This window comes from Bradyrhizobium shewense, from assembly GCF_900094605.1.
In the GTDB taxonomy this organism is placed as follows: Bacteria; Pseudomonadota; Alphaproteobacteria; order Rhizobiales; family Xanthobacteraceae; genus Bradyrhizobium; species Bradyrhizobium shewense.
Genome location: NZ_FMAI01000004.1, coordinates 284,986 through 342,163, shown reverse-complemented (window position 1 = coordinate 342,163; position 57,178 = coordinate 284,986). Strand labels below are relative to the sequence as shown.

49 protein-coding genes and 1 tRNA gene (2 of these 50 running past the window's edge) are annotated in these 57,178 nt (G+C 64.6%); 32 read left to right on the top strand and 18 right to left on the bottom strand.

The window, feature by feature from the left end; all coding sequences use genetic code 11:
- Positions 1–202, top strand: partial view of an ABC transporter permease gene (locus GA0061098_RS10600; RefSeq protein ID WP_165637281.1) — the final stretch only. The gene continues 611 nt to the left of window position 1, outside the view; the window shows 202 of its 813 coding nt (coding positions 612–813); its start codon lies off the left edge, out of view; the stop codon is at positions 200–202.
- Positions 199–984, top strand: a complete 786-nt coding sequence (locus GA0061098_RS10595) for an ABC transporter permease (protein ID WP_091956270.1) — start codon at positions 199–201, stop codon at positions 982–984. The genes GA0061098_RS10600 and GA0061098_RS10595 overlap by 4 nt, the downstream gene beginning before the upstream one ends.
- A gap of 429 nt (positions 985–1,413) precedes the next feature.
- Here GA0061098_RS10595 and GA0061098_RS10590 read toward each other — a convergent pair.
- Positions 1,414–1,489, bottom strand: a tRNA-Ile gene (locus tag GA0061098_RS10590).
- A gap of 348 nt (positions 1,490–1,837) precedes the next feature.
- On the bottom strand, positions 1,838–2,812 hold the full coding sequence (locus GA0061098_RS10585; RefSeq protein ID WP_091956364.1) for a Bug family tripartite tricarboxylate transporter substrate binding protein: 975 nt from the start codon (positions 2,810–2,812) through the stop codon (positions 1,838–1,840).
- A 106-nt stretch (positions 2,813–2,918) separates the two neighbouring features.
- Here GA0061098_RS10585 and GA0061098_RS10580 point away from each other — a divergent pair, with 106 nt between their 5' ends.
- Complete coding sequence (locus GA0061098_RS10580; RefSeq protein ID WP_091956363.1) at positions 2,919–3,896, top strand: TAXI family TRAP transporter solute-binding subunit; 978 nt, start codon at positions 2,919–2,921, stop codon at positions 3,894–3,896.
- A gap of 70 nt (positions 3,897–3,966) precedes the next feature.
- Here the strand turns inward: GA0061098_RS10580 and GA0061098_RS10575 are convergent, their stop codons facing one another.
- Both GA0061098_RS10575 and GA0061098_RS10570 read right to left on the bottom strand, forming a co-directional pair.
- Positions 3,967–5,181: an ABC transporter substrate-binding protein gene (locus tag GA0061098_RS10575; protein WP_091956269.1), complete on the bottom strand. Its 1,215-nt coding sequence runs from the start codon at positions 5,179–5,181 to the stop codon at positions 3,967–3,969.
- Between the two features lie 98 nt (positions 5,182–5,279).
- Positions 5,280–6,173, bottom strand: coding sequence for a substrate-binding domain-containing protein (locus tag GA0061098_RS10570; protein WP_091956268.1), 894 nt, complete (start codon positions 6,171–6,173; stop codon positions 5,280–5,282).
- 270 nt (positions 6,174–6,443) lie between these two features.
- On the opposite strand from GA0061098_RS10570, the gene GA0061098_RS10565 reads away from it, so the two are divergent.
- Genes GA0061098_RS10565 through GA0061098_RS10555 form a run of 3 tightly spaced genes read left to right on the top strand, consistent with a single transcriptional unit; the run spans position 6,444 to position 10,398 of the window.
- Positions 6,444–7,274 carry an ABC transporter substrate-binding protein gene (locus tag GA0061098_RS10565; protein ID WP_091956267.1) on the top strand — a complete coding sequence of 277 codons (831 nt, stop codon included), beginning with the start codon at positions 6,444–6,446 and terminating at the stop codon, positions 7,272–7,274.
- 54 nt (positions 7,275–7,328) lie between these two features.
- Complete coding sequence (locus GA0061098_RS10560; RefSeq protein WP_091956266.1) at positions 7,329–8,435, top strand: molybdopterin-binding protein; 1,107 nt, start codon at positions 7,329–7,331, stop codon at positions 8,433–8,435.
- A gap of 13 nt (positions 8,436–8,448) precedes the next feature.
- Positions 8,449–10,398: a molybdopterin biosynthesis protein gene (locus tag GA0061098_RS10555; RefSeq protein WP_165637280.1), complete on the top strand. Its 1,950-nt coding sequence runs from the start codon at positions 8,449–8,451 to the stop codon at positions 10,396–10,398.
- Positions 10,399–10,468: 70 nt separating this feature from the next.
- On the opposite strand, the gene GA0061098_RS10550 is transcribed toward GA0061098_RS10555, so the two are convergent.
- The 3 genes from GA0061098_RS10550 to GA0061098_RS10540 all read right to left on the bottom strand — a co-directional run bounded on the left by GA0061098_RS10550 (position 10,469) and on the right by GA0061098_RS10540 (position 12,297).
- Positions 10,469–10,693, bottom strand: coding sequence for a hypothetical protein (locus GA0061098_RS10550; protein ID WP_091956264.1), 225 nt, complete (start codon positions 10,691–10,693; stop codon positions 10,469–10,471).
- 91 nt (positions 10,694–10,784) lie between these two features.
- Complete coding sequence (mobA, locus tag GA0061098_RS10545) at positions 10,785–11,426, bottom strand: molybdenum cofactor guanylyltransferase MobA (RefSeq protein ID WP_091956263.1); 642 nt, start codon at positions 11,424–11,426, stop codon at positions 10,785–10,787.
- Positions 11,407–12,297, bottom strand: coding sequence for a formate dehydrogenase accessory sulfurtransferase FdhD (locus tag GA0061098_RS10540; protein ID WP_091956262.1), 891 nt, complete (start codon positions 12,295–12,297; stop codon positions 11,407–11,409). The genes mobA and GA0061098_RS10540 overlap by 20 nt, the downstream gene beginning before the upstream one ends.
- 211 nt (positions 12,298–12,508) lie before the next feature.
- On the opposite strand from GA0061098_RS10540, the gene mobB reads away from it, so the two are divergent.
- The 10 genes from mobB (at position 12,509) to ybaK (ending at position 26,032) form a co-directional block, all read left to right on the top strand.
- Positions 12,509–13,036: a molybdopterin-guanine dinucleotide biosynthesis protein B gene (gene mobB / locus GA0061098_RS10535; RefSeq protein ID WP_091956261.1), complete on the top strand. Its 528-nt coding sequence runs from the start codon at positions 12,509–12,511 to the stop codon at positions 13,034–13,036.
- Between the two features lie 9 nt (positions 13,037–13,045).
- Positions 13,046–14,302: a molybdopterin molybdotransferase MoeA gene (locus GA0061098_RS10530; protein WP_091956260.1), complete on the top strand. Its 1,257-nt coding sequence runs from the start codon at positions 13,046–13,048 to the stop codon at positions 14,300–14,302.
- A gap of 45 nt (positions 14,303–14,347) precedes the next feature.
- Positions 14,348–14,581, top strand: coding sequence for a sulfurtransferase TusA family protein (locus tag GA0061098_RS10525; RefSeq protein ID WP_091956259.1), 234 nt, complete (start codon positions 14,348–14,350; stop codon positions 14,579–14,581).
- A 175-nt stretch (positions 14,582–14,756) separates the two neighbouring features.
- A complete protein-coding gene (locus tag GA0061098_RS10520) occupies positions 14,757–16,190 on the top strand; it encodes a sigma-54-dependent transcriptional regulator (RefSeq protein ID WP_091956258.1) in 1,434 nt (477 codons plus the stop codon).
- Entirely contained in the window at positions 16,183–18,207 is a 2,025-nt protein-coding gene (locus GA0061098_RS10515) for a sensor histidine kinase (RefSeq protein WP_091956257.1), read from the top strand. The genes GA0061098_RS10520 and GA0061098_RS10515 overlap by 8 nt, the downstream gene beginning before the upstream one ends.
- Positions 18,208–18,552: 345 nt before the next feature.
- Complete coding sequence (locus GA0061098_RS10510; protein ID WP_091956256.1) at positions 18,553–20,205, top strand: OFA family MFS transporter; 1,653 nt, start codon at positions 18,553–18,555, stop codon at positions 20,203–20,205.
- Positions 20,206–20,292: 87 nt separating this feature from the next.
- Positions 20,293–20,574: a hypothetical protein gene (locus GA0061098_RS10505; RefSeq protein ID WP_091956255.1), complete on the top strand. Its 282-nt coding sequence runs from the start codon at positions 20,293–20,295 to the stop codon at positions 20,572–20,574.
- A 282-nt stretch (positions 20,575–20,856) separates the two neighbouring features.
- A complete protein-coding gene (locus tag GA0061098_RS10500; protein ID WP_091956254.1) occupies positions 20,857–22,563 on the top strand; it encodes an NADH-ubiquinone oxidoreductase-F iron-sulfur binding region domain-containing protein in 1,707 nt (568 codons plus the stop codon).
- On the top strand, positions 22,560–25,328 hold the full coding sequence (gene fdhF / locus GA0061098_RS10495; protein ID WP_091956253.1) for a formate dehydrogenase subunit alpha: 2,769 nt from the start codon (positions 22,560–22,562) through the stop codon (positions 25,326–25,328). Before GA0061098_RS10500 ends, fdhF begins: the two co-directional genes overlap by 4 nt.
- Positions 25,329–25,558: 230 nt before the next feature.
- Positions 25,559–26,032, top strand: coding sequence for a Cys-tRNA(Pro) deacylase (gene ybaK, locus GA0061098_RS10490; protein WP_091956252.1), 474 nt, complete (start codon positions 25,559–25,561; stop codon positions 26,030–26,032).
- An 11-nt stretch (positions 26,033–26,043) separates the two neighbouring features.
- Here the strand turns inward: ybaK and GA0061098_RS10485 are convergent, their stop codons facing one another.
- Complete coding sequence (locus GA0061098_RS10485) at positions 26,044–26,739, bottom strand: GntR family transcriptional regulator (protein WP_091956251.1); 696 nt, start codon at positions 26,737–26,739, stop codon at positions 26,044–26,046.
- 159 nt (positions 26,740–26,898) lie between these two features.
- On the opposite strand from GA0061098_RS10485, the gene tcuA reads away from it, so the two are divergent.
- From tcuA to tcuB, 3 genes are read left to right on the top strand one after another with little or no spacing between them, the layout of a single operon-like run.
- Positions 26,899–28,290: an FAD-dependent tricarballylate dehydrogenase TcuA gene (gene tcuA, locus GA0061098_RS10480; RefSeq protein ID WP_091956250.1), complete on the top strand. Its 1,392-nt coding sequence runs from the start codon at positions 26,899–26,901 to the stop codon at positions 28,288–28,290.
- Between the two features lie 22 nt (positions 28,291–28,312).
- A complete protein-coding gene (locus tag GA0061098_RS10475) occupies positions 28,313–29,341 on the top strand; it encodes an alpha/beta hydrolase (protein ID WP_091956249.1) in 1,029 nt (342 codons plus the stop codon).
- 4 nt (positions 29,342–29,345) lie between these two features.
- Positions 29,346–30,446, top strand: coding sequence for a tricarballylate utilization 4Fe-4S protein TcuB (gene tcuB, locus GA0061098_RS10470; RefSeq protein ID WP_091956248.1), 1,101 nt, complete (start codon positions 29,346–29,348; stop codon positions 30,444–30,446).
- Positions 30,447–30,450: 4 nt separating this feature from the next.
- Here tcuB and GA0061098_RS10465 read toward each other — a convergent pair whose 3' ends face one another.
- Together GA0061098_RS10465 and GA0061098_RS10460 are read right to left on the bottom strand one after the other, a co-directional pair.
- A complete protein-coding gene (locus GA0061098_RS10465) occupies positions 30,451–31,125 on the bottom strand; it encodes an esterase/lipase family protein (protein ID WP_091956247.1) in 675 nt (224 codons plus the stop codon).
- Positions 31,126–31,130: 5 nt separating this feature from the next.
- Entirely contained in the window at positions 31,131–34,535 is a 3,405-nt protein-coding gene (locus tag GA0061098_RS10460) for an acyl-[ACP]--phospholipid O-acyltransferase (protein WP_091956246.1), read from the bottom strand.
- Between the two features lie 651 nt (positions 34,536–35,186).
- On the opposite strand from GA0061098_RS10460, the gene GA0061098_RS44840 reads away from it, so the two are divergent.
- Positions 35,187–35,807, top strand: coding sequence for a TetR/AcrR family transcriptional regulator (locus GA0061098_RS44840; protein ID WP_208610639.1), 621 nt, complete (start codon positions 35,187–35,189; stop codon positions 35,805–35,807).
- 12 nt (positions 35,808–35,819) lie between these two features.
- Here GA0061098_RS44840 and GA0061098_RS10450 read toward each other — a convergent pair whose 3' ends face one another.
- From GA0061098_RS10450 to GA0061098_RS10440, 3 genes are all read right to left on the bottom strand, one after another.
- Entirely contained in the window at positions 35,820–37,127 is a 1,308-nt protein-coding gene (locus GA0061098_RS10450; RefSeq protein WP_091956244.1) for a GGDEF domain-containing protein, read from the bottom strand.
- Positions 37,128–37,375: 248 nt separating this feature from the next.
- Entirely contained in the window at positions 37,376–38,680 is a 1,305-nt protein-coding gene (gene pncB, locus GA0061098_RS10445; protein WP_091956243.1) for a nicotinate phosphoribosyltransferase, read from the bottom strand.
- An 89-nt stretch (positions 38,681–38,769) separates the two neighbouring features.
- Positions 38,770–39,690, bottom strand: a complete 921-nt coding sequence (locus GA0061098_RS10440; protein WP_165637278.1) for a LysR family transcriptional regulator — start codon at positions 39,688–39,690, stop codon at positions 38,770–38,772.
- 100 nt (positions 39,691–39,790) lie between these two features.
- Here GA0061098_RS10440 and pcaH point away from each other — a divergent pair, with 100 nt between their 5' ends.
- Positions 39,791–40,579, top strand: coding sequence for a protocatechuate 3,4-dioxygenase subunit beta (gene pcaH, locus GA0061098_RS10435; protein ID WP_091956241.1), 789 nt, complete (start codon positions 39,791–39,793; stop codon positions 40,577–40,579).
- Between the two features lie 3 nt (positions 40,580–40,582).
- Positions 40,583–41,209, top strand: a complete 627-nt coding sequence (gene pcaG / locus GA0061098_RS10430; protein ID WP_091956240.1) for a protocatechuate 3,4-dioxygenase subunit alpha — start codon at positions 40,583–40,585, stop codon at positions 41,207–41,209.
- Between the two features lie 24 nt (positions 41,210–41,233).
- On the opposite strand, the gene GA0061098_RS10425 is transcribed toward pcaG, so the two are convergent.
- Positions 41,234–41,845, bottom strand: coding sequence for a LabA-like NYN domain-containing protein (locus tag GA0061098_RS10425; RefSeq protein WP_091956239.1), 612 nt, complete (start codon positions 41,843–41,845; stop codon positions 41,234–41,236).
- 349 nt (positions 41,846–42,194) lie between these two features.
- Complete coding sequence (locus GA0061098_RS10420; RefSeq protein ID WP_091956238.1) at positions 42,195–43,100, bottom strand: helix-turn-helix domain-containing protein; 906 nt, start codon at positions 43,098–43,100, stop codon at positions 42,195–42,197.
- 50 nt (positions 43,101–43,150) lie between these two features.
- Here GA0061098_RS10420 and pobA point away from each other — a divergent pair, with 50 nt between their 5' ends.
- The gene (gene pobA, locus GA0061098_RS10415) at positions 43,151–44,323 is read left to right on the top strand and encodes a 4-hydroxybenzoate 3-monooxygenase (protein WP_091956237.1); all 1,173 of its coding nucleotides are present in this window, start codon (positions 43,151–43,153) and stop codon (positions 44,321–44,323) included.
- Positions 44,324–44,331: 8 nt separating this feature from the next.
- On the opposite strand, the gene GA0061098_RS10410 is transcribed toward pobA, so the two are convergent.
- The 3 genes from GA0061098_RS10410 to GA0061098_RS10400 form a co-directional block, all read right to left on the bottom strand.
- Positions 44,332–46,482 carry an adenylate/guanylate cyclase domain-containing protein gene (locus tag GA0061098_RS10410; protein WP_091956236.1) on the bottom strand — a complete coding sequence of 717 codons (2,151 nt, stop codon included), beginning with the start codon at positions 46,480–46,482 and terminating at the stop codon, positions 44,332–44,334.
- A 20-nt stretch (positions 46,483–46,502) separates the two neighbouring features.
- Positions 46,503–47,171 carry a hypothetical protein gene (locus GA0061098_RS10405; protein WP_038972013.1) on the bottom strand — a complete coding sequence of 223 codons (669 nt, stop codon included), beginning with the start codon at positions 47,169–47,171 and terminating at the stop codon, positions 46,503–46,505.
- A gap of 205 nt (positions 47,172–47,376) precedes the next feature.
- Positions 47,377–48,480, bottom strand: coding sequence for an HD domain-containing phosphohydrolase (locus GA0061098_RS10400; RefSeq protein ID WP_091956235.1), 1,104 nt, complete (start codon positions 48,478–48,480; stop codon positions 47,377–47,379).
- 271 nt (positions 48,481–48,751) lie between these two features.
- Here GA0061098_RS10400 and GA0061098_RS10395 point away from each other — a divergent pair, with 271 nt between their 5' ends.
- The 9 genes from GA0061098_RS10395 to GA0061098_RS10355 all read left to right on the top strand — a co-directional run.
- Complete coding sequence (locus GA0061098_RS10395) at positions 48,752–49,075, top strand: STAS domain-containing protein (RefSeq protein ID WP_018317042.1); 324 nt, start codon at positions 48,752–48,754, stop codon at positions 49,073–49,075.
- Positions 49,075–49,440 (top strand): response regulator, encoded by a 366-nt coding sequence (locus tag GA0061098_RS10390; RefSeq protein ID WP_018317043.1) that lies wholly within the window; start codon positions 49,075–49,077, stop codon positions 49,438–49,440. Before GA0061098_RS10395 ends, GA0061098_RS10390 begins: the two co-directional genes overlap by 1 nt.
- A complete protein-coding gene (locus tag GA0061098_RS10385) occupies positions 49,437–51,512 on the top strand; it encodes a chemotaxis protein CheA (protein WP_091956234.1) in 2,076 nt (691 codons plus the stop codon). The genes GA0061098_RS10390 and GA0061098_RS10385 overlap by 4 nt, the downstream gene beginning before the upstream one ends.
- Positions 51,512–51,973: a chemotaxis protein CheW gene (locus tag GA0061098_RS10380; protein ID WP_165637277.1), complete on the top strand. Its 462-nt coding sequence runs from the start codon at positions 51,512–51,514 to the stop codon at positions 51,971–51,973. The genes GA0061098_RS10385 and GA0061098_RS10380 overlap by 1 nt, the downstream gene beginning before the upstream one ends.
- A gap of 37 nt (positions 51,974–52,010) precedes the next feature.
- Positions 52,011–53,708, top strand: a complete 1,698-nt coding sequence (locus GA0061098_RS10375) for a methyl-accepting chemotaxis protein (RefSeq protein ID WP_091956232.1) — start codon at positions 52,011–52,013, stop codon at positions 53,706–53,708.
- 64 nt (positions 53,709–53,772) lie between these two features.
- Entirely contained in the window at positions 53,773–54,261 is a 489-nt protein-coding gene (locus GA0061098_RS10370) for a chemotaxis protein CheW (protein ID WP_091956231.1), read from the top strand.
- A 61-nt stretch (positions 54,262–54,322) separates the two neighbouring features.
- A complete protein-coding gene (locus tag GA0061098_RS10365; RefSeq protein ID WP_091956230.1) occupies positions 54,323–56,128 on the top strand; it encodes a methyl-accepting chemotaxis protein in 1,806 nt (601 codons plus the stop codon).
- Positions 56,129–56,264: 136 nt separating this feature from the next.
- Complete coding sequence (locus GA0061098_RS10360; protein WP_091956229.1) at positions 56,265–57,119, top strand: CheR family methyltransferase; 855 nt, start codon at positions 56,265–56,267, stop codon at positions 57,117–57,119.
- Positions 57,120–57,135: 16 nt separating this feature from the next.
- Positions 57,136–57,178, top strand: partial view of a protein-glutamate methylesterase/protein-glutamine glutaminase gene (locus tag GA0061098_RS10355; protein WP_091956228.1) — the 5' end (the start) only. 1,049 nt of this gene lie beyond the right edge of the window; 43 of the gene's 1,092 nt are visible here — the first part of the coding sequence; its start codon is at positions 57,136–57,138; the stop codon falls past the right edge of the window.

The following is a 57,178-nucleotide window of genomic DNA, read 5'->3' as shown; positions in this document are numbered from 1 at the left end:
CCTCGGCTTCTACATCACGCCGGAGCTGCTCGGCGGCGGCCGCACCGTGATGGTGTCGATGCTGGTGAGCCGCAATGTCGAGCTCTACAACCAGTTCGGGGCTGCGAGCGCCGTCGCCGTGGTGCTGCTCCTAAGCGTGCTCGCGATCTTCTTCGTCGTCAGCCGCTTCATTTCACTCGATCGCATATTGGGGCAGAAATGATGCGCGCCTCAGCCGCACGGATTGCCCTCTACGTGGTCAGCGCGCTGGTGCTGGTCTATCTGATCCTGCCGGTGCTGATCATCGCCCCGATCTCCTTCTCCAGCGCGCGCTTCCTGACCTTCCCGCCGCCGTCCTTCTCGCTGCGCTGGTACCAGCAATATTTCGCCAATTCGGCCTGGATGCAGGCGACGCGGGTGACGCTGACGGTCGCGCTGCTGACCGTCGTGATCGCAACACCGCTCGGCGTCTCCGCCGCCTATGCCATCAGCCAGTCGAAGCTGCGGATCATGCGCGTCATCCACATGGCGCTGCTGCTGCCGCTGGTGGTGCCGATCATCATCACCGCGGTCGGCATCTTCTTCGTCTATGCCAAGGTCGGCCTGGTCGCGACCTTGCCGGGCCTCGTGCTGGCCAATGTGATGCTCGGCCTGCCCTACGTGATCATTTCCGTGCTGGCCGGCCTGCAGAGCTTCGATCCCGCGCAGGAGATGGTGGCGCGGAGCCTCGGCATGAACCGCCTGCGCAGCTTCTTTGCGGTGACGCTGCCGCAGATCAAGTCCAGCGTGGTCGCCGGCGGCATCTTCGCCTTCATCTCGGCGATGGACGAGACCATCGTCGCGCTGTTCATCTCCGGCGGGCAATATCAGCCGCTGACCAAGCGCATGTTCACCGCGCTCCGCGACGAGATCGATCCGACCATTGCCGCGATCTCGACGCTGATGACGGCGGCTTCCTTCGTGCTGGTGCTGCTCGCAACTGGGCGACGCCGTAGGAATGCCTGATGTATCGCGAATATGGCATCAGAGCTAACGGATGGCGAAATGCCCGAAGCCAACGCTTCAGCAGCCTGTTGCTGGAGTAGGAATTACGCCATCACAAATTTGCGGCTGCGGGGCATCGGTATCGAGGGGCGTCCAGGTGCCGTACGTCCTGGCCGGTTTGCCGAGTCCAAAAGGATTGGACATCGCCAATCTGCACGTTTCGCTTGCAGGTTCGCAACCATCGAGTGGCCGTGCCGCCCATAAAAGTGCAACCTGCCGCCAGATCTCCTCTTGCGAAAATTCCGCCGAATCTAGGATCGCGAGGAAGATCGTCGCCATATCGGAAGCCAGCGAAGTAGCTTGAGGATAGCCGAAGCATCACTCGATGCCAGGAAGCGCAGCGTTTCTGGTGCTGTGGCCAACAGCTATGAAGTGAAACCATTGATTCGCTGGTGGGCCCGGCAGGACTCGAACCTGCAACCAGACCGTTATGAGCGGCCGGCTCTAACCATTGAGCTACAGGCCCCGCCGCGAGACAGCTCGCGGAAACGCGCGGCCGGCAACGGTGCGCGGTTCGTTTACAGGGATGGGGGCGGGGGTGCAATGCTGGCTCTGGCGGATGGGAACGCTGGCGCGGTACCATGAGTCAATTTTGAATAACCGAAATAGGCAATGATGCCTCTATACCTTTGTTTTGCCCGACGAAGCAAACCGACTTGCGAAGGACCTGCTTTTCAGGGCCGTTAACCCATTGAAATTGCTAGACTTGTCTACTGTGCATGGGGTTGTTTTGCCGTTTTTGATGAGAGGGGGCCTTCCGTGGTCCCCTCCGATGTCTCGCCGGCGAACCGCAGGCTCGCGGCTAAGCCCGGCTTTAGTCCACCGACACCCCCGCGAACTCCACCACCTTGCGCCACTTCTCGGTCTCGTCTGTGACCAGCTTGCCGAACTCGGCCGATGTCATCGGCTTGGGGAGGCCGCCGACTTCAGTGAGGCGCGCCACCAGCTTCGGGTCCTTCAGCGCCTCGCCGACGGCCTTGTTGAGGGTCTCGATCACTTCGGGCGGCGTGCCCTTCGGCGCGGAGATGCCGTAGAAGCCGACCGATTCGAAGCCGGGCACGGTCTCGGCGATCGCGGGCACGTCGGGCACGCTCGGCCAGCGCTGCGGCGAGGTCACGCCCAGCGCGCGGACATTGCCGCCCTTGGCCTGCTCCAGCGCGGAGGGCAGGTTGTCGAAGATCAGCTGCACCTTGTTGGAGATGATGTCGGGGAAGGCGATCGCCGAGCCGCGATAGGGCACGTGCACCATGTCGCACTTCGTCATCACCTTGAACAGCTCGGCCGACATGTGCACCGAGGTGCCGTTGCCGGACGAGGCAAAGGAGATCTTGCCGGGATTGGCCTTGCAGTAGTCGACGAACTCCTGAACCGTCTTCGCGGGGAACGCGTTGGAGACGACCAGCATGTTGGTGAGCTGCATGATGCTCGCCACCGGCACGGTGTCGCGCAAGAAGTCGAACGGCAGCTTCTTGTAGAGCGAGGTCGAGATCGCGTTGTTGGGCGCGACGAACAGCAGCGTGTAGCCGTCGGGCGGCGAGTTGATCGCGGCGGCGGCAGCGATGTTGCCGCCGGACCCCGTGCGGTTCTCGACGATGAATTGTTGGCCGAGACGGTCCGACAGCCACTGCGCCATGATCCGCGCGACGATGTCGACCGGGCCGCCGGCGGCAAATCCAATCAGCCAGTGCACGGGTCGGTCGGGATAGGCGGCGGAGGCGGGAGGCGTTGCGCTGAAAAGACCTAAAAGGACTGTTAGCCCGAAAAAACCGTTACGCAAAATTCGCAACATGACGCCTCCCATTGTTCTATTGTCGTTGGGGATATGCTTTCACAAAATCCGCTCCCTGCCTACATCGCCGCAAGTCGGTGTTGACGCAGGTCCGTCAGGGATGACCATGAGATTCGCGATCCTCACCCTTCTCGGCGCGGCGCTGCTCGCAAGCCCCGTTGCTGCTCAAACCGGAGGCACGGCAATTCCGACCACGACGATCAGTCCTATGATCAGCCTTGGCACCGCGACGCCCGGCGGCGGCTTTCCGCTCTATGGCAACGCTTTTGCCGAGGTGATGAACGCGGCCGATCCGCAAATCTCCATCGCGCCCCGCAACATCAAGGGCAGCAACGAGAACATTCCGCTGCTCGAGAAGGGTGAGCTCGATCTCGCGCTGGTCGCGGGCGAGCCGGCCTATGAGGCCTTCGCCGGCATCGGCCGTGCGCCGGTCCGGCTGAAGATTCTCACGGCGATCTATTCCAACCCCGGCATGTTCGTGGTGCGCGCGGACAGTCCCTACAGGACGATCCGCGATCTCGTCGGCCAGCCGGTCGCGTTCGGCGCCAAGGGCTCGGGCCTGCCGATCCTGGCTCGCTATGTGCTGGATGGGCTCGGCCTGAAGCAGGACGAGGACTTCAAGGCCATCTATCTCGACCGCGCTGGCGACGGCCCCGCGATGGTCGAGGACGGCCGCGTCGCCGCGCTGTGGGGCGCCGGCATCGGCTGGCCCGGCTTTGCCGCGGTCGCATCGAGCGCGTCAGGCGCGCGCTTCATCGCGCCTGATGCCGAGGAGATCGCGCGCATCCGCGCCAAGCATTCCTTCCTGAAGCCACTGACGGTGCCGGCGGGTAGTTATCCAAAGCAGGACGCGCCGATCGCCTCCCTCGGCTCCTGGAGCTTCGTGCTGACGCGCGAGGATCTGCCTGACGATGTCGCCTATCGCCTGGCAAAGACGCTGCACGGCAATGAGGCGACTTTCTGCAAGAAGCTCGCGCAGGCCTGCGAGACCACAGCGTCGAACACGGTTGCCGCGGCGCCGAGGCCGGAGCTTATCCATCCCGGCGTGATGAAGTATTTTCGCGAGATCGGCGTGGTGAAATAAGCGAATGGCGAGTGGTGAGTAGCGAATGGAGTTGGTCCATTCGCCACTCCCTATTCGCCACTCGCCAAACTCACTTCTTCACCATCGCACACGCCTGGTCCGGCGGACCGAACGCCTTGTCGCCCGAGATCGTCGTGAGGATCTTGTAATAGTCCCACGGATATTTGCTCTCCTCCGGCGTCTTCACCTGCACCAGCCAGAGATCGTGCACCATCAGATTGTCCTCCCGCAGCGTGCCGTTGCGGGAGAAGAAATCCTCGATCGGCTTCTCGCGCATCTTGGCGGCGACCTTGAGCGGATCGTCGGTGCCGGCTTCCTTGATGGCGTTGAGATAGTGCATCACGGATGAATAGACGCCGGCCTGCCACATCGACGGCATCTTGTTCATCTTGGCGAAATAGCGCTTCGACCATTCGCGGGTCTTGTCGTCCATGTCCCAATAGAACGACGTGGTCAGCAGCAGACCTTGCGCTGCCTGCAGGCCGAGGCCGTGGATGTCGGTGATCAGCGCCAGCAGCGCCGCCATCTGCTGGCCGCCCTTGAACACGCCGAACTCCGAGCCGGTCTTGATCTCGTTCATGTTGTTGGGCGGGCCGGCCGCGATGCCGATGATCTTGGCCTTGGAGGCCTGCGCCTGCAGCACGAAGGAGGAGAGATCCGGCGTTGCCAGCGGCGGCCGCACCGAGCCCAGCACCTTGCCGCCATTGGCGGTGACGACCGCGGACGCATCGCGCTCCAGCGAATGGCCGAAGGCGTAATCGTCGGTGATGAAGAACCAGCTGTCGCCGCCGCGCTTGACCACGGCGTCCGCGGTGCCGACCGCGAGCGCGCGGGTGTCGAACACCCACTGGATCGCGTAAGGCGAGCAGAACTTGCCGTGGAAATCGGCGGTGCCGGTGGAGTGGGTGATGAACAGCCGCTTCTTCTCGTTGGCGACGTTCTGCACCGCGAGCCCGACCGCGGAGACCGGTACGTCGACGATCAGATCGACCTGGTCGACGTCGTACCAGCGCCGCGCGATGGTGCCGCCGATATCGGCCTTGAGCTGGTGGTCGCCGATCACGATGCTGATCGGCTTGCCGAGCACGGTGCCGCCGAAATCGTCGATCGCCATCTGCGCCGCCGTCACCGAGCCCTGGCCGGTCGGCGCGGAGGCCGGGCCGTTCATGTCGGTGAGCACGCCGATCTTGACGACGTTGTCGGAAACCTGCGCCGATGCCGCACCGGACAGCAGCGCCGCCGTCAAGGCGGCCGCGACCGGCAGTCCAAATCTGATTGGATTCACGCTTGTCCTCCCCTGATCCGGCACGTTGGCCGGTGTTGCCCCGGGTATGCCCGGCTGAATTGGTTTCTTTTGCAACTATTTTGGGGCGGGCGTCAATGTCAGGCTGCGAAGCGGATCCGCCCTGCGGGTGAGGGATCGTAGCCGGTCAGCTCCTCGGCGCGCTGGCGCAGCCGCCGCTCGTTCAGGAATCCGATCAAGGCCTGCATGGCGGGGCGGAAATAGCTGCGCTGCCGCATCGCGAGGTCAAAATTCTCCCAGACCAGCGGCACGAAATCGAGGCCGGCCGAACGCGCGGCGGCGCGCGTCGCGATGCCGCAATCGGCCTGGCCGGCGCGGACTAGTTCCGCAAGATCCGGTCCGGTCAGGGCCGGCGTCTCGACCCGGCGCAAATCCCGCGTCGAGGCGCCTGCGCGCTTCAGGAGCACGTCGAGCAGCATCTGCGCGCCCGTGCCCTGTTGCCGCATCGCCATCCGGGCGCCGAGCGCGAGCACGTCGGTCAGGCCGTGCAGATGCTTGGGATTGCCCTGCGGCAGCACGAGACCCTGTTCGCGGCGCACGAATGCGACCAGCACCGCATCATGCAAATCCGGAGCGGCCCGCAGCGCTTCGACACTGGCATCCGCAGCGAGATCATCGGAAGCATCCAGGCCGTGGAAGTGTATCGCCGCCGCCATGACCTCGTTGCGCTGCAAGCGCTCGAGCCCGCGCACGCTGCCCTCGCTCATCGATCCCAGGCCCGAGCCGGATTCGCGTAAGGCCCAATCCAGCAGCTCGTCCTGGCTGCCGCCCACGACCGGCGGCGGCTCCGCGATCAGCATGCCGGCCGGACGCGCGAGGCCCGAGAGCACCCAAAGATCGAGTTCGTGGCGTGGGAAGAGCCACTTCCCGGTCACCTTGGTGCAGGGGATCGCGCCTGTGGTGACGAGTTCGTAGAGCTTGCGTTCGCCGAGCCGAAGATAGTCGGCGGCTTCGCTGGTCGTCAGGAATTCCATCCTGCATTCCTATGCAAATTCTTGCTTCTTTTTGACGTCTAACGCAGGTGGAATTCTGCATTTCAATTCGTGTCCGCCGGAACCATGCCTGATCATCTCGCTGCTTTGCAACACATCCGCGCGCGCGTCGTTTGCTTTGGTGAATGATCCTCAATCGCTCGGCGCGTTGCCGAAATTTCCCGGGTGACGTGCGCAAAAGGCAAACGCGTCACGAGTGCGGCGCAATCGATCATCATCATGATCGGGTCGTAGCCAAGGGAACCCCCGATCATGGGCCGCCGCCTGTCCGTTGCATTAGCGCTTGTCTGCGGCCTCATCGCGAGCGCTGCGGCGTCATCTGCGGAGGACCGCGCCATCGTCCTGGCTACGACCACGTCGACGCAGGAGTCCGGCCTGCTCGACTATCTGCTTCCGATCTTCCGCGACAAGACCGGCGTCGACGTGACGGTGATCGCGCGGCGCGCCGACGAGGTGCTCGACGGGCCGCGAAGGGGCGAGGCCGACGTCGTGCTGATGCATGCGCGACCGCAGGAGGAGAAATTCGTCGCCGACGGGTTTGGCGTGAAGCGTTTTGACGTGATGTACAACGACTATGTGTTGATCGGGCCGAAGAACGATCCCGCCGGCGTCAAGGGCAAGGATATCGCGACGGCGCTGAAGGCGATCGAGGCCAAGGGTGCGCCGTTTGTGACGCGCGGCGATCGGTCGGGCACGCATGCTGCGGAGCTGGCGCTCTGGATCGTCGCCGGCATCGACATCGCCGGGGCCAAGGGCGCCTGGTATCGCGAGGCCGGGCAGGGCATGGCCTCGGCGCTCGACGCCGCGCGCGCTGCCAATGCTTATGTGCTGTCGGATCGCGGCAGCTGGATCGGCTTCAAGGATCGCGGCGATCTCGATATCGTCGTCGAAGGCGACCGGCGGCTGCTCAATCAGTATGGCGTGATGCTGGTGAACCCCGAGAAGTTTCCGAACGTGAAGAAGGATCTCGCGCAGACCTTCATTGATTGGCTGACCTCGCCGGAGGGGCAGACGGCGATCGCAGGCTACAAGGTCGACGGACAGCAGCTGTTCTTCCCCAATGCGGACCGGTCGGGCGGTTGACGTCGGCATCGCCGGTGGTTGCCAAACCGGGCGATGCATGGTCCACCATGGCGCATGACCCAGCGCCTGCCGCCATCGCTGACGCCGCTCGACACCGCGCTCGCCGCGTTGCTGAGCGGGCTTGAGCCGCTTGCACCGGTGGAGTTGCCGCTGAGCGAAGCGGCCGGCTGCATCGCGGCGGGCACGCCGCTGCTTGCGGCCCATCCGCATCACGACATCGCCGCCGCGGATGGCTGGGCGCTCTGCGCCAACGATCTCGTCGGCGCGTCCTCTTATTCGCCGCTGCCTTTGACCCAACCGCCCGCGTGGGTCGAGGCCGGTGATGCGATGCCCGCCGGCTGCGACTGTGTGCTCGATGCCGACGCGGTCGATGCATCGGGGCCGCTCGTGCAGGTGCTGGCGGAGGGCGTGCCGGGGCAGGGCGTCAGGCGTGGCGGCAGCGATATCGCGAAGCGCACGCCGGCCGGCGCCGAGGGCCAACCGGTCGTCGCAGCCGATCTGCTGCTCGCACGCATTGCCGGTTTGGACAAGCTCGGCGTGCGTCGGCCCCGGGTGCGCATTGTCAACGTGCCGGGTGCAACGGCAACGATGCATATGATCGCCGGGATCGCGCGCGCTGCGGGACTGGATGTGAAGACGTATGAGACCGGCGCGCGCGATGCGGCGTCGATTGCCGATGCGCTCGATACGTCCTCCTGCGATCTGATCCTGACGCTCGGCGGCAGCGGCGTTGGCCGCGGCGATGCGGCCGTCGCCGCGCTGGCTCAGCGTGGTCATGTGATCGCCCACGGTCTTGCGCTTCAGCCTGGGCGTACCGCCGCGGTCGCGAAGCTCGGAAAGGTTCCCGTCGTCGCCTTGCCGGGCTCGCCGGATCATGCGTTGGCAGCGTGGCTCGCGCTCGTGCTTCCACTCGTCGACCGACTATCGGCGCGCCGGCCGCGCCGGCAGGTGAGCCTGCCGCTTGCGCGAAAAATCGCGTCCAGCGTCGGCATCGCCGAGATCGCTTTGCTGGCCCGGGAACATCGCGCGTGGATGCCGCTTGCCGTGGGCGAATGGCCGCTCCAGGCTATTGCCGGTGCGGACTCATGGCTGCTCATTCCCGCCACGGACGAGGGATTTGCGGCGGGCGTGCCGGTCGATGCCTATCTGATGCGGGAATGATATGGATTTTGACATGTCGATGAACCCGCAATCGCAAATCCGCAGCGCGCTCGAACAAGAGCAGTTCCTCAAGATACTCTCGCGCGAGGAGGCCCTGGCGCGCTTCCAGGCCGCGTTGTTCCCGCGCGCCGTTCCGAGCGAAAAGCGCAAGCTCGGCGATGCGCTCGGCGTGGCGCTCGCTGAAGACATCACTGCGCCGATCGACGTGCCCCCGTTCGATCGCTCCAACGTCGACGGTTTTGCCGTGCGCTCGGCCGACCTAGCGGCGGCTGGCGAAGGCGCTCCTCGGCGCCTCACGCCGAACGGCGAGACCATCCACTGCGGCACCGCGCCAAGGATGCAAGTGGCGGCGGGAACCGCAACGCCGATCGCCACCGGCGGTCCGTTGCCGCGTGGCGCCGACGCGGTCGTCATGGTCGAGCACACCCAGCCGGTTGGATCCGATGCAATCGACGTCCGCCGCGCCGTCTCGCCGGGACAATTCGTGTCGTACGCCGGTTCCGACATTGCGCGCGGCGAGGCGCTGCTGCGTGCCGGCACGATCATCGGCTCGCGCGAGATCGGCATGCTCGCGGCTTGCGGCATTGCAGAGGTGCTCGTCGCGCGCAAGCCGCGGGTTGCCGTGGTCTCGACCGGTGACGAGCTGGTCCAGCCCGGCGAGATGCTCGCGCCCGCCGCGATCTACGATACCAACGGCGCGATCGTCGCGGCTGCGATCGATGAGAATGGCGGCGAGGCGATCTTCCTCGGCGCCATTCCGGACGATGAGACGAAACTCGAATCCGCCATGCGCCGCGCGCTCGCCGAGTCCGACATGCTGGTCCTGTCGGGCGGCACCTCGAAAGGCGCGGGCGACTTGTCGCATCGCATCATCGGCCGGCTCGGCCAGCCCGGCATCATCGCGCATGGCGTTGCGCTCAAGCCTGGCAAGCCGTTGTGCCTTGCGGTGTGCGACGGCAAGCCGGTGGTGATCCTGCCGGGCTTTCCGACCTCGGCGATGTTTACCTTCCACGACATGATCGTGCCGGTGCTGCGCAAGCTGGCCGGCTTGCCGCCGCGCTCGGATGCCAAGGTGAACGCGACCGTGCCGGTGCGCATTGCGTCCGAGCTCGGCCGTACCGAATTCGTCATGGTGTCGCTGGTCGAGGGCAGGGACGGCCTGATCGCCTACCCCTCCGGCAAGGGTTCTGGTGCAATCACGTCCTTCGCTCAGGCCGATGGTTTCCTGCGCATCGACGCGCTCGCCGACCAGATGCAGGCCGGGACCGAAGCCGAGGTGACGCTGTTCACGCCGCATGTGCGCGTGCCCGATCTCGTCATCGTCGGCAGCCACTGCACCGGCCTCGATCTCGTCACCGCACAGCTCGCGCATGCCGGCCTGACAGTGCGCTCGATCGCGGTCGGCAGCCTCGGCGGACTCGCGGCCGCAAGGCGCGGCGAATGTGATTTCGCGCCGATCCATCTGTTCGATGACAAGAGCGAGACGTACAATTCGCCCTATCTCGTCGAGGGCCTCGAGCTCGTGCCGGGCTGGCGGCGGATGCAGGGCATCGTCTTCCGCAAGGACGACAGGCGTTTTGAGGGCCTCGGTGCGAAGGAGGCCGTCGCCGCTGCTCTCGCTGATCCCGCCTGCATCATGGTCAACCGCAACCAGGGCGCCGGCACGCGCATCCTGATCGACCGGCTGCTCGGTGGCGCGCGGCCGGAAGGCTACTGGAACCAGCCGCGGTCGCACAATGCGGTCGCGGCAGCTGTTGCGCAGCACCGTGCCGACTGGGGCATGACCATTGCGCCGGTCGCCCAAGCGGCCGGCCTCGGTTTCATTCCGTTCGCGGAAGAGCATTATGACTTCGCGCTGGTCACGGCGCGCAAAGACCGGCCGGCGGTGCAGGCGTTTCTCGACGCGCTTGGCTCGAACGAGGCCCGCGCCGCGCTGGAGCGCGTCGGATTCCGGCCTGCGTAGCGGCGGTGCAGAAGACCTCGCGCATCAAATATCCGGCTGAAGGAGCGGATGATACCGGCTGGATCTGCAGCTACGATGCCTGGTCGGTGCTGCTGGCGGCTTGATCGGACTGACTGCGTTTGCGCTCCCGTTCCTCGGCGAGCGAACGCTGGGCGGCGGCCGGCAACGGTTTCGGGTCCGGCGGGACTTCGACGGTGTCAGGCTTGCTCAGCTGCTTTGTGCGATCGATTACGTCCGAAACATCGAACGCGATATCGACAACATCGAAAATGACTTCCAAGAGAGAGTCGGCCATGGCTCATCCGGGGCAACGTCCCAATCATTGGTCGTTCGCTTCTTAGGTCCGGTTCATAGCCAGGAGCTCAAGGCCATGAACAGGCAATGCCTCAGGATGCATCATCCAGCGCTGCCAGTCGTTCCGCCTCGGCGATATCCTCGACCGTATTGGCGTTGAAGAACGGATCTAGCGGCTCGGTTGGCCACGTCACCGTTGCGAGTGGATAGCGCACGGTCCAGCGGTCGATCTTGCGGAGGTCCTCGACGACCAGCGCGTGCCTGAGCTCGTCGCGCAAGCCGACGCGCCACAGGCCGATCACGGGATGCGACTGCTCGCCTGATGCCGCGACCGCGAGCTGGGCGTTCTCTTGGCTCCGCGCTTCATGCAGGCGCGCAACCAGATCGCGCGGCAGGAACGGGCAGTCGCCGGCGGCGCTGAGCACCCATTCGATGCCCGGCCGGTTCGCCGCAGTCCAGTCGAGCGCGGCGAGGATGCCGGCGAGCGGACCGGGAAAGCCGGGCACGTCGTCGGCGACGACTTGCAGGCCGAACGCGGCGAAACGCGCGGGATCGCCGTTCGCGTTGAGGATCAGTCCGCTGCACTGGGGCGAAAGGCGCGCGATCACGCGCGCCAGGATGGTGCGGCCGCCGATGGTGCGCATCGGCTTGTCGCCACCGCCCATGCGCCGCGCCAGGCCGCCGGCGAGCAGCACGCCTTGCGTCGGCAGAATGTCAGTCGTCACCAGCTTCACCCTTGCGCTTGTGCTTCGCCGACTCTTCCTCGACGTAAGCGAGGTCCTGGTCGTAGACGATGCGTTCCTCGCCCGCGAGCGCGATGAAGCGCTTGCCGCGGGTGCGTCCAACCAGCGTCAGCCCGACCTGTCTTGCGAGATCGACGCCCCAGGCGGTGAAGCCGGAGCGCGACACCAGGATCGGAATGCCCATGCGGACCGTCTTGATCACCATCTCCGAGGTGAGCCGCCCCGTGGTGTAGAGGATCTTGTCGGAGGCGTCGACGCCGTGGCGGTACATCCAGCCCGCGATCTTGTCGACGGCGTTGTGGCGGCCGACGTCTTCGGTGTAACAGAGCGGAGTACCCTCCCTGCACAGCACGCAGCCATGGATCGCGCCGGCCTCGAGATAGAGCGAGGGCATGGTGTTGATGGTCTGCGTCATCTGGTAAAGCCAGGAGGTGCGCAGCTCGGCCTTCGGCAGTGCGACGCTTTCGACCGCCTCGAGCAGATCGCCGAAGGCGGTGCCCTGCGCACAGCCCGAGGTCTGCGTGCGCTTCTTCAGCTTGGCCTCGAAATTGGTGTGGTGCGTGGTGCGCACCACGACCACCTGGAGGTCGTCGTCGTATTCGACCTCCGTGACCACGTCATTATATTTCAGCATGTTCTGGTTCAGCAGGTAGCCGAGCGCCAGATATTCGGGGTAATCGCCGATCGTCATCATGGTGACGATCTCCTGGGAATTCAGGTAGAGCGTCAGCGGCCGCTCCATCGGCACCTTGATCTCGACCCTGGCGCCGGTCTGGTCGGTCCCGGTCACGCTCTGGGTCAGGCGCGGGTCGGCCGTGTCAGGGACGATCAGGGGCACGGGGGCTTTGTCGATCTTCATCATGGCGGCGAGGTTAGCATGACATTCGGGTCAAGCCGATATAAGCATGCTGACGGAAAACGAAATGCCTCCGTTCGTCATTGCGAGGAGCGGAGCGACGAAGCAATGCAGAGTGCCACCGTGGAAGCAGTCTGGATTGCCTCGCTGCGCTCGCAATGACGGGGAGGGATAGCGGTTCCACCAAAACCAAGTCGCTCGCGGACACGGAGCTGGAATGAAAATCATCGGCCTTGCAGGCTGGAGCGGTGCGGGCAAGACCACGCTGTTGACGCGGCTGATCCCGCATTTCAACGCGCAAGGGCTGCGCGTCTCGGTCATCAAGCATGCGCATCACCAGTTCGACGTCGATGTGCCCGGCAAGGATTCCTGGCGCCATCGCGAAGCCGGCGCGGCCGAGGTGCTGGTTGCGTCGTCAAACCGCTGGGCCCTGATGCACGAATTGCGCGGGGCGGCGGAGCCGCGGCTGCCAGAGCTCCTAAGCAAGCTTTCCGCGGTCGATCTCGTCGTGGTCGAGGGCTTCAAGCGTGAGCCGCATCGCAAGATCGAGGTGCATCGCGCGGCGAACGGCAAGCCGTTGCTGTTTCCCGACGATCCGGGGATTGCCGGGATCGCGGCCGACACCGCCATTGACACCAAGCTGCCGACTGTCCATCTCGACGATATCGCGGCAGCCGCATCATTGATGCTGCGCGCGGCGATGCCGGTCGAGGAAGCGGTCGCTAGAAGCGCTGCGATGCGCTGACGAGGCACCATGGCGCAACTGTCGGACGATTGCTTTGCCTTCGGCGGCCCGATGATGTCGGTCGACGAGGCCGTCGGCCTGATCACGACGCGCGTCAACGCGATCGCCGATCTGGAGACGGTGGCGCTCATCGATGCAGACGGGCGCGTGCTGGCGCGCGATGTCGCAGCGCCCTTGCCGCTGCCGCCCTTCACCAACTCGGCCGTCGACGGCTATGCCGTGCGCAACGGCGACATTCCTGAAAGCGCGGAGCGGGCGTTCCCGCTCGATGGCCGCATCCAGGCCGGCGGCCTCGCACAGGCGCCGATCAAGCCCGGCCACACCGCGCGCATTTTCACGGGCGCGCCGATGCCGCCGGATGCAGAAACCGTCTTCATGCAGGAGGACGTTCGCATCGACGATGACGGCAAGATCGTGCTGCCGCCGGGGCTGAAGCCCGGCGCCAATGTCCGCCCCGCGGGCGAGGACATCCCGAAGGGGCACATTGCGCTGCGCGCCGGCCAGCGCTTGCGGCCGCAGCATGTCGCGCTCGCCGCCGCGTTCGGTCTTGTCAGTCTCGACGTCATCAGGCGCATTCGCGTTGCGGTGTTCTCGACCGGCGACGAGTTGGCCTCGCCCGGCGAGCCGCGCGCGGCCTCGCAATTGTTCGATTCCAACCGCTTCATGCTGATGGCGATGCTGCGCCGGCTCGGCTGCGAGGTCAGTGATCTCGGCATCTTGCGCGACGAGCGGACCTCGCTCGCGAATGGCTTGAAGCAGGTGGCCGGTGATCATGACCTGATCCTCACCACCGGCGGCGTCTCGACCGGCGAGGAGGACCACGTCAAGGCGGCGGTCGAGAGCATCGGCTCGCTGGTGTTGTGGCGGATGGCGATCAAGCCTGGCCGTCCCGTGGCAATGGGTATCATCGACGGCACGCCGCTGATCGGATTGCCCGGCAATCCCGTCGCGAGCTTCGTCACCTTCGTCCATGTGGTGCGACCGACAGTGCTGGCGCTCGCCGGTGGCCTGCCGGAGCCGCTTCTGCCGATCCCCCTGCGGGCGGCTTTCGCCTACAAGAAGAAGGCGGGCCGGCGCGAATATGTTCGCGTCTCCTTGCGGCGGGCGCAGGACGGCACGCTGGAGGCGGTGAAGTTCCCGCGCGAAGGGGCCGGGCTGTTGTCCTCGCTGGTCGAGACCGACGGTCTCGTCGAGCTCGGTGAGAGCGTCACGGGCGTCGAGCCAGGACAAAACGTAGGCTTTTTGTCCTACGCCGATCTGCTCTAGCGGCCTTGCGTTGACGCCATCGATCGGTCCCGCCATGTTGCGCCCATGACCAGAATGACGCTCGATCTCACCGGACTGAAATGTCCGCTGCCCGCCCTGAAGACGCGCAAGGCGTTGAAGCCGTTACAGCCGGGCGATCAGCTCGAGGTCCACTGCACCGATCCCTTGTCGGTGATTGACATTCCGAACCTGATCCGCGAGACCGGCGACAAGGTCGAGATCACCGAGCGCAACGAGGCGCGCATCGTGTTCCTGGTCGAAAAGAGCGACGCCCCGTAGAAAGGCGAATATTCACGGCGGCGACGTTTGACTATGTTGCCTGCGCGGGACCCGGCCGGAACTTCGTTGCAATGCGAAAGGCGCCGATTGGTGCCGTGGATGAGCTCAAACCCAAGACTCTCAAGCCCAAGACCCTCAATCCCCCTCAAACCCAAGACTCTCGAAGACGTCGGGCATGACTTTCTCAACATCGCGGGCAGGCGCTGCCGCAGGTCCCGCGGCGGGCCGCGAGCCTGCCGTCAAGCCCGGCAAGACGGCTGCAGGGCCGGAGTTCGGCGCGCTGGCGCAGGCCTCGATCCTGATCGTCGACGACGAGCCGGGCATGCGCAATTTCCTGGTGCGTACGCTTGCGCCGCGCTGCAAGCTGGTGGACGAAGCGGCCGATACCGACCAGGCCTCGCGCAAGCTCGATTCCAACCGCTACGACGTCGTCATTCTCGACAACATCATGCCAGGCAAGAACGGCGTCGATTGGCTCGCCGAGCAGCGCGCCGTCGGCTTTTTCGCCGACGCCATCCTGATCACCGCTTATGCCGACCTCGACACCGCGATCCAGGCCCTGCGCGCCGGTGCAGCCGATTTCGTGCTCAAGCCGTTCCGCTCCAACCAGATCCTCAACGCGGTGGCACGATGCCTCGACCGTGTCCGCCTCCAGCGCGAGAACTATGTCCTGCGCTATGCCCTGCGTGCCTCGTCCGACCGCACCTTTCTGCGCGACAATCTGATCGGACAATCGGCCGCGACGTTGCGCGTGCGTGAGACCATCGCGCGCGTCGCACGCCTGCCGACCTCGGTTCTCCTCACCGGCGCATCCGGCACCGGCAAGGAAGTGGCAGCACGCTCGATCCACTCGTTGTCCGACCGCGCCGACAAGCCCTTCGTGCCCGTGAATTGCGCGGCGATCCCGCCCGAGATGATCGAGGCGGAGCTGTTCGGGCACATCAAAGGCGCCTTCACCGGCGCCGATTCGGGGCGTGAGGGCTTGTTCCTGTATGCGCATGGCGGCACGCTGTTCCTCGACGAGATCGGTGAGCTGCCGCTGCCGATGCAGAGCAAGCTGCTCCGCGTGCTCGAAGACCGCCGCGTCCGTCCGGTTGGCTCCGAGCGTGAAGTTCCGGTCGACCTGCGCTTCATCTTCGCAACCAATGCCGAGCTTCAGAAAGAGGTCGAGAAGGGCCGTTTCCGAGCCGATCTGTTCTACCGGCTCAACGTGATGCAGATCCACCTGCCTCTCCTGAAGGATCGTGGCGACGACGTGCAGGAGCTTGCCGCCATCTTCATGAGCAAGCTGTCGACTCAGCTCGGCATGCCGCCGGTGCCGATCGACGCCTCGGTGCGGGCGGCGCTCGCAAGCTATGACTGGCCGGGCAATGTGCGCGAGCTGCGCAATTTGATCGAGCGCACGCTGATCCTCGGCGCCTTCCCCGACGATTTCGCCGGTCCCCGCAACGACGGTCAGTCGGCGCCTGCCGACAGTCTCGCCGAGCTCGAGCGACGTCACATCCTCGGCGTGCTGAAGGAGGTCAATGGCAATCGCGAGGAGGCGGCTCGGCGTCTCGGTATCTCGCGCAAGACCATCGACCGCAAATGCGCGTTATGGGATGTCTGATGGTGCCGGCCGCAGCAGTGAGCTCGTGCGGGGACGCTCCGTCCGTTTCCGGCTGCTCGCGATCGCTCTGCTGCCGATGCTGGTCATCCTGCCGCTCCTGCTCGGCGTTGCAATCTATCGCTGGAACGCGAAATTCGACGCGGCCCTGATCTCCAAGGTGAATGGCGATCTCACCATCGCCCATCAATATCTCGCCCGCATCCTGGAAAAGACCGGCGTCCAGATCCGGGCGCTCGGCCTGTCGGCGCGCTTCCAGGAGGTGCTGGCGCCGGATGCGCGCGGCTCGCTGCAGGACCTGCTCGACGAGACCCGCAAGGAGATCGGTCTCGATTTCCTGTACCTGACCAACGATCGCGGCGACATTCTGGCCTCATCGCCCCCGCTGCAGCATCAACCGAGAGGCGACTGGCCGATCATCATGTCGGCGCTGTCGGGTCAGGTCCCTGCGACCGGCGTCGATATTTTCGGCAATGACGAGCTGGCCGCAATTTCGCCGGCCCTGGCCGAGCGCGCGCGATTGGATCTCGTGCCGACCCCGAATGCGGTGCCGACCGACCGCAGCACGGAGACGCGCGGCATGGTCGTGCACGCGGCGAGCCGGGCGATGCTGCCTGACGGGGGTGCCGCTGCGCTGGTCGGCGGCACGCTGCTCAATCAGAATCTCGAATTCATCGACACGATCAACGATCTCGTCTACCGCGCGGCGAGCCTGCCGGAGGGCAGCCAGGGCACCGCGACGCTGTTCCTGGACGACGTGCGGATATCGACCAACGTCCGTCTGTTCGAGGGACGGCGCGCGCTCGGCACGCGCGTGTCGGCGGCGGTGCGCTCGGCCGTGCTGGGCGAGGGGCACACCTGGCTCGACAGCGCTTTCGTGGTCAATGACTGGTACATCTCCGCCTACGAGCCGCTGGTCGACAGTTATGGCAAGCGGGTCGGCATGCTCTATGTCGGCTTTCTGGAGAAGCCGTTCAGCGAAGCCAAATACCAGACGTTGGTGATCATCATCGCAGCGTTCATCGCGATCACCGCCGCGACCGTACCGATCTTCCTGCGCTGGGCGACCTCCATCTTCATGCCGCTGGAGCGCGTCACGGCGACGATCGGCGAGGTGGAGCGCGGGAACCTCTCCGCCCGCACCAAGATGCCGGTGTTGGGTGACGAGATCGGCCGCGTCGCGGTTCATCTCGACAGCCTGCTCGACCAGATCCAGGAACGCGACCGACAGCTCCGGGAGTGGAATGAGGAACTGAACGTCCGCGTGCTGGAGCGCACCCGGGACCTCGAGCACGCCAATCTCAAGCTCGAGGCAACCACCAAGCAACTCATCATGTCCGAGAAGCTGGCTGCGATCGGCGAGATCACCGCCGGCGTTGCGCACGAAATCAACAATCCGATCGCCGTGATGCAGGGCAATCTCGACGTCATCCGCAGCGTGTTCGGGGCCGATGCCGACAAGGCGAAGGTCGAGTTTCGCCTGCTCGACGAGCAGATTCACCGCATCAGCCAGATCGTGACCAAGCTGTTGCAGTTTGCAAGGCCGGAGGAATATGCCGGCTATGTCGAGCGCCATGCGCCGACAAGCGTCATCTCCGATTGCTTGCCGCTGGTGCAGCATCTTCTGAACAAGACCGAGATCGCCGTGGTCAGGCACGACCGCGCCAGCCGGCTCGTGCTGATGAACCGGAACGAGCTGCAGCAGGTCCTGGTCAATCTCATCGTCAACGCGATCCACGCCATGCCGGACGGCGGAACCCTGACGCTCCGCTCCTTCGATGCCGAGCGCGACGGCCATCAAGGCGTCGCCATCGAGGTCACTGATACCGGCATCGGCATGAGCGCAGACGTGATCGAAAAGATTTTCGACCCCTTCTACACCACGAAACGGCGGCAAGGCACCGGACTGGGCCTCTCCATCAGCCAGACGCTGATCAAGCGCCAGGGCGGACAGATCACGGCCGAAAGCCACCTCGGTTCCGGGAGCACCTTCACGATGTGGCTGCCCGAAGCGACCTGATTGGACATTTTGTCCTTGGATTCAGGACATTCTGTCCGGCGCGGCACGTTGCGCTGCGGGAAGTCGTTGAATCGTCACGATGCGACTTCTGGCACGCGCGTTGCTCTTCTCAAGACAGGGTGTTGAGGGGGACGAGGGCGCGATAGCCGTCACGGCAACGCTGCTTGCGAGGCGAAGGGACATCGCCCGCGATCAGTTGCTTGCTCGGCGCACAAGACGGATGCGCACCAGACGATTCCACTTCGGCATGAATGAAGTCCGACCTGTCATGCGCGGCTGACAAGCACGCACATGACCGGTCTCGAACCGATGTGCCGGCAAGGCCGCGCTTGGGAGGGAATGCTTATGACGACTGCCGATACCGTTCTTGCACCGGTTGGTGCTTCCGGCTTCCTCGATCGTGAACGCACGATCGCGACCGCCGGGTTCAATCGCTGGCTGGTGCCACCGGCGGCGCTGTGCATCCACCTCTGCATCGGCATGGCCTACGGCTTCTCGGTGTTCTGGCTGCCGCTGTCGCGCGCGATCGGCGTGACCGCGCCGAAGACCTGCGGCGACATTTCGCTGTTGCAGGAACTGTTCACGACTAGCTGCGACTGGAAGGTCGCCAGCATGGGATGGATGTACACGCTGTTCTTCGTGCTGCTCGGCATTGCCGCGGCGGTGTGGGGTGGCTGGCTGGAGCGAGTGGGTCCGCGCAAGGCCGGCTTCGTCTCGGCGCTGTGCTGGTGCGGCGGACTCTTCCTCGGTGCGATCGGCGTCTACACCCATCAGCTGTGGCTGTTGTGGCTGGGATCGGGCGTGATCGGCGGCGTCGGCCTCGGCCTTGGCTACATCTCGCCGGTGTCGACGCTGGTGAAGTGGTTCCCGGACCGCCGCGGCATGGCGACCGGTATGGCCATCATGGGCTTCGGCGGCGGCGCCATGATCGGCGCGCCGCTGGCGAACCTGCTGATGAACTATTTCAAGACCCCGAGTTCGGTCGGCGTCTGGGAGACCTTCGTCGCGATGGGTGTCATCTACTTCGTGTTCATGATGATCGGCGCATTCCGCTATCGCCTGCCGCCGCCCGGCTGGCAGCCCGAGGGCTGGACCCCGCCGGTCAAGGCCAACGCGATGATCTCGAAGAACAACGTCCATCTCAACGACGCGCACAAGACCCCGCAGTTCTGGCTGATCTGGTGGGTGCTCTGCCTCAATGTGTCGGCGGGTATCGGCGTGATCGGCATGGCCTCGCCGATGCTCCAGGAGATATTCGGCGGCAAGCTGATCGGCCTGCCCGACGTCGGTTTCAACGCGCTCGATGCCGGGCAGAAGGCGCAGATCGCGGCGATCGCCGCCGGCTTCGCCGGATTGCTGTCGCTGTTCAACATCGGCGGCCGTTTCTTCTGGGCGTCGCTGTCTGACAAGATCGGGCGCAAGAACACCTATTACACCTTCTTCATCCTCGGCATCGTGCTCTACGCACTGGCGCCGACCTTCGCGGCGATGGGCTCGAAGCTGCTGTTCGTGCTCGGCTTCGGCATCATCCTGTCGATGTATGGCGGTGGTTTCGCCACCGTGCCGGCCTATCTCGCCGACATGTTCGGTACCCAGTTCGTCGGCGCCATCCATGGCCGGCTGCTGACGGCGTGGTCGACGGCCGGCATCATCGGCCCGGTTGTCGTGAACTACATCCGCGAGTTCCAGCTCGCGGCCGGCGTGCCGCGCGACCAGCTCTACAACACGACCATGTACATCCTGTGCGCGATGCTGATCGCGGGCCTGATCTGCAACTATCTGATCAAGCCGGTCGATTCGAAGTGGCACATGAAGGAGGCCGACGTCGCCAAGTTGCAGGCGGCGAGCGCCAGCGCCGCTGCCGCGGGGCCGCACGGCTCCTATGGCATCGGATTTGGCGGGCTCGACGCCAAGGCGGCGCTATTCTGGGCCTTCGTCGGCGTTCCCTTGGCTTGGGGTGTCTGGAAGACGCTGGAGAGCGCGGTCAAGATATTCTGATCGCCCATTCATCGCGAGCGGGAGCGCGCCATGCGCGCGCTCCCGCCGCTCATTTCGAGAGTTCAAAATCACCCCTGGGGGAATTCGATGGTTCGTAAACTCGTTTGTGTCGCCGCCATGCTGCTCGTTGCCGGCGCCCTGCAATCCGCATCCGCGCAGACCGCCGCTACACCGGCCGCAACGCCGCCCGCCGCGACCGAGGCCAAGCCCGGCAAGATCAAGCTGACCGCGCAGAAGCTCAAGGACATGAAGGCCAAGTGGATCGCCAACAAGCCGAAGCTTAAGGAGTGCCGCAAGGACGTGAAGGCCAAGGGCCTCGCGGGCGACGATCGCTGGTTCTATATCGAGGAGTGCATGGGCAAAAGCTGACCCGTCAGCATCCGAGTCTTGGCGGAGCACCCACTGCCTCGAATGGAGCTTGATACGACTTCGCTATCGCAGCATGGGAAGCCTTTATTGATCTCCAGATCGATTCAGGCTTCGTTCTATCGATTGGCGCGTCGGACGAGCGCAAGGCCGTGTCCGGCAGCGATCCAAAGCTTCCCTAGGGCTGCGCTTAACTGCTTCCGCGAGCGTGATAATTTGCTTGGCATCTGGCATGCCAGGGGCTAAGACTAGACCCGTTCTAAAAGACGAGATCGAGACGAATCGATGAGCCACGACGACGTGCACAAGGTCCGCCCGTTCGAGCATCCCGGTGAGGGACGCAAGCGAGCCAAGGCCACGCCCAAGGGGCGGCAGGTCGATCCCACCGCCGCGCACGAGATCGAGCAGCTGCTCGGCGACAGGCCGCGGCGGCGTGATCTCCTGATCGAATATCTGCACCTGATCCAGGACAGATATCATCAGATCTCGGCCGCGCATCTGGCCGCGCTCGCCGACGAGATGAAGCTCGCCTTCGCCGAGGTGTTCGAGACCGCGACGTTCTACGCGCATTTCGACGTGGTGAAGGAAGGCGAGTCGGATATCGCCCCGCTGACGATCCGCGTCTGCGATTCTATCACCTGCGCGATGCTCGGGGCTGAGAAGCTGCTCGAGGATCTGCAGAGCTCATCGGGTCCCGGCATCCGCGTCGTCCGCGCGCCCTGCGTCGGTCGCTGCGACACCGCGCCAGCCGCGGAAGTCGGCCACAACTTCGTCGATCATGCGACCGTCGCCAATGTGATGGCGGCCGCGAAGGCCGGCGACACCCACGCCCATCTGCCCAAATATGTCGACTACGACGCTTATGTCGCCGGCGGCGGCTACAAGCTGCTCAATCGCGTGCGCTCCGGCGAGTTGTCGAAGGACGATCTGTTGAAGGGGCTCGACGATGCTTCGCTGCGTGGCCTTGGCGGCGCCGGCTTCCCGACGGGACGTAAATGGCGCGCCGTGCTCGGCGAACCTGGTCCGCGGCTGATGGCGATCAACGGCGACGAGGGCGAGCCCGGCACGTTCAAGGATCGCGTCTATCTCGAAAGCGATCCGCATCGTTTCATCGAGGGCATGCTGATCGGCGCGCATGTGGTGCAGGCCTCCGATGTCTACATCTACCTGCGCGACGAATATCCGGCCTCGCGCGAGATCCTGGAGCGCGAGATCGCAAAGCTTCCGCCGGGCGGCCCGACGCTGCACATGCGCCGCGGCGCCGGTGCCTATATCTGCGGAGAAGAGTCCTCGCTGCTGGAAAGCATCGAGGGAAAGCGCGGCCTGCCCCGGCACAAGCCGCCTTATCCGTTCCAGGTCGGCCTGTTCGGCCTGCCGACGCTGATCAACAATATCGAGACGCTGTGGTGGGTGCGCGATATCGTCGAGAAGGGTGCTGATTGGTGGAAGGGCAATGGCCGCCACGAGCGTCATGGCCTGCGCAGCTTCTCGGTCTCGGGCCGCGTCAAGAATCCCGGCATGAAGCTCGCGCCCGCGGGCATCACCGTGCGCGAGCTGATCGACGAATATTGCGGCGGCATGGCCGATGGCCATCAATTCTACGCCTACCTGCCGGGCGGCGCATCCGGCGGTATCCTGCCGGCGTCGATGGACGACATCCCGCTCGATTTCGGCACGCTGGAAAAATACGGCTGCTTCATCGGCTCTGCCGCGATCGTGATCCTGTCGCAAAAGGACAGCGTGCGCGCGGCGGCGTTGAACCTGATGAAATTCTTCGAGGACGAGAGCTGCGGCCAGTGCACGCCGTGCCGCGTCGGAACCCAGAAGGCGGCGCTGCTGATGCAGAAGCCGGTGTGGAACCGCGCTCTTCTGGAAGAATTGAGCCAGGCGATGCGCGATGCCTCGATTTGCGGGCTTGGACAGGCGGCATCGAATCCGCTGGCCACCGTGATCAAATATTTCCCTGACGAGTTCAAGGAAGCGGCCGAATGACCAAGATTACGTTTGAGCTCGACGGCAAGCAGGTCGAAGCCAATCCCGGCGAGACGATTTGGCAAGTCGCAAAACGCCAGGGCCGCGAGATCCCGCATCTGTGCTATTCGCCGGCGCCCGACTATCGGCCTGACGGCAATTGCCGTGCCTGCATGGTCGAGATCGAGGGCGAGCGCGTGCTCGCTGCATCCTGCAAGCGCACGCCGTCGGTCGGCATGAAGGTGAAGTCGGAGTCCGCGCGCGCGGTGTCGGCGCAGAAGATGGTGATGGAGCTGCTCGTCGCCGACCAGCCGGCGCGCGAGACCTCGCACGATCCGGATTCGAAGTTCTGGCACTGGGCCGAGACGACGGGGGTCACAGAGAGCCGCTTCCCCGCCGCCGAGCGCTGGGCAACCGACGCCAGCCATCCGGCGATGCGCGTCAACCTCGACGCCTGCATCCAGTGCGGCTTGTGCGTGCGCGCCTGCCGCGAGGTCCAGGTCAACGACGTCATCGGCATGGCCTACCGCAACCATGGCTCGAAGATCGTGTTCGACTTCGACGATCCCATGGGCGAGTCCACCTGCGTCGCCTGCGGCGAATGCGTGCAGGCTTGCCCGACCGGCGCGTTGATGCCGGCCGTGATGCTCGACGAGAAGCAGACCCGTGTCACCTACCCCGACAAGAAGGTGGATTCGCTCTGCCCGTTCTGCGGCGTCGGCTGTCAGGTGACCTACGAGGTCAAGGACGAGAAGGTGATCTATGCGGAGGGCCGCGACGGCCCCGCCAATCGCAACCGTCTCTGCGTCAAGGGCCGCTTCGGCTTCGACTACATCCATCACCCGCATCGCCTGACCAAGCCGCTGGTGCGGCTGCCGAACGCGAAGAAGGATTCCAACGACCAGGTCGATCCCGCCAATCCCTTCACGCATTTCCGTGAAGCGAGCTGGGAGGAAGCGCTCGACATCGCCGCCAAGGGCCTCGTCAAGATCCGCGACGAGAAGGGCGTGAAGGCGCTGGCGGGCTTCGGCTCGGCCAAGGGCTCGAACGAAGAGGCCTATCTATTCCAGAAGCTGGTGCGCACCGGCTTCGGCTCCAACAACGTCGACCATTGCACCCGTCTGTGCCACGCCTCGTCGGTGGCGGCGCTGTTCGAAGGCCTGAGCTCGGGCGCGGTGTCGGCGCCATTCTCGGCCGCGATGGATGCCGAGGTCATCATCGTGATCGGCGCCAACCCGACCGTGAACCATCCGGTCGCCGCGACCTTCATCAAGAATGCGGTCAAGCAGAACGGCGCCAAGCTGTTCGTGATGGATCCGCGCCGGCAGACGCTGTCGCGCCATGCGACCAAGCATCTGCAGTTCAAGCCCGGCTCCGACGTCGCCATGCTGAACGCGATGATCAATACGATCATCACCGAAGGCCTGACCGACGACCAGTACATCGCCGGCTACACCGAAGGCTTCGAGGACCTCAAGGAGAAGATCAAGGAGTTCACGCCCGAGAAGATGGAGGCGATCTGCGGCGTCCCGGCGCAAACTCTGCGCGAGGTTGCCCGGACATATGCCCGCGCAAAATCGTCAATCATCTTCTGGGGCATGGGCATCAGCCAGCATGTCCACGGCACCGACAATGCGCGCTGCCTGATCGCGCTGGCGCTGATCACCGGCCAGGTCGGCCGTCCCGGCACCGGCCTGCATCCGCTGCGCGGCCAGAACAACGTGCAGGGCGCCTCCGACGCCGGCCTCATCCCGATGTTCCTGCCGGACTATCAGCCGGTGGGGCGCGACGATCTGCGCGGCAGCTTCGAAAAGCTGTGGCAGCAGGACCTCGATCCCGTCCGCGGCCTGACCGTGGTCGAGATCATGAATGCGATCCACGCCGGCGAGATCACGGGCATGTATATCGAGGGTGAGAACCCCGCGATGTCCGATCCGGATCTGCAGCATGCGCGCCAGGCACTCGCCATGCTCGATCATCTCGTGGTGCAGGATCTCTTCGTCACCGAGACCGCGTTCCATGCCGACGTCATCCTGCCGGCTTCGGCGTTCGCGGAGAAGGACGGCTCCTTCACCAACACCGATCGCCGCGTGCAGCTCGCGCGTCAGGTGATCAAGCCGCCCGGCGATGCACGGCAGGATCTCTGGATCATCCAGGAGATTGGCAAGCGCATGGGCCTGCCCTGGAATTACGCCGGCCCCGGCGATGTCTTCACCGAGATGGCAGAGCTGATGCCGTCGCTGAAGAACATCACCTGGGAGCGGCTGGTGCGCGAAGGCGCCGTGACCTATCCGGTCGACGATCCGAACAAGCCCGGCAACGAGATCATCTTCACCACGGGATTCCCGACCGCCAGCGGCCGCGGCAAGATCGTGCCGGCCAAGGTCATTCCGCCGGACGAGATTCCCGACGCCGAGTATCCGATGGTGCTGTCGACCGGCCGCGTGCTGGAGCACTGGCACACCGGTTCGATGACGCGCCGTGCGCAGGTGCTCGATCAGATCGAGCCCGAGGCCGTCGCGTTCATGTCGCCGAAGGACATGCGCAAGAAGAAGCTGGTGCCGGGCGATTTCATTCGCCTGGAGACTCGCCGCGGCGCGGTCGAGGTCAAGGTCCGCTCCGACCGCGACGTGCCGGAGAACATGGTGTTCATGCCGTTCTGCTACGCGGAGGCGGCTGCGAACCTTTTGACCAACCCGGCGCTCGATCCGTTCGGCAAGATCCCGGAGTTCAAGTTCTGCGCGGCCAGAGCCGAACGCGCGGAGATGCGGGACGCTGCGGAGTAGGGTCCGGTATTCGTTTGGCGGCGCGTTGCTGCCAAACCCTCGGTGTCGTCCTGGCGAAAGCCAGGACCCATACCGCGTGATCCATCGATTGCAGACGGTCGCAGTACCGCGCACCACTAATCTTCGCCAAATTCCTCCCTGGGGTAATGGGTCCTGGCTTTCGCCAGGACGACGGCTGAGAGCGTGGTGTTCGACTTCGTTCTCCGCCGCACCGGTGCTACACATCGCCCATGTCCAAAGCCACCCCAGCCACCCGTGCGCTTGAAGCCGCCGGTGTTGCCTTCACCGTTCACACCTACGAGTACGATCCTGATGCCGAGAGCATCGGGCTCCAGGCGGCGGCCGCGCTGGGCGAAGACCCGGCGCGCGTCCTCAAGACGCTGATGGCGCTGGTCGATGGCAAGCCGGTCTGCGTGATCGTGCCGTCCGACCAGGAAGTCTCGATGAAGAAGCTAGCAGCGGCCGCGAGCGGTAAGTCGGCGCAGATGATGAAGCCGCCCGAGGCCGAGCGCGTCACCGGCTACAAGGTCGGCGGCATCAGCCCGTTCGGTCAGCGCAAGCCCGTGCGCACCGTGATCGAGCAGAGCACGCTCGCGCATGACCTGGTCTATCTCAATGGCGGCCAGCGCGGCTTGCAGGTGCGGCTGAAGCCAGCCGATGTGCAGGACACGTTGAAGGCGATCGTTGCCGACGTCGTGGCCTGAGCGTCACGCGCCTACTGCTTCTGCAACAGCTTGAGCCGGCAGCGCAGCGCCTCGCGGATGTGTGCGCGCGCAAGCTGCTCGGCCTTGTCGCCGTCGCGGGCGGCGATGGCGTCGATGATCGCCTGATGCTCGCCGTGACTGGTCGAGGGACGGCCTGTCACCGTGAAGGTGGTCGGACCCAGCAGCGCGATCCAGTCCTGTAATTCGCGCGAGGCATTGTCGAGATAGCGGTTGCGCGCGGCGCGGCAGATGGCTTCGTGGAACGCGCGGTTGAGCCTTGCCAATTCTCCTGCCATCTCGGCGGCGTCTGTCGCGGAGGACTCGACAAAAGCCTGCTCGATATCCCGGAGCGCATCGACCTCGGGCGCCGAAGCGTGTTCGGCGGCAAGGCGCGCCGCGGCGCCTTCCATGATCTCGCGCATGGCGTAGAGCTCAAGTACCTCGGAGATGTCGAGATTGCGCACGATCAGCCCGCGGCCGCCGGCAGGCTCCACGAAGCCGCGCGCGGCGAGCCGGCCGAGCGCTTCGCGCACGGGGGTGCGGCTGACCTTGAGCCGCTGCGCGACCTCTTCCTCGCGCAGACGGTCGCCGGCGCGATAGCTGCCGGCCTGCAGCGCTTCGCAGAGCGAGCGAAACACGGCTTCGCCCAGCGCAACGCCGGCGCCGCGCGCAATCGATCCGCCTGTCTTCGTCGGCCGTCTGGCCATGGCCCCTCATCGGCCGCCACGCGCATCCTGCCCATGCAGAGATGGCGCTTGCGGCGCTTCTGTATATCTTTGTATACAAACGTACGCAATGGCTGTCTGGGTTGACCGCGACGGCCGGCAGGCAGAACGTCTCCAACTTCGTCGCATCGGACGGACGGCATGAGCAGCAAATACGACGTGCTGGTGATCGGCGGCGGCAACGCGGCGCTGTGCGCGGCGATCGCGGCGCGGCGCGGCGGTGCTTCGGTGCTGGTGCTCGAAGGCGCGCCGAAATTCTATCGCGGCGGCAATACCCGCCACACCCGCAACATGCGTTGCGCCCATGACGCCGCAACCGAAATCCTGACCGGCCCCTACACCGAAGAGGAATTCTGGGAGGATCTGCTGCGCGTCACCGGCGGGCAGACCGACGAGATGCTCGCGCGCCACATGATCCGCGAGTCCAAGGATATCCTGAACTGGATCGTGGAGCAGGGCGTGCGCTGGCAGCCCTCGCTTGGCGGCACGCTGAGCCTCGGCCGCACCAATTCCTTCTTCCTCGGCGGCGGCCGCGCAATGCTGAATGCACTCTATCTCACTGCAGAGCGGCTCGGCGTCGAGGTCAAATACGACGCCGAGGTCACCGACCTCGTGATCGAAGACGGCATGTTCCTCGCCGCGCGCTTGAAACGGCCGATCGGGGACGAGACCGAGATCCGCGCGACCTCGCTGGTCGCCGCGGCCGGCGGGTTCGAGGCCAACATCGACTGGCTCAAGCAATATTGGGGCGAAGCCGCCGACAATTTCCTGATCCGCGGCACGCCCTATAATCGCGGTTCGATCCTGAAGATGCTGCTCGACAAGGGTGTGCAGGAGGTCGGCGACCCCACGCAGTGCCATGCGGTCGCGATCGATGCCCGCGCGCCGAAATTCGACGGCGGGATCATCACGCGGCACGACTCCGTGGTGTTCGGCATTGTCGTCAACAAGCATGCCCAGCGCTTCTATGACGAGGGCGAGGATATCTGGCCGAAGCGCTACGCGATCTGGGGCCGGCTGGTCGCGGCGCAGCCCGACCAGATCGCCTACATCATCTTCGACTCCACCGTGGTCACGAGCTTCATGCCGACGCTGTTTCCGCCGATCGCCGGACAGACGGTGGCCGAGCTCGCCGGCAAGCTGGAGCTCGACCCGGCCGCGCTGGAAAAGACTATTACCGAATTCAACGCCGCGGTGCTATCAGGCACCTTCGATCACACCATTCTGGACGACTGCCGCACTGAGGGCATCACGCCGCAGAAGACGCACTGGGCGCGCAAGATCGAGACGCCGCCTTATCTCGCCTATCCGGTGCGGCCCGGCATCACTTTCACCTATCTCGGCACGCGCGTAACCAAGGAGGCGCGGATGCTGATGGCTGACGGTAAGCCGTCGGCCAACATGTTCGCGGCCGGTGAGATCATGGCTGGCAACGTGCTCGGCAAAGGCTATGCCGCCGGCATGGGCATGACCATCGGCAGCGTGTTCGGGCGGATCGCGGGTCGGGAAGCGGCACGCCATGCGAAGAACTAAAGAAAAGAATCTGGGAGGAACCATGTCGCGCATTGCCATTGCTTCGATCACGGCGCTGTTGACCGTCAGCCACGCCTACGCCGCCGAGCCGATCACCCTGCGCGACATGGGTTCGTTCCACGTCGGCGGACGTCTCGTCGAAATCTCCGGCAAGCCGGTGAAGGAGGTCGTGTTCACGCCAGGCGGCGTGCCGGCCAAGGTCGATCCCAACGGGACGTATCAGGTCGAGCAGATGTACGTGCAGTATTTCCTGCCCGCGAACGAGAAGGGCGCCTATCCGCTGCTGATGTGGCATGGCGGCGGACTGACCGGCGTCACCTACGAGACTACGCCCGATGGGCGCGAAGGCTGGCTGAACTATTTTCTGCGCAAGGGGTGGGCGGTCTACAATTCCGACGCGGTAGAGCGCGGGCGCGCTGGCTGGGCGCAATACCCCGACATATTCAAGAGCGAGCCGGTCTTCCTCACCACCGCCAATGCGTTCGAACGTTTCCGCATCGGCGAAGGGCCCAACTCCTACGATGCCGATCCCGCCAAGCGAAAGCTGTTGCCGGGCAACCAGTTTCCCGTCGAGGGCTACGAGAACTTCGTCAAGCAGAACGTGCCGCGCTGGACCACGACGGATGATGCGATCGTCGCTGCCTATATCGCCGAGATCGATCGCGTCGGCCCCTCGGTGATCCTGTTCCACAGCCAGGCCGGCAGCTTCGGCTTCAAGGTCGCGCAAGCCCGGCCCGGCAAGGTCAAGGCGCTGATCGCGATCGAGCCGGCCGGCATCGGCGATCCCGCCAAGGCGGATGTGCTGAAGAACATCCCGACCCTCATCATCTATGGCGACTATATCGAGCGCGATTCACGCTGGCCCAAGATCCGCGCCAACGGCATCGCCTTTGCCGACGCCATCAAGGCTGCCGGCGGCAGCGTCGACGTCGTCGACCTCCCACAGGCCGGCATCAAGGGCAATTCGCATATGGTGATGATGGACAAGAACAACCTCGAGGTCGCGGGCCTTATTCAGAAATGGCTCGAGACTAAGGGCCTGACGAAGTAAAGCCATGCACGGAACCAGAATTCTGGACGAGGCCGACCGTCTGATGACGGTCTGCAATTCCTGCCGCTACTGCGAGGGGCTGTGCGCGGTATTTCCCGCGATGGAAATGCGCCGCGCCTTCTCCGACGGCGACCTCAACTATCTCGCCAATCTCTGCCATTCCTGCGGCGCCTGCTACGTCGATTGCCAGTTCTCGCCGCCGCACGAGTTCAACGTCAACGTTCCCCAGACGCTTGCAATTGCGCGCGCGGAATCCTATGCCGCTTATGCCTGGCCGAGGGCGCTGTCCGGCGCCTTCGCCCGCAACGGCCTCGTCATCAGCATCGTCGCCGCGCTCAGCATGGCCGCCTTCATCCTCGGCTTCGCTGCCCTGAACGACCGCAGCGTGCTGTTCGGCGTGCACACCGGCCCCGGCGCGTTCTACAGGCTGATGCCGCATAATGCGATGGCGGCGCTGTTCAGCGTCGCGTTCCTCTATGCGATCCTGGCGCTCGTGATGAGCGTGCGCGCTTTCTGGCGCGACATCGGCGCACCCGTCGGCGGCCGCGCCGACGGCGGTTCGATCATTCAGGCGATCCGCGATGCGGGCGAGCTGCGCTATCTCCATGGCGGCGGTGTCGGCTGCTACAACGAGGACGACAAGCCGACCGACCGGCGCAAGCTGTATCACCACCTGACCTTCTACGGCTTCCTGCTGTGCTTCGCCGCCACCTCGGTTGCTACGCTGTATCACTATCTGCTCGGCCGCGAGGCGCCGTATCCGTGGTGGGACCTGCCCGTGGTGCTGGGCGCGCTCGGCGGAATCGGTTTGATCATCGGCCCGGTCGGTCTGTTCACGGCCAGGATGCGACGCGATCCGGCGCTGCTCGACGAGAACCGCTACGGCATGGATGTCGGCTTCATCGCCATGCTGTTCCTGACCGGATTCACCGGCATGGCGCTTCTGGTCCTGCGTGAGACCGCCGCCATGGGGCCGCTGCTGGCGCTGCATCTCGGCGCGGTGTTCGCGCTGTTCGTCACCATGCCCTACGGCAAGTTCGTGCACGGCATCTATCGCTTCGCCGCGCTGGTGCGCTATGCGCAGGAGCGGCGGACCGCAGCGTGACCCGTTACCTCGGTTGAAAGCGGCCCTCGCGCAGGAAGGCGATGGTCTGTTCGATTGCGGCAGCGTGACGCGGAAGCCCGGTATGCGACGTCTTCACGACGATATGGTCGGCCATACCGGCCAGCATCGCGCTCCGCACCGACACCCGCCCGTCATTCGGCTTCGGTAGAACGACGAGACCGGCGACAGGGTCGATGAAGCGGCTTCCTGCGATCACGCCGACCGGATAGTCGATGGCGGGGAGGGCATTCGGCGCGGTCGCAGGCGTGGTGGTGAGCTCGAGCCCGGCTGGCCCGTAGAATTTGCGATAGGGCAAAAATCCCCGCAGGAGATCAGCGACCTCGCTGCCGCTGTTCGGCGTGCCCAGCATCACGACGCGGCCAAGCCGGGCCGGCCGGTGTTTCGCGATATAAGCGCGCGCGACGAGCCCGCCCATCGAATGCGCGACGAAATGCAACGGCGCGTCGCGTTCGGCGAAACGGGCGATCGCCGGGTGAATGTCGTCCGCAAGTGCCGCGATCGGCTTGCTGCAGCTGGGATAGTCGATGTTGAGCGTTGCGAAGCCGGCCGCGCGGAGCGCCCGCTCCAACCTCCTCAGGGATGCCGAGGTTCGCGCGATGCCGTGAAGCAGAACCACTCTCGGGCGTCGCGCGTCGCCTGATTGAGGCGCCTCGTGCATCTGTCCTACGCCACCTCGCGCTCCGGCGCGGACGCCTGCTCGCGGGCCATCGTCGTTGCGGTGACGTAGTCGGTCTTGCCGGTGCCGAGCAGCGGCACCTTGTCGACCACGATGATCGCCGCGGGAACGGTCAGCTCGGACGCGCCGATCGACTTGGCCTGGCCCTGCATCGCGCTGCGCTCGGCGTTCTTCTCCGTCGTCAGCAGCACGATGCGCTCGCCCTTGCGCGGATCGGGGATCGAGACGGCGACCGATGCAGCCTGCGGCCACAACGTCGCGGCGATGCTCTCGACCGCGGACAGCGACACCATTTCGCCGGCAATTTTGGCAAAGCGCTTGGCGCGCCCCTTGATGGTGATGAAGCCGGCCGCGTCGATCGCGACGATGTCGCCGGTGTCGTGCCAGCCGTCGGGAAGCGTTTCGAGCACGCCGGGATTTTCGGCCCGCAAATATCCGAGCATCACGTTCGGTCCACGCACCGAGAGCCGTCCACCCTCCTCGATGCCGGGGACCGGATCGAGGCGGCTTTCCATCAGCGGTGAGAGGCGGCCGACGGTGCCGGGGCGGTTGGCCATCGGCGTGTTCATCGCCAGCACGGGCGCGGTCTCGGTGACGCCGTAGCCTTCGAGGATGCGGATGCCGTAGCGCTCCATGAACACCTGCCGCGTCCGGTCCTTGACCGCTTCGGCGCCGGCGATCACGAGGCGCAGGGTGCGGAAGTCGTAGGCATGCGCCGAGCGCGCATAGCCGGTGAGGAACGTATCGGTACCGAACAGGATCGTCGCGCCGGTCTGGTAGATCAGCTCGGGCACGATCCGGTAGTGCAGCGGCGAGGGGTACATGTAGATCGGAATGCCTGCGAGCATCGGCATCATCATCCCGCCGGTCAGCCCGAACGAGTGGAATACCGGCAGCACGTTGAACACCTTGTCATTGGCGTTGGCATCGACCCGCGCCAGCGCCTGCGCCGCGTTCGCAAGGATGTTGCGATGGGACAGCACCACGCCCTTGGGCGTGCCTTCCGAACCCGACGTGAACAGCACGACGGCGGGGTCGCTCGCTTGGCGGGCGACGCGCGGCGCGGTGCCTGCGAGCAAGCCCTTGATCTTGTCGGCCACACCGATCGAGGCGCGGACGTCCTCGAGATAGACGACCCGGGCTTCCGCGGAGATCGCAGCCATCAGCTTGTCGAGCTTGCCTTTCTCGATGAAGGCCTTCGATGTCAGCACGGTCTTGACCTGCGCGGCCTTCATGGCGGCGAGGACGTTGACCGGGCCGGCCGAGAAGTTGAGCATCGCCGGGACCCGGCCGATGTTCTGCAGTGCCATGAAGACCACGGCGACGCCCGCGGAATTCGGCAACAGCACACCGACATTCTCGCCCACGGCGGTGCAGGTCTCGAGCTTCCGGCTCAAGACCTGCGCGCCAAGGATCAGCTTGCGATAGGTCAGCTTGGTACCGAGCGCGTCCTCGATGATGACCTTGCCGGTGTCGCGATCGCGATAGGCGTGTCCGAGCGCCTCGAACAGCAAGTGATCGAGCATGGCGTTCTTGACCATCGCATCGATCATCACGTCCTGAAGTGCGGCGCCGGCGGCATTGCGGCGCGCCTTGCCCTTCAGCGCCGGGTCGACCGGAAGCTTGACGGGCGGCAGGATGGTGACCGTCACCCGCGGAAACCACGAGCGCTTGATCTGGCTGGAGTTGAGGTAGCTGAGATGCGAGCGCTGCGCGCCTTCGATACGAACGGGCACGACCACCGCGTCGGCCTTGTCCGCGATCATCGCGGTGCCGTCATAGACCTTCATCAACGAGCCGGAGACGGTGATGCGTCCTTCCGGAAAGATCACCACCGGTTCGCCGGCGGCAACCAGCTTGATCAGGTCGCGCGCAGCCAGCGGCTTGCTCGGATCCATGGTGTAGTGCTTGACGACGCGCAGGAACGGCTTGGCCCACCAGGCCTTGGCGATGCCGGTGTCGACCGCGAAGCTCGCGTCGATCGGCAGCACGGCGTGCAGCATTGGGCCGTCGATCAGGCTGACATGGTTCGGCGCGATCAGCATGCGCGTGCCGGCAGGCGGCAGGTTCTCGAGGCCGCGAACCTCGGTGCGGAACAGTGCGCGGAACAGCAGTCCGCCGAAATCGCGCACGCCTTCCTTGCCCCATTTCGTCAGCACGAACCAGACCGCGCCGAAGCTGGCGACGCCGAGCCCGAAGAAGATCCAGCCGATGTGAAGGCCAGCCGCCTGCAGCAGCGCGACGAACAGCGAGCCGACCACCATGAAGGCGGCCTGCAGCACGTTGCCGGCGGCGATGATGCGGGCGCGCTCGGATGGTGCCGACCAGGCCTGCACCGCGGCAAAGGAGGGAACGACGAACAGGCCGCCGCCGAATGCGAAGGCGACGAAGTCGACGAGCATACGCAGGCCTGCGAACGAGGTCGCGAAACCGGCCGCGGTGATGTCCTGGCCCTTGGCCGTCACGCCGATGGCCCAGGCGAGATCGAGGCCGGCAAACCCCATGATGATGGCGCCGATCGGCACCAGCGCGAGGTTCGGGCGAACGTGGCTGAGGCTGGCAGCGAACAGCGAGCCGATGGCGATGCCGATTGCGAAGATCGCAAGGCACAGCGTCACTACACCCTCGGTGCCGCCGACGACATCCTTGACCAGCGCCGGCAGCAGCGACAGCACGATCGCGCCGACCAGCCAGAACCAGGAGACGATCACGGTGCCGTCCCACAGCCGGTGGTCGGCATGCAGGGTCTCGAGAAGGCCCACCGTCGAGGTCCAGGGATTGGCGTCGACAGGCAGATCGGGCGCAGAAGGCGTCGTCTGCGGAATGCGGGAGGCGAAGGCCCATGACAACAGGGCCAGCACGACCACGGCCGATGCGACCCAGCCCATATGCGCGGATCCCGCCACGAACTGGCCGCCGGCGACGGTGCCGAGCAGGATCGCCATGAAGGTCGCGCCTTCGACCAGCGCGTTGCCGGTCGCGAGCTCACCGAGCTCGAGCTGATCCGGAAGCATGGCGTATTTCACGGGTCCGAACAGCGCGGCGATGACGCCGAACAGGGCGAGCGCTGCGAACAAGAGCGGCACCGAGTGCAGGAAGAAGCCGGCGGCGGCAAAGGCCGCGGCGAAGATCTCGGCGAATTTGAGCCGCCTTGCGACGACGGATTTGACGTATTTGTCGGCGAGCTGGCCGCCGAGCCCGGACAGGATGAAATAGGGGAAGATGAAGACGGCGCCTGCCACCGTCACCAGCGCATCGCCGTGGCCGGTTGCGGCACTGTAAAGCAGGATGATGACGAGCGCGTTCTTGAGCACGTTGTCATTGAGCGCCGAGAAGAATTGCGCCCAGAACAGTGGGGCAAAGCGGCGTGACGACATCAATTCCCTGATCATGACTAGTCCTGTTTTGGAAAGGCAGAATGAGGTTCGTTACGTTGTCTTTGAAGCGTCACGACCGGAAGGGGAGGGGACGAACGATTGCGGGCGCTGATGGCCGGCCTGCCTTGTCCCCTCGATCCCTCCGATCCTGTTGGTCTCCAAGCGGTGTCGTTAGGTTCGCAAAATATCTGGGCGCGCCTTATCGGGTATGCGCCGAGCGATGAGGAAAAGCTGAACCGCGTCACTGAAGTCTGGCGAGATCGGCCGCGAACATCGGGACATGGTGAGTCCTTCCTTGCAACCAGTTCTTGCATTCGAGCCGACCCGCGTGTGCAGGTCGCGTGCGCCTCAGGTGAGATGGGTGAGGTGACGAAAGGGCGAGAGGCGGCGGAGCAAGCTGAATCGGCGGCCCTCTTGACGGGCGCGCGCGCGGCTCGAATGCCACATCCGAAAGGTCGCGCGGCGTTCGGCAAGCACGCCGGCGATGTCGCAGGCATTTGCGATGCGATCGATCGGCGTCATGGCGAACCGCAGCAGGGCGCGGCCAAGGCCTGTCACCAGGGCGGTGGCGTCGTCGACGAAGGTGGCGGCGATATCAACAGCGAGGGTTTGCATTTTGGTCGTCTCCAGGTTAATTTGAACAATGTTCACATGAGTAGCTCGAAAATGAACAATGTTCAAGAAGAATCGTTGCGGGATCAGAAAAAAAATCGGCGGCGGCTCCAGATCCTGGAGATTGCCCGGGGGATTATCGCGACTAAAGGATTGAGATCGTTGAAGGTTCGGGACGTTGCCGAGGCCGCCGGCTGCTCCGTTGGCAGCGTCTACAACGAGTTCGGCGACTTCGACGGGGTAATCCTGACCGTCAATCGGGAGACCGTTCAGGCCCTTACGGCCCGGCTTCGCGGGGTTCCGGCCGAAGATCCCGTTCGCCAGCTCTATGGGCTTGCCGAGACCTATCTCGAATTCTTCGCGGAGCACGCCAATCTGCTGCGCTCGCTGTTCGAGCATCGGATGGAGGACGACCGTCCTTATCCCGACGACATCCTGCAGATGGTGATGGACGCTTTTGCGCTGATGCATCCGCCCCTGGTGCGGCTGCTACCGGATGCGGATGACGTGAAGATCGCGCTGTTGTCGCGCACCTTGTTTTCTGCCGTGCATGGCATCATCTCGCTCGGTCTCGAGGAGCGCATGGTGGCCGTGCCGCCGCAGATGCTGCGTCAGCAGGTCGAACAATTCATCGATGCGCATCTGGTGGGTCTCGGGATCGTGCCTCCGCGGTGACGGCGGAGAGCGTCAGGCGCGCGCGGCCTCGCGCGGCCGGGCCGCAACGACGACGACATCAGATCTTCCGCCGTCGACCTGAACGCGGTTGCGTCCCTTTTCCTTGGCGCGATAGCAGGCAGCATCCGCGCGCCGCATCGCACCTTCGAGCGTGGTGTTGGCGTCGGTGATGCAGGTGACGCCGATGCTGGCGGTCACCGCAAAGCAGCGATCGTCCCAGGCGAAGTTGAACAGCTCGAGCGATCGCCGCAGCCGTTCGGCGATGTCGACCGCGTTCGCAGGCGAGCACTGCGGCAGGATCAGGCCGAATTCGTCGCCGCCCAGCCGGGCCACCAGGTCACGCGGATGCCGATCCTGTTGCAGGAGGCGGGAGACCTGGCAGAGCAGGCTGTCGCCGGCAAGGTGCCCGCAGCTGTCGTTGACGTTCTTGAACTGGTCGAGGTCGAGCAGGATCAGGCCCAGCGAACCCGCCGCGGCAACGTCCAGCTCGCTTTGCAGGCGCGCCTCGAAGGCGCGGCGGTTGGACAGGCCGGTCAGCCAGTCGTGCGATGCCTGCCACGCCAGGCGTTCCTTCTCGGCATGCAGGGCGTCTTCGAAGGACTGCCGCTGCAGCACCAATCGCCTGGTGTGCCAAATCAGGAGCAGGATCAGCGTCACGGCGGTGACGATGTTGATGCCGGTCAGCGCCAGCTTGATGGCGCGGGAGCCTTCGCCGAGCACAGTGGAGAACCGGTTGGCATGCACCGTGAACTGGGTGTTGAGCTCGGAGAGCCGCGACGACAGGAATTGCAGGCGGTTCGTGTCCTGAATGGGACCGTTCTCCAATTCGGACCGGATGACTTCGCCGAAGACGCTGAGCTCGAGCAGCATCGGGTCGGTGGCGGCCCACTCGCGGATCGCTTCCTGAAGGAAGCTGACGCGGTTGAAGTAGCGAAACAGCCAGATCAATCCCGGGACGTCATCGGGATGGTTGCCGCCTTGCAGGAAGCCGATGCGAGCGGTCTCGACGTCGACCGGATCGCGCTCGAGCGCCCAGCGCGCGAACTCGTCGCCGATGGGAACGGCAAGCGAGGCCTGGTATTGCGTGAACTGGCTGGCATCGCCCGAATGCAAATAGAGATTGAGGAAATAGACGGCGTTCTTCTGCGAGCGCGACCACATCGCTTCGCCCGCGACATAGGCGCGGACCGACGACATTACCTCGAGACTGAATCCCGCGATCGCCGCCTGGAGCACGACGACCGTCACGAAAGGCGAGACGAGCTTGATGACATGAAGGAAGCTGTGTCCCTTCGTCGACGTCGCTGTTCTGCGAAACACCCTGCGTTCCCCAAATCGCGCAATGACCCCCAGCGGAGCGCTGCGCCTACAACGCGAAGTAGAGGAGATGGTTGCTTAACTCGGCCTGAAAGGCGGGGGAGACTGCATCGCAGGGTGAAAGCGCTGTGAAGCCGATATGCGCAGATCGCTTCAAATGCCGGCAAATCGGACAAGGCGCGGCATCGACGAACCAATGCCTCGCATTGATCGTGCGTGGTTTACCCGATGGAGAGAATCTCGCCGCGCCGTTAGACCAGCACCGGCTTGCGGACGCGGCCGGCGTCGCCGAACACGCGCAGATAACGCTCGATCTCCGAGGGCATGCCGGTCGCCTTCTCCGGATTGTCGGAGAGCTTGACGGCCGGATGGCCGTCGACCGACGACACCTTGCAGACCAGCGAGATCGGATCGAGATTGAACGAGCCGTCCGGCGGGCAGCCGACGAAGTCGTTGGTGAGGTTGGTGCCCCAGCCGAAGGAGAGCCGCACCCGGCCGGCGAAGTGGTGATAGGTCTCCTCGATCGAGCCGACATCCATGGCATCGGAAAAGACGAGCAGCTTGTCCCTGGGATTGCGCCCCTTCTTTTCCCACCAGGCGACGATCTCCTCGCCGGCCTGGATCGGCGGCGCGCTGTCGGGGCGGAAGCCGGTCCAGTCCGCGACCCATTCCGGCGCGTCGCGCAGGAAGGCCTTGGTGCCGAAGGCGTCGGGCAGCGCGATCAGCAAATTGCCGCCATAAGTCTGGCGCCACTGGTCGAGAATGCGATAGGGCGCCCAGCGCAACTCCTCGTCGTCCCTGGCAAGTGCCGCGGCGACCATCGGCAGCTCATGCGCGTTGGTGCCGATGGCTTCGAGGTCATTGTCCATCGCGAGCAGCACGTTGGAGGTGCCGATGAAGGACGGGCCGAGGCCTTCCTTCACCGCCTCAACGCACCAGCGCTGCCAGAGGAAGCCGTGACGGCGACGTGTGCCGAAGTCGGACAGGCGCAGATTTTCAAGCTTGCGCAACCGCTCCACCTTGGTCCACAGCTTGGCCTTGGCGCGGGCGTAGAGCACGTCGAGCTCGAAGCGGCCGCGGCCTTTCGTCGCCGCGCGCGAGCGCAGCTCGTTGAGGATCGCGAGCGCCGGGATCTCCCACATCGTGGTGTGGGTCCACGGTCCGTGGAAATGCAATTCGTACTGGCCCTCGACCTTGCGCAGCTCATACTCGGGCAGGCGGAATTCGGCCAGCCAGCGGATGAAGTCCGCCGAGAACATGTGGGTCTTGCCGTAGAAGGTGTTACCAGCCAGCCAGATCAGCTCCTTCTTGGTGAAGCGGATGGTGCGGGCATGGTCGAGCTGGGCGCGCAGCTCGCCTTCGTCGATGATCTCGGCAAGCCGGACATGGCGCGAGCGGTTGATGACCGAGAAGGTCACCTGCTGATCCGGGTAGTCTTCCCGAATCATTTGCAACATCAATAGCTTGTAGAAGTCGGTATCAAGCAGGCTGCGGATGATGGGGTCCAGCCGCCAGCTGTGATTGTAGGTCCGGCTCGCAATATCGGTCACTGTCATGGGGGGATTTTAGCGCGGCGGCCCGCGCGCAACCAGTGGGTTTGGCGAGGGGTGGTCTTCCGAAAGGCGGTATCGGCGATCAGGTCTTATCAAGCCTTGGCGGCCGTCGCTGCGACCGTTTCGAGCTGGCTCCTGACCCAGCGATGAGCCGGATCTTTCTGATAGCGCTGGTGCCAGACCATGAACATCGGCAGCTCGGCCAGCGTCCGCGTGCGGGACGCCAGCGGGATCCGCGTTTGCGCGAAACCGCGCATCACGCCGGATGCAAGCAGGCTCGGCATGCTCGCCAGCATCTGCGAGCCGCGCAGGAAGGACGGCACGCCGGAAAAGCTCGGCACCGAGATCGCGATGTCGCGGTGAAGACCGTTGGCCGCCAGCCGGCGGTCGAAATCGAGCCGCTCATTGTCGGTATAGACGACGGTGATGTGGCGCGCGGCGAGATAGGCGCTGCGGCTGGCCGGTGCGGTACGTGCCTTGGCATCGAAGTAACAGACGTAATGGTCATGGAGCAGGCGCCTCTGCACGATGTCGATGCCGGACGGTGGCAGCGGCGTGATCAGGAGATCGCAGCGGTTCTCGCGCAGCATCGCGGGCGAGGGCGATTGCGAGGGGATCACGCGCAGGTTCAGGCTCTTCACCTGGCCGGCGACATAGTCGAAGAACCGGGGCAGCAGCAGATCGCGCTGGAAGTCATTGGCGGCGACCGTCAGCGAAAGCTGCGCGCGTGGCGGCTCGAAGCTGACGCCGCCGGCAAAGCTCCGCATCTCGTCGATCAGTGCGCGCGCCTTTGCGGCCAATGCTTGCGCATGCGCGGTTGCGACGATGCCTCGGCCGGATTTGGCGAACAGCGGATCGCCCGCGATCCGCCGCAGCTTGTTCAGGGCGTGGCTGACGGCGGATTGCGTCAGGCCGAGCCGGGTGGCGGCTGCCGTGACCGAGCCTTCCTCCAGCACGGCGAGGAACAGTTCGAGAGCGTGGCCGTCGAGCGCCAAATGATCGATTTCTTTCATGCAATATATTATAATCGATCTATTTATCTGTGGAATAGATCGGCCCATGGTCTCCCAATAAGCCGCGCGTCCGGTCCCGGGCGCCCCAGGGAGAGACACGATGAATGCCCAGGCGCCAGCCTTGCGGGATCCCCGCCTCAACAGTCTCGAGCCCTTGACGCCGCCGCTCGGCGATGGCGGCTTCTTCCAGCGCGACCGCTCGATCCATCCGCCGGCACATGCGCCCGGCTACAAATCGTCGGTGCTGCGCTCGCCGCGCCAGTCGCTGCTGTCGCTGGAGAACTCGGTCTCCGAGATTACGGGGCCAGTGTTCGGCCACAACGACCTCGGCCCGCTCGACAATGATCTGATCCGCAACTACGCCAGGGACGGCGATCCCGTCGGCGAGCGCATCATCGTCCACGGCCGCGTGCTGGATGAGACCGGCCGGGGCGTTCCGAACACGCTGGTCGAGTTCTGGCAGGCCAATGCCGGCGGCCGTTACCGGCACAAGAAGGACACCTATCTGGCGCCGGTCGACCCGAATTTCGGCGGCTGCGGCCGCGCGCTCACCGACGACACCGGTTACTATTATTTCCGCACCGTGAAGCCGGGGCCTTATCCCTGGCGCAACTACGTCAACAGCTGGCGTCCCGCCCACATCCATTTCTCGGTGTTCGGTTCGGGCTTTGCGCAGCGGCTGATCACGCAGATGTATTTCGAGGGCGATCCCCTGATCCCGGTTTGTCCGATCCTGACGACGATTCCGGACAAGGATGCGCTCGACCGCCTCGTGGCGCCGCTCGACCTCAACGCCTCGACGCCGTTCGACTCGCTGGCCTACCGCTTCGACATCGTCCTGCGCGGCCAGCGCTCCACCTATTTTGAAAACCGCACCGCGGGGAACTGAGCCATGCCGCAGCCGCTCAACTATCTCAAGGAAACCGCCTCGCAGACGGCCGGGCCCTACGTCCATATCGGCTTGATCCCGGCGATGGCCGGCTTCGATATCTTTGAGAAGAACTTCTCGAATGTCCTGACGACGCCGAATACGGAAGGCGAGCGCATCACGCTGGAAGGCAAGGTGCTCGACGGCGCCGGCACGCCGCTGCGCGACGTGCTGCTGGAGATCTGGCAGGCCAATGCGAGCGGCCGCTACAACCATCCGGCCGATCGCTCGGCCGGCGCGCTGGAGCAGGAGTTTCGCGGCTGGGGCCGCGCCGGCTCCGACTTCGAGAGCGCTCTCGTCACCTTCGAGACCATCAAGCCGGGCGCGATCCTCGACAAGGCGGGCCGGACATGCGCGCCGCACATCAATGTCTGGATCGTCGCGCGCGGCATCAACATCGGTCTCAACACGCGGCTCTATTTCTCGGATGAAGAGGCCGCCAACGCCGCCGACCCCGTGCTCAACCTGATCGAACAGCCGGCCCGGCGTTCGACGCTGATCGCAAAGCGCAGCGAGCGCGCCGGCAAGGTCGTGTATTCCTTCACGATCCATCTGCAGGGGCCGGAGGAGACGGTGTTCTTCGACGTGTGAGGATCCGGCCGCCGTCCGGCAGGATCACTCCACCGGATCGCCGCGATTGATCGCTCCGCGCGCGAGGAATTGCGGCGACTGACGCATTTCGCGCGATCCCGGCCGGTCGACCGGATCGCGCCCCACTTTTTGTCTCAGTTCTGCCAGGTCAATGAATATGTCGGCCTGTCGGCGAAGGTCGTCGGCGACCATGGGTGGCTGGGTGGAGAGTGTGGAGACGACCGTCACGCGGACGCCGCGGCGTTGCAGGGCTTCCACCAGCGAACGAAAATCCCCGTCGCCCGAGAACAGCACGATCTGATCGACGTGCTTGGCGAGCTCCATCGCACTTACGGCGAGATCGACATCCATGCTGCCCTTCACCTTGCGGCGGCCCGTGGTGGCGTCGACGAACTCCTTGGTGAGCTTGGTGACGACGGTGTATCCGTTATAGCCGAGCCAATCGATCAACGGGCGGATCGACGAATACTCCTGATTCTCGATGACGGTCGTGTAGTAGAAGGCCCGCAACAGCACACCCCGGCTTTGGAATTCGCCGAGCAGACGCCTGTAATCGATGTCGAAGCCGAGCGCCTTGGAGGTGGCATGGAGATTGGAGCCATCGATAAAGAGTGCGATCTTCTCAATCGAAGACATTGTGCTCAAATCTCCAGTTCCAGACGAAAGCTGGCCGATCAGCTGTCAGGGTACGTATGTCGGCCGAAAATACTGAAGGCGCCGATGGCTCGCCGAAAAAACGGCGCAGACGACCGGACAGGGGTGGCCGTCTTGCGCCAAGGTAAGGGAGGTTCCATGCCACCAGCGCCAGGGCGCCGAATGCAGCCACGCTAAGGCGCGAGCAGGCCCTGCTCAATTGTACTGAGGTAAGGCGCTTCTATGCAAAGGATAGGACGCGATATACGAAGGTAAGTGGCCGCGCCGGCAACAAAGGCAATTGCGGCAACGTGGCTTCACCGTGGGCGCGCTCGGTCTTTCGTCCGACGCGTCAAGCTTCATCGCCATGCAACTGGGTGCGAAAGGCGCGCGGTGAGACCCCCGTGGCTGCGGCATAGACCCGGCTGAAATAGGCGGGGTCTTCGAAGCCGAGCGTGTAGGCAATCGTCGAGACCGGCAAATTGGTGTAGACGAGGTTGCGTCGCGCCTCGCGGATCAGCCGGTTGAGGATGAGGTGCGAGGCGGTATCACCGGTCGCCGCCCGCGTGATCCGGTTGAGATGTGTCGGAGTCACCGCCAGCGCCTCGGCATAGTCCGCGACGCTCCAGCGTTCCAGGTGATGCTGCTCCAGCAGCGCCTCGAAGCGGCGGAACAGGCTGGACTCGACCGTGCCGTTGCCGCCGCTCTCGCTCGTAAGTGCGCGGGCCACCAGCCCAATCATGGCCGACGACAACGCCCGCAGCACATGCGCGCGGCCGAAATCGCGCGCGGCATGTTCGGCGAAGATCTGCTTCATGGTGGCGCGGATCTGCGGCGTTCCGCGCACCACGGCCGAGCGCGCCAGCGCACCGCGCAGGCCCTCGGCGGCGAGCAGCGCCTCGTCCAGAATTTCCGCGGCGATGGTCAGCACCCACCCTTGCGTGTCAGGCACGAAGCGGAAGCCGTGGACGTGACCGACCGGCACGTTGACGATCTGCATCGGCTTCAGCTGCACCACGCGCCCGTCAAGCGTCGCCTCGCCGCCGCCGCGCTCGATCAGCAGCACCTGGTGCAGCCGGGCATGGCGGTGCACGGCCAGGGTCCAGTCGTGCAGCACCGAGCGGGACGCAATGGTCTCGCAATGCACGACATCAGGCAGATCGCCGGACTCGCCGAACAAATTGTAGACCCGGATGGCCGGGGCAGGGAGCACGCTTCTCATGTTCGAATAGTACAAGACAATGACGAAACCCTCCATCGGTCTGCGCCGCCAAATCTGCAAAAAAGTGCCGACGGGAGGACGCAAGAATGAAGGTTCAGGTCTGTATCATCGGCGGCGGGCCGTCCGGGCTGTTGTTGTCCCAGCTGCTGCACCTGAAGGGCATCGACGCGGTCGTGCTGGAGAAATACAGCCGCGACCATGTGCTCGCCCGCATCCGCGCCGGCGTGCTCGAGCATGGCTTCGCCGAGTTGATGCGCGAGGCGCAGTGCGGCGAGCGGATGGACCGCGAGGGCGAGATCCACACCGGTTTCGAGATCGCCCATGACGGCGTGCTGTCCAAGATCGATCTGCACAAGCATTCCGGCGGCAGTTCGGTGCTGGTCTACGGCCAGACCGAGCTGACGCGCGATCTCTATGAGGCGCGGGACCGCCTCGGCGGCAAGGTCGTGCACAATGCGCAGGAGGTGACGCCGCATGATCTGACGTCGGACCGTCCCTACGTGACCTATCGAGCGAACGGCGAGACCGTCCGTGTCGATTGCGACTATATCGTCGGCGCCGACGGTTTCCACGGCGTCAGCCGCAAGTCGATCCCGAAGGACGTGCTGCGCGAATATGAGAAGGTCTATCCGTTCGGCTGGCTGGGGGTGCTGTCGCGCACCAAGCCGGTGTCGCCCGAGCTGATCTATGTGAAGCACGAGCGCGGCTTTGCGCTCTGTTCGCTGCGCTCGCAGGTGCTGAGCCGCTACTACATCCAGGTGCCGCTGACCGACAAGGTCGAGGATTGGAACGACGATGCGTTCTGGGCCGAGCTAAAGCGCCGCCTGCCGGAGGAGATCGCCGGCAACCTGATCACCGGGCCGTCGATCGAGAAGAGCATCGCGCCGCTGCGCAGCTTCGTCGCCGAGCCGATGAGCTATGGCCGGCTGTTCCTCGCCGGCGATGCCGCTCACATCGTACCGCCCACGGGCGCGCGCGGGCTGAACAGCGCGGCGTCCGACATCTATTATCTCTACCACGCCTTGCTCGCGCATTATCAGAGCGGTGATGATTCCGGCCTTGCAGGCTATTCCGCCAAGGCACTCGCGCGGATCTGGAAGGCGCAGCGCTTCTCCTGGTGGATGACGATGCTCTTGCACCGCTTCCCCGACCGCCTCGAATACGAGGACCGGCTTCAGCAGACCGAGCTGGACTATCTGCTCTCGTCCGAGACGGCGCAGCGCCTGCTCGCGGAGAATTACGTGGGCCTGCCGTTTTAAGGCGGCCGCTACTTCCCTTCCAGCGTATTCACCGGAGTCCAATCCGCAGGCGGCGGATTGGCGGTGAATGCCTGGGCGCGTTTTGCAAACAGCGCTGACGCCGGATCGGTCTCCGCCATCTGCCCGAACGCATCAGCCGCCCTGGCAAAATCCCGCGCGCGCCAGCGGGCGAGCCCCTCCGCATACACAGCGGCCACCTTCGCCTGATCGGCGCCTTCCGCGCCCTTCTCCGCCAGCGGCTCGAACACCTTGATGGCTTCGCCGCGCCCCAGCACCCTGATCGCATCCAGCTCGCGCCAGGCGAAGGCGTCGCCGCTCTGCGTCATGGTCGTCTCCGAGGCCATGATCGCGGTGTCGTAATATTTGTTGGCGCCCTCGAGCCGCGAGGCGACGTTCACGGTGTCGCTCATCACGGTGTAATTGAAGCGGCGGCGCGAGCCGATATTGCCGACCACGGCTTCGCCGCTGTTGAGCCCGATGCGATGCGACAGGCCGTGACCGGCGAAGGCGGGATTGCCCGCATTGAGCTCCGACAGCTTCTCATGGCACTTCAGCGCGGCGCGAACGGCGTTGGCGGCGTGTGCGGGATCGTCGGCCGGTGCACCGAACATCGCGACGATGGAATCGCCGATGTATTTGTCGACGTAACCGCCATGGCCTTCGATGATATCCGTCATGGCGGACAGATATTCGTTCATCAGCGTCACCAGCTCGCCGGGTGTCATGGTCTCGGCAATGGACGAGAAACCGCTGAGGTCGGAGAAGAACATGGTGACGTTGCGCATCTCGCCGCCGAGCGCGGGCATCTTGCCGGAGGTGACCATGGTCTCGATGACCTCGGGCGCGAGATAGAAGGCAAAGCTCTTGCGCAGGAAGCGCTCGTCGCGATCCGCCAGCATGAATCGGTAGCCGATCATGATCGCAAGCGCGGCAAGGCTGGCGAGTGCCGGCTCCGTCAGCGGCAGCGCCAAGGCATGGACGAACACGCTGACGGCCACGGTTGCGTAGGCGACCGTGAGGCCGAACCAAGCCATCAGCGCGCCACTCGGTGCGAGCAGGCAGGCCGCGCAGGCGATGATCGCCGCGAACGCGATCGTGAGAATGGTCCGCATCGGGAAGCCGAGCTCGGTCACGGCATCGCGCTCGATCAGATTTCGGACCGCGGTGGCGTGCACGAACACGCCCGCAATGTCGCTGCGGGACTTTTGCACAGTGCCTGCCGGCGCGGGCAGGGCACATCGTGCCGCCGGCGTGCCGTCATACCCGCCGGACAGGCGCATCGAGGTGAGCTTGCGATCCTCGAAATTCAGGACCGTACCAAGCAGCACGACCTTGCCGTCGAAAGCGCGGCGAAAAAAGTCGCGGTCACCCTTCTCGACGCAGGCGCGCAGATCGACGAAGGAGAAGGTCGGGATGTCGCGTCCCAGCCCTCGGAAGTTGAGCGTCATCGTATTCGGCACGGCACTCGGGATCGCATAGCCGGACAATTCGGTCGCGCCGGAGGGCGCAATCTCGGGCTTTGCGCCCGTCGCGCGCGCAGTGAGCTCGACCGCCATCGCGGTGACCGGCCGCCCCTCGATGGCAAAGCTCAGCGGCATCCGTCGGATGACGTCGTCGTGGTCGGTGTGGACATTGAGCGCCCGCACGGTGTTGCGCACGGCGACTTGCTGGGCGCGATAGGGCACTTCCGGATGGTCATTGCTCAGGATTTCGCCGAGCACCAATTTGCCGCTGTCGGAGATTTGCCGCAGCGCGATCAGGTAATCCCGATCGAATCCCTTCATGCGGCCGCCAACGGCGGTGTCGCCAAAAGGAATCTCCGATTGCTCGATCGAGCTCGGAAAGATGACGTCGAAGCCGATCACCTTGGCGCCGCCCTCGGTGACGCTGCCGAGCACCCGGCCGATCTCGCGCGTCCAGGTCTGCGTCGGCGATCCCTTGAACGGTGGTGTGTCGTAGGTTTCACTGTCGATCGCCACGACGACGACCGGCGATGTCGCGGTGTTGCGGCTGTCGCCGAGAAGCCTCCCGCGCATCGCCGTGAGGATGTCGAGCGAAAGGCCTTGCAGGGTCTGTAGCGGCGGCGACGTGAAGATCGCGCCAGTCACGAGCGCAATCAGGGTCGCCGCAACGATGTCCCGTCCCCCGATCCGCCGCATCGCCCGGTCGCTAGGTCCGCTTATTCGAGCCGCAGCAGGCGGCCGATGATCGGGGTTGGCGCCGAGGTAGCGCTGGCATCGACCTGGAAGGTGTAACGCTTGGCTCCGAGGCTCGCGAGATAGCTGCCGCCCGGGGTCAGCGACTTCCCGGCCTTGGCAAAGTCATAGAATTTGCCGCGGATCATGATGTCGTTCTTGAGCGGCACGCTGATCGTGGGTTCCTTGCCGTCGGTGCGCTCGATCACCAGCGTGCTGCCGCTCTTGGCCTGGATCAGGGGCGCGACGCCATAGATCGTCGGCAGCTTGGACGGAGCGCTCTTGGCGTCGGACCGCATGGTCCGGAACGTGGTCGCCGCACTCTGGTTCGCCTCGCGTTCGGAGAGCTGCGCCGCCTTGGTGTCACAGGGCACCTTGGCGCGCTGCACATCGCCGAGCTGCACGGTGCTCTGCTCGGCGCCGACCAGCACGACGCCCTCGCTGATGGTCTCGCGCAGGCAGGATTTGAGATAGCTGAGCGTAATGCTGGCCTTGGGCCCGAGCTTGATGATCTTGCCTGCGGCGACATAGTCCATGAACTCGACGCCATCGACCTTGCCTTGCACATCCTCGACGATCGCGGCCGGCGTCTCTGCCAAGGCAGGGGCCGCAGTACAGAACGCGCCGACAACAGCGCCGATCAGGCTTCTCATGACTATTCTCATTCAATTCGACCGATACTTTGCTGGTCCCCGTCCCGGCGCGATTTTTAGCATCGGGGCGCCCAGGTAAGTGTGACCAGAATCACTCTTTGATTATTGGTGCACTCTAGCAGGAAGTGGTTCAAGCCGGCCATCGCCGACAAAGGAGGGTGCCAAGTTGTTGGCCGGACGGCGAAATCAGGTGGCCGTGACAGCCTCAGGCGAACGGCCCTCGGCCTGGAGACGCCATGATCGGAGTGAACGGAGCTTCGGCCTTGTGAAACGGCGTCGCCCGCTCGCCGGCGATCTCGACCACCTCGTCCCAGCGCGACAAAAAGGCCTCGACGCAGGCCGGATCGAACTGCCGGCCCTTGTTCTCGACCAAATAGCCGCGAGCCACCTCGATCGGCATCGGCTCTTTATATGGTCGTCGTGTCGTCAGCGCGTCGAAGACGTCGGCCACCGCGACCACGCGCGCGGCGACCGGAATCTCGTGTGCCTTCAGACCGTTTGGATAGCCCGCACCGTCCCAGCGTTCGTGATGGCCTGCGGCAATTTGTGCACCGAGCTGGATCAGCTCGCAACCGGAGTCCGCCAGGATCCGCTCGCCGATCGTTGCATGGGTGCGGATCACCGCCATCTCGTCGTCGGTCAACCTGCCGGGCTTGAGCAGAATGTTGTCGGGAATGGCGACCTTGCCGACGTCATGCAGGGGCGCGGCCAGGTAAATGTCGCGGCAAAGCCGGGCCGGCAGTCCGAGCTGCTCGGCGATAATGCGGCTGTACCTGGCAACCCGCAGCGTGTGCTCGCCGGTGTCGTTGTCACGGTATTCGACCGCGAGCGCGAGCCGCAGGATGATCTCCTCCTCGCGTTCGCCGAGCTTTCGTGTCGCGGCTGCGACTTCGCTGGCCAGATGCGCGGCACGGTCGTTTAGCTTGCGTACGGCTGCACCAAACTGAATCAAATTCCGCAGGCGCACCGTCATCTCGACGCTGTGCGGCTGCTTGGGCAGGAAATCGGTTGCACCGGCCTGCAGCGCTTCCATCTTGACGTCATCGGTCTGTCGCGACGTGATCATCGCGATCGGGATGTCGGCACAGCCGGGCAGGGCACGGAAGGTGCGGATGAAGCTGATGCCGTCCATGTGCGGCATCTCGTAGTCGACCAGCACGAGATCGAAGCCGCGTTCGCGCGCGCAAGTCAGCGCTTCCACGGGATCGAGGAAGGTGGTGGCCTCGACCAAGCCTTCGGCCTCGATGTGACGTTTCAGGAAGTTGAGGACGGAACGGCTGTCGTCAACCAGAAGCGCTTGAGTCAGCATCGGCGGCCGGGGCTCTCTTCGCTGGCAAAGACACGAACCCAAGCCATAACCCGAGCGAATTTAACGCGAAGCAAATGCGCCGTACGGGAGCACCCGCGCCGTGGATATGCGCGCCGCGCATGAAGGATTTCAGCAGCCTGTGTACGTCTGCATGCAGTTGCGCGAATTCCGCAAAAATGTGACCCGTAGTTGTACGGATACCCGCGTTAGGGGTTTGCTCACCGGATTCGCGTCAAACGAGTAGTGGAATTTTAGCAAAGGCGGAGCAGCGATGGCGCTCAATCCCACGGAGCCGAAGTGGTCGTTGCGGTTGCCCGCCGATTGCAGCATCGCGGCCATTCGCAATGTCTATGAGCTCATTCGCGAGGCGTTCGGCCGCCAGGAGCGGCTCGAGATCGACTGTTCGAGCGTCGACAAGGCCGACGTGACCTCGATCCAGCTTCTGCTGTCGACAGCCAAGACGGGGCAGGCCCAGGGCCGCCCGGTGGTGCTGACCTCCTTCTCACAGTCTCTTCGCAACACCCTTCGCCGCGCCGGCTTCACCAGCGAGGCGATGATCGATCAGCATTTCCCGCAAAAGAAAGATGGCACCTAATGGCCACGATTCTGACCGTCGACGATTCCCCCAGCATCCGGCAAATGATCAAGGTGGTGCTCGAGCCGGCCGGTCACAGCGTGATCGAGGCCGGCGACGGTGCGCAAGGGCTCGCCAAGGCGCAGGCCGGCAAGCTCGATCTCGTGATCACCGACCTCAACATGCCCGTCATGAACGGGCTGGAGCTGATCCGGGCGCTGCGCAAGCTGCCGAGCGCGGTCGGCATGCCCATCGTGTTCCTGACGACCGAATCCAACGACACGGTGAAGCAGGAAGCCAAGAGCGCCGGCGCCACCGGCTGGATCACCAAACCGTTCAAGCCTGAGCAGTTGCTCGCCGTGGTCGGCAAGCTGGTGCGCGCATGAGCGCAATGGACCCGACCGAGGTCTTTCGTCAGGAAGCCAGCGAGCTCTTCGAAGTCCTTGAAGGGGCCTTGCTCGATCTCGGCCAGCGTCCCGACGACCGCGAACTGGTCGATTCCGCCTTCCGCGCCCTGCATACGATCAAGGGCTCGGGCGCCATGTTCGGCTTCGACAAGGTCGCCTCCTTCACCCACGAATTCGAGACCGCCTTCGACCGCGTCCGCAAGGGCGAGATCAAGCCGACCCAGGAGCTGATCTCTGTCGCGCTCGCCGCCAAGGACTACATCCGCGCGTTGATCGAAGATCCCCAGTCGACCGACGACATCATCGGCGAGGCCATCCTCGACGACCTCAAGCGCTTCGTCTCGGCCGACCAGCCGGTTGCAGCGGTCGCGGAGATTGCCGAAGCCCCGCCGCTGGCTCCCGCCGGAAGCAAGCAGGCCGGCTGGCATCTCTATCTGGAATTCGAAACCCATATCCTGCGCAACGGCTCAAATCCGCTCGACCTGCTGGAAGACCTCTGCAAGCTCGGCCCCTGCTTCGTCGTGCCTGTCACCGACGGCATCCCGTTCCTGGACGAGATGGAGCCGGAAGACTGCTATCTGAAGTGGGACGTCAAGTTGCACGCGGCCTGCGACAAGGATGCGATCGACGACGTCTTCATGTTCGTCCAGGACGAGATGAAGCTGACGCTGCAGCCCCTGGAGCATGTCGAAGCGCCTGCGCCGGCACCGCTGTTCCAGCTGCTCGACGAGGAGCTGGCCCCGGTAGTCGAAATGCCTGCGCCGGTGGTCGAGGCCGCTGCCGCGCCGGTCGCCGAGCAGCCCGTCGCAAAGGCGGAGCCGAAATCGGAATCAAAGCCTGAACCGAAGCTCGAGGCCAAGCGCGACGATCGCGGCATCGCCACCGTTCGCGTCCAGGCCGAGCGTCTCGACGAGCTGATGGACCGCGTTGGCGAGCTCGTCATCGCCCAGGCGCGGCTGACCCAGCTCGCCGCCTCCGGCTCCGACCTCTCGATCAAGATGATCGCCGAGGAGATCGAGCGCCTGGCCTCCTCCTTGCGCGATACCACGATGGGTGCCCGCATGGTGCCGATCGGCTCGCTGTTCGGCCGTTTCCGCCGCCTGATACATGACCTGTCGCGCGATTTGTCGAAGCCGGTCGAATTCGTCACCTCGGGCGAAGATACCGAGCTCGACAAGACCATGATCGAGTGCCTGGCCGATCCGCTGGTGCACTTGATCCGCAATGCGATCGACCACGGCATCGAAGACACCGCCACGCGCGCTGCCAACGGCAAGACCGAGCAGGGCCGGATCGAGCTCGCCGCCGTCCATTCCGGCGCGCAGGTGCTCGTCACCGTGAAGGACAATGGCGGCGGCCTCAACACCGCGCGCATCCGTGCGAAGGCGGAAGAGCAGGGGCTGATCGCGACTGGCGCCGTGCTCACCGATCACGAGGTCCATCAGTTCCTGTTCCATCCCGGCTTCTCGACCGCGCAGACCATCTCGGCGCTGTCAGGCCGCGGCGTCGGCATGGACGTGGTCAAGCGAACCATCGAGAACATGCGTGGTTCGATCGACCTGTCGACCCGGCCGGGCCAGGGCACCACGGTGACGCTGCGCCTGCCACTGACGCTGGCGATCATCGAAGGTCTTCTGATCCGCGTCGGCGAAGGCCGTTACATCATTCCGCTGTCCGCGGTCGAGGAATGCATCGAGCTGACCGCCGAGGACGAGCGCTCGCGCGGCCGCAATTTCCTCAACGTGCGCGGCAATCTCGTGCCCTTCCTCCGGCTGCGCGAGATCATGACGGCATCGGGCACGCCCGACCGTCATCAGAAGACGATCATCATCTCGACCGGTGAGACTCACGTTGGCCTCGTCGCCGACCAGATCATCGGCAACCACCAGACCGTGATCAAGTCGCTCTCAAAGCTGCATTCGGATGTCACGACGTTCTCGGGCGCGACCATCCTGGGCGACGGTACGGCGGCATTGATCCTCGACGTCGCGCAGCTCGTCGCGTTGGCGCAGTCGAAGGTCGAGAAGCAGCATATCAGCGAGGCGGCGTGATGAACGAGGGTTCGGTTGGCGAACGGCAGGCTGACGCGATGCAGGTCGTGATGATCGGCCTTGGCGAGGAGAAGTTCGCGCTCGACGCCAGCCTCGTGCGCGAGATCATCGATCCCGTCCCCGTGACCAAGGTGGCAGGCGCGCGCGCCTTCGTTCCCAGCGTGATCAACGTGCGCGGCAACGTCATTCCGCTCGCCGACCTGCGCATCCGCTTCGGCATGCCGCAGCTCGATGATTCCGCCGATACGCGCATCGTGGTCATCGAGCTCGAGCTCGACGGCGAGCCGGTTCTGGTCGGCGTCACCGCCGACAAGGTCTACGAGGTCACGGAGATCTCCCAGACCGACGTGCAGCAAACGCCGCGCGTCGGCATGCACTGGAAGCCGGAGTTCATTCGCTTCATTGCCAAGTGGCGTGAAGAGTTCGTCATCGTTCCGAACATGGAACGCATTCTAAATTGAGATGAGGTCTCGGGCGAGACCGGGGTAGGGGCTGGAAATGAGATTTACCGTCAAGGCAAAGCTTGCCAGTGCGTTCGGCGTGATCATCGTTCTGTCCGGGATCGCAGGCGGCGTAGCTTACATGAAGCTCGGCGACATGATGGCGACCGCCGACAGCATGGTTCTGCGCGCAAACCGCATGGAAAAGGCGACGCAGATCGAAAAGGACATCCTGCTTCAGCTGCGCGCCGAGAAGAACTCGGTGCTCGGTACGGAGGCTCAAGCCGAGCAGTTTGCCGCCGATGCCGCGAGGCTTCGCGAGGAAGCGATGAAGACCAGGGATGAGGTCTACGCGCTGGCGAGCGAGGGAGGCAGGAAGCTGCTCGACAGCTTTGCAGCCACATACGCGAAGATGAATACCTACCAGGAAGAAACGATCCGGCTGGCGAAGACCGACAAGACGAAGGCCATGGAGCGCTCGATGGGTGACGGTCGCAAGGTCGTCGCAGACGCGATGGAATCCATGGGCGCCTATGTCGCCAATACGAAGAAGCAGATGGCCGAGCAGGCCGTCCAGTCCAAGGCAGAGGGGCACCAGGCCCAGTTCCTGCTGATGATGCTGATCGGCATCTCGCTGGCGGTTGCGATCGGGGCTGCGCTCTGGATTTCCATCTCGATCAGCCGTTCGCTCGGAAGAGCCGTTGGCCTTGCAGGTGCGGTCGCGGAGGGCGATCTCAGCCAGACCATTCCCTCGGCAAGCAACGACGAGATCGGAGATCTCATCAAGTCGCTGAATGGGATGGTCGAAAAGCTCCGGCAGATCGTCGCCGAGGCGATCACTGCGGCCCAGAACGTCTCCGCCGGAAGCCAGGAGCTGTCCGCCAGCGCCGAGCAGCTCTCGCAAGGCGCGACCGAGCAGGCTTCGTCCGCCGAGGAAGCCTCCTCCTCGATGGAGGAGATGGCCTCGAACGTGAAGCAGAATGCCGACAACGCCAATCAGACCGAGAAGATTGCTGGGCAGTCGGCCAAGGACGCCGAAGCCAGCGGTGTCGCCGTGGGCCGCGCCGTCGAGGCAATGCAGACCATCGCCGAGAAGATCACGATCGTGCAGGAGATCGCGCGCCAGACCGACCTGCTCGCGCTCAACGCGGCCGTGGAAGCCGCGCGCGCAGGCGAGCACGGCAAGGGCTTTGCGGTGGTCGCCTCCGAAGTGCGTAAGCTTGCCGAGCGCAGCCAGGCCGCCGCGGCCGACATCGGGACGCTGTCCACGGAGAGCGTGAAGGTCGCCCAGGAGGCCGGCCAGATGCTGTCCAAGCTCGTGCCCGACATCAAGAAGACCGCCGAGCTGGTGCAGGAGATCACCGCGGCCTGCCGTGAGCAGGACGTCGGCTCGGCCCAGATCAACCAGGCGATCCAGCAGCTCGACAAGGTCGGCCAGCAGAACGCCAGCGCCTCCGAGCAGGTGTCCTCGACCTCGGAAGAGCTCGCCTCGCAAGCCGAGCAGCTGCAGTCGACCATCTCGTTCTTCCGGATCGAGCACGCCACGCGCAAGGAGAAGGCCGCGGCCGAGCCGATCGACCGCGCCGTCGGTCAGCTCCGGGCCAAGGCTGCGCACATGGCGGCCGCCGATCGCGGCATGAAGAAGCCGGTGCCTGCCCGCAAGCCGGCACGTGCGATGAAAGTCGCCGGCGGCGGTGGCTTCGCCTTCGACATGAATGACGGCGAAGACGACCGCGACGCCGAGTTCCAACGCTGATCAACCGGTCCGGCCTTGTGCCGGACCGTACTCATTTCCAACCTTCGGAATCCTGGACTGCATCATGGCCGCAACCTCGCAATATCTGACGCTCGGGCTCGCCGGCGAGACGTTCGGCATCAGCATCCGCAACGTCCGGGAAATTCTCGACATGCGGCCGATCTCGCGGCTTCCACACGCGCCGAACTTCCTGCTCGGCATGATCGACGTGCGCGGCAGCGGCTATCCGATCGTCGATCTCAGGAACAAGCTCGGCCTGCCCAGCGTAACCGCCACTGAAGCGACCCGCATCATCATCCTCGACGTGCCGATGAAGGACCGCCTGGTCGGCGTCGGCTTCGTCGCCGACTGCGTGTTCGAGGTCACCGACATCGACGAGCAGGCGATCGAGCCCGTGCCCGAGGTCGGCGGGAAATGGCAATCGGACTATGCCGCCGGCATCGGCCGCAAGGGCGAGAAGTTCGTCGTGATCTTCGATCTCGCCAAGCTGATGGCCAATGACGAGGTTCCGGAAGGCCGCGACACGGCAACAGATGCGCCTCGCGCCGCCTGAGTTTGCAAGAGTGAAGCGTGGTCACGCGTAAGCCCCCCAATTCGAACCAACGAGACTGAAAATGAGATTCACCGTCAAAGCCAAGCTCGCCAGCGCGTTTGGCGTCGTCATTCTTCTGTTCATGGTAGCAGGCGCTGTGAGCTACATGAAGTTGTCCGACATGGCCGCGACCGCAGATTCCATGGTGCTTCGTGCCAAGCGGATGGAGAGAGCAGCCGAGGTCGAAAAGATCATCTGGCAGCAGGTCAGGGCGGAAAAGAACGCAATTCTGGGAACGGCAAGCGAGGCCGAGGAATTCGCGGTGAACGCGGCCAAGCTCCGCGACGAGGCCACGAAGATCAGGGACGAGGTCTATGCGATGGCCAGCGAAGGCGGCAAGAAGCTGCTCGACAACTTCGCCAGCGCCTACGCCAGAATGAACGTCTATCAGGAAGAGACGATCAGGCTGGCAAAGACCGATAAGACCAAGGCAACCGAGCGCTCGATGGGTGACGGGCGCAAGGTGGTTGCAGATGCGACCGAGGCGATGGGAGCCTATGTCGCCAATACGAAGAGGCAGATGGCCGAGCAGGCCGTGCAGTCCAACGAAGACAGCCGTCGCGCCCAGTTGGTTCTGATCGTCCTGGTCATCGTCTCGCTCATCGTTGCCGCGATTGGCGCCGTCTGGATCTCGATCAATATCAGCCGGTCCCTCGCCAAGGCGGTCGGGCTGGCGGACGCCGTCGCGATCGGTGATCTCAGCCACAAGATCGATGCTTCCAGCAACGACGAGATCGGCGATCTTGTGAAATCTCTGAACGCGATGACCGCCAATCTGAACGCCACCGCGGCCGTCGCCAACGAGATCGCGCAGGGCAACCTCACGATCGAAGCCAAGCCGCTGTCGGACAAGGACACGCTGGGCCTTGCGCTCGAGCGCATGGTGGAGAAGCTTCGCCAGATCGTGTCTGAAGCTCTGACCGCGGCGCAGAACGTCTCCGCCGGCAGCCAGGAGCTCTCGGCGAGCGCCGAGCAGCTGTCGCAGGGCGCGACCGAGCAGGCTTCGTCCGCGGAGGAAGCCTCCTCCTCGATGGAGGAGATGGCCTCCAACGTGAAGCAGAATGCCGATAACGCCAATCAGACCGAGAAGATCGCCGCGCAGTCGGCCAAGGACGCCGAAGCCAGCGGTGCCGCGGTCGGCCGCGCCGTCAACGCGATGCAGACCATCGCCGAGAAGATCACGATCGTGCAGGAGATCGCACGCCAGACCGATCTGCTCGCGCTCAACGCCGCGGTCGAGGCCGCGCGCGCCGGCGAGCATGGCAAGGGCTTTGCCGTGGTCGCCTCCGAAGTGCGCAAGCTCGCCGAGCGCAGCCAGGCCGCCGCGGCCGAGATCGGCACGCTCTCGGCCGACACCGTCAAGGTGGCACAGGAGGCCGGCGCGATGCTCTCCAAGCTGGTCCCTGACATCAAGAGGACCGCCGAGCTGGTCGAGGAGATCACCGCGGCCTGCCGCGAGCAGGACGTCGGATCGGCCCAGATCAACCAGGCGATCCAGCAGCTCGACAAGGTCGGCCAGCAGAACGCCAGCGCGTCCGAGCAGGTGTCCTCGACCTCGGAGGAGCTCGCTTCGCAGGCCGAACAGCTTCAGTCCACCATCGCCTATTTCCGCATCGAGCACGGCGCCAAGAGCCAGGCGCCGGCGCCGATCGACCGGGCTGTGAGCCAGCTGCGCGCCAAGGCGGCCACCATGGCGGCTGCCGAGCGTCCGGCGAAAAAGGTCGTGCAGGCCAGGCCGGCCCGCGCCGTGAAGGTTGCCGGTGGCGGCGGCTTTGCCTTCGACATGCATGACGGCGAGGATGATCGGGACGCCGATTTCCAGCGCTAGGACTTTTGCGGGCCGCTCTGCCCTGGGACGGTGGACCGGTCTCCTTTCAGCGGTTGTTTAAACGCGTAGGATTCGAGATGGCCCGTATGGCCCGACATTCAGTGCAGGTGGCCGTCGCGGACCGGGGCCGGCGGCCATGATGCCCGCCGTACAGGATACGGCCGTGCATCTGTCGGACCGCCACTTCCGCACCATCGCCGAACTGATCGAGGGTCAGGTCGGCATCAAGCTGCCGCAGGGCAAGCGGCTGATGCTGGAGGGGCGGCTGCACAAGCGCGTGCGCGCGCTCAACTTCACCGGTCTCAACGAATATGTCGAGACCCTGTTTGAGGCCGATCATTTCGATACCGAACTCACCCATCTCATCGATGTGGTGACGACCAACAAGACCGACTTCTTCCGCGAGCCGCAGCACTTCACCTTCATGCGCGACGTCGCGATTCCCGGCCTGCTCAAGTCGCATGGACGCAAGAACGCGAACCTGAAGATCTGGAGCTCGGCGAGCTCCACGGGCATGGAGGCCTACACCACCGCGATGGTGCTGGACGACATGACGCGGAACGGCTCGCGCTTCCAGTACCGCATCCTCGGGACCGACATCTCGACCGCGGTGCTGCGCCTCGCCAAGACGGCGATCTACACGCGCGACGTGCTCGGCCCGGTGCCGGAGCAATTCGTGAAACGATATTTTTCGACGTCGCGGGACAAGTCGCGCGGTGAGGTGCGGGTCGTACCCGAGCTGCGGCGCGCGACACATTTCATGAGGATGAACCTCATGGACAAGTCCTATCCGGTCGATCGTGACGTCGACATCATCTTCTGCCGCAACGTCCTAATCTATTTCGAGCGCGAGACCCAGCGCAAGGTGGTCGAGCAATTGTGCAGCCATTTGCGTCCGGGCGGCTATTTGCTGGTCGGACATTCGGAATCGATGATTCACAGTGCCGTGCCCGGGCTGAAGCAGGTTCAGCCAACCATTTTCCAGGTCTAGCCGGAGCGCAACCAAGATGCCGAGGGAGAAGGTTCGCGTGCTGATCGTGGACGATTCGG

Coding starts and splice junctions, on each gene's coding strand:
- GA0061098_RS10595 (WP_091956270.1), top strand. CDS start 199: ATGATGCGCGCCTCAGCCGCACGGATTGCCCTCTACGTGGTCAGCGCG.
- GA0061098_RS10585 (WP_091956364.1), bottom strand. CDS start 2,812: ATGTTGCGAATTTTGCGTAACGGTTTTTTCGGGCTAACAGTCCTTTTA.
- GA0061098_RS10580 (WP_091956363.1), top strand. CDS start 2,919: ATGAGATTCGCGATCCTCACCCTTCTCGGCGCGGCGCTGCTCGCAAGC.
- GA0061098_RS10570 (WP_091956268.1), bottom strand. CDS start 6,173: ATGGAATTCCTGACGACCAGCGAAGCCGCCGACTATCTTCGGCTCGGC.
- GA0061098_RS10565 (WP_091956267.1), top strand. CDS start 6,444: ATGGGCCGCCGCCTGTCCGTTGCATTAGCGCTTGTCTGCGGCCTCATC.
- GA0061098_RS10560 (WP_091956266.1), top strand. CDS start 7,329: ATGACCCAGCGCCTGCCGCCATCGCTGACGCCGCTCGACACCGCGCTC.
- GA0061098_RS10555 (WP_165637280.1), top strand. CDS start 8,449: ATGTCGATGAACCCGCAATCGCAAATCCGCAGCGCGCTCGAACAAGAG.
- GA0061098_RS10550 (WP_091956264.1), bottom strand. CDS start 10,693: ATGGCCGACTCTCTCTTGGAAGTCATTTTCGATGTTGTCGATATCGCG.
- GA0061098_RS10540 (WP_091956262.1), bottom strand. CDS start 12,297: ATGATGAAGATCGACAAAGCCCCCGTGCCCCTGATCGTCCCTGACACG.
- mobB (WP_091956261.1), top strand. CDS start 12,509: ATGAAAATCATCGGCCTTGCAGGCTGGAGCGGTGCGGGCAAGACCACG.
- GA0061098_RS10530 (WP_091956260.1), top strand. CDS start 13,046: ATGGCGCAACTGTCGGACGATTGCTTTGCCTTCGGCGGCCCGATGATG.
- GA0061098_RS10525 (WP_091956259.1), top strand. CDS start 14,348: ATGACCAGAATGACGCTCGATCTCACCGGACTGAAATGTCCGCTGCCC.
- GA0061098_RS10520 (WP_091956258.1), top strand. CDS start 14,757: ATGACTTTCTCAACATCGCGGGCAGGCGCTGCCGCAGGTCCCGCGGCG.
- GA0061098_RS10515 (WP_091956257.1), top strand. CDS start 16,183: ATGTCTGATGGTGCCGGCCGCAGCAGTGAGCTCGTGCGGGGACGCTCC.
- GA0061098_RS10510 (WP_091956256.1), top strand. CDS start 18,553: ATGACGACTGCCGATACCGTTCTTGCACCGGTTGGTGCTTCCGGCTTC.
- GA0061098_RS10505 (WP_091956255.1), top strand. CDS start 20,293: ATGGTTCGTAAACTCGTTTGTGTCGCCGCCATGCTGCTCGTTGCCGGC.
- GA0061098_RS10500 (WP_091956254.1), top strand. CDS start 20,857: ATGAGCCACGACGACGTGCACAAGGTCCGCCCGTTCGAGCATCCCGGT.
- fdhF (WP_091956253.1), top strand. CDS start 22,560: ATGACCAAGATTACGTTTGAGCTCGACGGCAAGCAGGTCGAAGCCAAT.
- ybaK (WP_091956252.1), top strand. CDS start 25,559: ATGTCCAAAGCCACCCCAGCCACCCGTGCGCTTGAAGCCGCCGGTGTT.
- GA0061098_RS10485 (WP_091956251.1), bottom strand. CDS start 26,739: ATGGCCAGACGGCCGACGAAGACAGGCGGATCGATTGCGCGCGGCGCC.
- tcuA (WP_091956250.1), top strand. CDS start 26,899: ATGAGCAGCAAATACGACGTGCTGGTGATCGGCGGCGGCAACGCGGCG.
- GA0061098_RS10475 (WP_091956249.1), top strand. CDS start 28,313: ATGTCGCGCATTGCCATTGCTTCGATCACGGCGCTGTTGACCGTCAGC.
- tcuB (WP_091956248.1), top strand. CDS start 29,346: ATGCACGGAACCAGAATTCTGGACGAGGCCGACCGTCTGATGACGGTC.
- GA0061098_RS10465 (WP_091956247.1), bottom strand. CDS start 31,125: ATGCACGAGGCGCCTCAATCAGGCGACGCGCGACGCCCGAGAGTGGTT.
- GA0061098_RS10460 (WP_091956246.1), bottom strand. CDS start 34,535: ATGATCAGGGAATTGATGTCGTCACGCCGCTTTGCCCCACTGTTCTGG.
- GA0061098_RS44840 (WP_208610639.1), top strand. CDS start 35,187: ATGAACAATGTTCAAGAAGAATCGTTGCGGGATCAGAAAAAAAATCGG.
- pncB (WP_091956243.1), bottom strand. CDS start 38,680: ATGACAGTGACCGATATTGCGAGCCGGACCTACAATCACAGCTGGCGG.
- GA0061098_RS10440 (WP_165637278.1), bottom strand. CDS start 39,690: ATGAAAGAAATCGATCATTTGGCGCTCGACGGCCACGCTCTCGAACTG.
- pcaH (WP_091956241.1), top strand. CDS start 39,791: ATGAATGCCCAGGCGCCAGCCTTGCGGGATCCCCGCCTCAACAGTCTC.
- pcaG (WP_091956240.1), top strand. CDS start 40,583: ATGCCGCAGCCGCTCAACTATCTCAAGGAAACCGCCTCGCAGACGGCC.
- GA0061098_RS10425 (WP_091956239.1), bottom strand. CDS start 41,845: ATGTCTTCGATTGAGAAGATCGCACTCTTTATCGATGGCTCCAATCTC.
- GA0061098_RS10420 (WP_091956238.1), bottom strand. CDS start 43,100: ATGGAGGGTTTCGTCATTGTCTTGTACTATTCGAACATGAGAAGCGTG.
- pobA (WP_091956237.1), top strand. CDS start 43,151: ATGAAGGTTCAGGTCTGTATCATCGGCGGCGGGCCGTCCGGGCTGTTG.
- GA0061098_RS10410 (WP_091956236.1), bottom strand. CDS start 46,482: ATGCGGCGGATCGGGGGACGGGACATCGTTGCGGCGACCCTGATTGCG.
- GA0061098_RS10405 (WP_038972013.1), bottom strand. CDS start 47,171: ATGAGAAGCCTGATCGGCGCTGTTGTCGGCGCGTTCTGTACTGCGGCC.
- GA0061098_RS10400 (WP_091956235.1), bottom strand. CDS start 48,480: ATGCTGACTCAAGCGCTTCTGGTTGACGACAGCCGTTCCGTCCTCAAC.
- GA0061098_RS10395 (WP_018317042.1), top strand. CDS start 48,752: ATGGCGCTCAATCCCACGGAGCCGAAGTGGTCGTTGCGGTTGCCCGCC.
- GA0061098_RS10390 (WP_018317043.1), top strand. CDS start 49,075: ATGGCCACGATTCTGACCGTCGACGATTCCCCCAGCATCCGGCAAATG.
- GA0061098_RS10385 (WP_091956234.1), top strand. CDS start 49,437: ATGAGCGCAATGGACCCGACCGAGGTCTTTCGTCAGGAAGCCAGCGAG.
- GA0061098_RS10380 (WP_165637277.1), top strand. CDS start 51,512: ATGAACGAGGGTTCGGTTGGCGAACGGCAGGCTGACGCGATGCAGGTC.
- GA0061098_RS10375 (WP_091956232.1), top strand. CDS start 52,011: ATGAGATTTACCGTCAAGGCAAAGCTTGCCAGTGCGTTCGGCGTGATC.
- GA0061098_RS10370 (WP_091956231.1), top strand. CDS start 53,773: ATGGCCGCAACCTCGCAATATCTGACGCTCGGGCTCGCCGGCGAGACG.
- GA0061098_RS10365 (WP_091956230.1), top strand. CDS start 54,323: ATGAGATTCACCGTCAAAGCCAAGCTCGCCAGCGCGTTTGGCGTCGTC.
- GA0061098_RS10360 (WP_091956229.1), top strand. CDS start 56,265: ATGATGCCCGCCGTACAGGATACGGCCGTGCATCTGTCGGACCGCCAC.